The sequence below is a fragment of the Acidithiobacillus sp. genome, from assembly GCF_049965315.1.
Classification (GTDB): Bacteria; Pseudomonadota; Gammaproteobacteria; order Acidithiobacillales; family Acidithiobacillaceae; genus Acidithiobacillus_B.
This window is the reverse complement of the sequence record NZ_JBMFWL010000013.1, coordinates 1-47163: the sequence shown is the minus strand read 5'-3', so window position 1 is coordinate 47163 and position 47163 is coordinate 1. Positions and strand designations below refer to the sequence as shown.

At 64.6% G+C, this 47163-nt stretch carries 46 protein-coding genes and 1 tRNA gene; 36 read left to right on the top strand and 11 right to left on the bottom strand.

What is annotated here, in order from left to right:
* Positions 1–159: 159 nt before the first annotated feature.
* Positions 160–1200, bottom strand: a complete 1041-nt coding sequence (locus tag ACP5MM_RS05195; RefSeq protein ID WP_427931219.1) for a cytochrome d ubiquinol oxidase subunit II — start codon at positions 1198–1200, stop codon at positions 160–162.
* Positions 1201–1272: 72 nt separating this feature from the next.
* Complete coding sequence (locus tag ACP5MM_RS05190; RefSeq protein ID WP_427934214.1) at positions 1273–2730, bottom strand: cytochrome ubiquinol oxidase subunit I; 1458 nt, start codon at positions 2728–2730, stop codon at positions 1273–1275.
* Between the two features lie 297 nt (positions 2731–3027).
* Between ACP5MM_RS05190 and ACP5MM_RS05185 the strand changes: the two genes are divergently transcribed.
* Positions 3028–4149, top strand: coding sequence for a 3-deoxy-7-phosphoheptulonate synthase (locus tag ACP5MM_RS05185; protein WP_427931223.1), 1122 nt, complete (start codon positions 3028–3030; stop codon positions 4147–4149).
* A 32-nt stretch (positions 4150–4181) separates the two neighbouring features.
* On the opposite strand, the gene metG is transcribed toward ACP5MM_RS05185, so the two are convergent.
* Positions 4182–6197, bottom strand: a complete 2016-nt coding sequence (gene metG / locus ACP5MM_RS05180; RefSeq protein WP_427931225.1) for a methionine--tRNA ligase — start codon at positions 6195–6197, stop codon at positions 4182–4184.
* 162 nt (positions 6198–6359) lie between these two features.
* Here metG and rpmB point away from each other — a divergent pair, with 162 nt between their 5' ends.
* From rpmB to dcd, 10 genes are all read left to right on the top strand, one after another.
* The gene (gene rpmB / locus ACP5MM_RS05175) at positions 6360–6596 is read left to right on the top strand and encodes a 50S ribosomal protein L28 (protein WP_123104309.1); all 237 of its coding nucleotides are present in this window, start codon (positions 6360–6362) and stop codon (positions 6594–6596) included.
* A 10-nt stretch (positions 6597–6606) separates the two neighbouring features.
* A complete protein-coding gene (rpmG, locus tag ACP5MM_RS05170; protein WP_123104307.1) occupies positions 6607–6762 on the top strand; it encodes a 50S ribosomal protein L33 in 156 nt (51 codons plus the stop codon).
* 204 nt (positions 6763–6966) lie between these two features.
* Complete coding sequence (gene hrcA / locus ACP5MM_RS05165; protein WP_427934215.1) at positions 6967–8001, top strand: heat-inducible transcriptional repressor HrcA; 1035 nt, start codon at positions 6967–6969, stop codon at positions 7999–8001.
* 70 nt (positions 8002–8071) lie between these two features.
* On the top strand, positions 8072–8584 hold the full coding sequence (gene grpE, locus ACP5MM_RS05160; protein WP_427931228.1) for a nucleotide exchange factor GrpE: 513 nt from the start codon (positions 8072–8074) through the stop codon (positions 8582–8584).
* Between the two features lie 71 nt (positions 8585–8655).
* On the top strand, positions 8656–10551 hold the full coding sequence (gene dnaK / locus ACP5MM_RS05155) for a molecular chaperone DnaK (RefSeq protein ID WP_427931230.1): 1896 nt from the start codon (positions 8656–8658) through the stop codon (positions 10549–10551).
* 182 nt (positions 10552–10733) lie between these two features.
* On the top strand, positions 10734–11858 hold the full coding sequence (gene dnaJ / locus ACP5MM_RS05150) for a molecular chaperone DnaJ (protein ID WP_427931232.1): 1125 nt from the start codon (positions 10734–10736) through the stop codon (positions 11856–11858).
* A 2-nt stretch (positions 11859–11860) separates the two neighbouring features.
* On the top strand, positions 11861–12697 hold the full coding sequence (dapB, locus tag ACP5MM_RS05145) for a 4-hydroxy-tetrahydrodipicolinate reductase (protein WP_427931234.1): 837 nt from the start codon (positions 11861–11863) through the stop codon (positions 12695–12697).
* A 20-nt stretch (positions 12698–12717) separates the two neighbouring features.
* Positions 12718–13032 (top strand): antibiotic biosynthesis monooxygenase family protein, encoded by a 315-nt coding sequence (locus ACP5MM_RS05140; protein WP_427931236.1) that lies wholly within the window; start codon positions 12718–12720, stop codon positions 13030–13032.
* A gap of 81 nt (positions 13033–13113) precedes the next feature.
* A complete protein-coding gene (gene apbC, locus ACP5MM_RS05135) occupies positions 13114–14202 on the top strand; it encodes an iron-sulfur cluster carrier protein ApbC (protein WP_427931238.1) in 1089 nt (362 codons plus the stop codon).
* A gap of 27 nt (positions 14203–14229) precedes the next feature.
* Positions 14230–14796, top strand: a complete 567-nt coding sequence (gene dcd / locus ACP5MM_RS05130; protein WP_427931240.1) for a dCTP deaminase — start codon at positions 14230–14232, stop codon at positions 14794–14796.
* A 6-nt stretch (positions 14797–14802) separates the two neighbouring features.
* On the opposite strand, the gene dut is transcribed toward dcd, so the two are convergent.
* Positions 14803–15255: a dUTP diphosphatase gene (gene dut, locus ACP5MM_RS05125; RefSeq protein ID WP_427931242.1), complete on the bottom strand. Its 453-nt coding sequence runs from the start codon at positions 15253–15255 to the stop codon at positions 14803–14805.
* Positions 15252–16517: a bifunctional phosphopantothenoylcysteine decarboxylase/phosphopantothenate--cysteine ligase CoaBC gene (gene coaBC / locus ACP5MM_RS05120; RefSeq protein ID WP_427934213.1), complete on the bottom strand. Its 1266-nt coding sequence runs from the start codon at positions 16515–16517 to the stop codon at positions 15252–15254. The genes dut and coaBC overlap by 4 nt, the downstream gene beginning before the upstream one ends.
* 30 nt (positions 16518–16547) lie before the next feature.
* Here coaBC and radC point away from each other — a divergent pair, with 30 nt between their 5' ends.
* The 10 genes from radC to ACP5MM_RS05070 all read left to right on the top strand — a co-directional run bounded on the left by radC (position 16548) and on the right by ACP5MM_RS05070 (position 22824).
* On the top strand, positions 16548–17225 hold the full coding sequence (gene radC, locus ACP5MM_RS05115; protein WP_427934212.1) for a RadC family protein: 678 nt from the start codon (positions 16548–16550) through the stop codon (positions 17223–17225).
* Positions 17222–17584 carry a diacylglycerol kinase gene (locus ACP5MM_RS05110; protein WP_427931247.1) on the top strand — a complete coding sequence of 121 codons (363 nt, stop codon included), beginning with the start codon at positions 17222–17224 and terminating at the stop codon, positions 17582–17584. The genes radC and ACP5MM_RS05110 overlap by 4 nt, the downstream gene beginning before the upstream one ends.
* A 4-nt stretch (positions 17585–17588) precedes the next feature.
* Positions 17589–18332, top strand: a complete 744-nt coding sequence (locus tag ACP5MM_RS05105) for a phosphatase PAP2 family protein (protein ID WP_427931249.1) — start codon at positions 17589–17591, stop codon at positions 18330–18332.
* Positions 18333–18398: 66 nt separating this feature from the next.
* Complete coding sequence (locus ACP5MM_RS05100; protein ID WP_427934211.1) at positions 18399–18755, top strand: hypothetical protein; 357 nt, start codon at positions 18399–18401, stop codon at positions 18753–18755.
* 33 nt (positions 18756–18788) lie between these two features.
* Complete coding sequence (locus tag ACP5MM_RS05095) at positions 18789–19148, top strand: YtxH domain-containing protein (protein ID WP_427931253.1); 360 nt, start codon at positions 18789–18791, stop codon at positions 19146–19148.
* 111 nt (positions 19149–19259) lie between these two features.
* On the top strand, positions 19260–19637 hold the full coding sequence (locus tag ACP5MM_RS05090) for a DsrE/DsrF/DrsH-like family protein (protein WP_123104279.1): 378 nt from the start codon (positions 19260–19262) through the stop codon (positions 19635–19637).
* A 3-nt stretch (positions 19638–19640) separates the two neighbouring features.
* Entirely contained in the window at positions 19641–20189 is a 549-nt protein-coding gene (locus ACP5MM_RS05085) for a hypoxanthine-guanine phosphoribosyltransferase (RefSeq protein ID WP_427931254.1), read from the top strand.
* Positions 20189–21007 carry an S-methyl-5'-thioinosine phosphorylase gene (locus ACP5MM_RS05080; protein WP_427931256.1) on the top strand — a complete coding sequence of 273 codons (819 nt, stop codon included), beginning with the start codon at positions 20189–20191 and terminating at the stop codon, positions 21005–21007. Before ACP5MM_RS05085 ends, ACP5MM_RS05080 begins: the two co-directional genes overlap by 1 nt.
* Before the next feature lie 61 nt (positions 21008–21068).
* Positions 21069–22067, top strand: coding sequence for a phosphotransferase (locus ACP5MM_RS05075; protein WP_427934210.1), 999 nt, complete (start codon positions 21069–21071; stop codon positions 22065–22067).
* Positions 22068–22071: 4 nt separating this feature from the next.
* Positions 22072–22824, top strand: a complete 753-nt coding sequence (locus tag ACP5MM_RS05070) for an HAD family hydrolase (RefSeq protein WP_427934209.1) — start codon at positions 22072–22074, stop codon at positions 22822–22824.
* Between the two features lie 104 nt (positions 22825–22928).
* On the opposite strand, the gene gorA is transcribed toward ACP5MM_RS05070, so the two are convergent.
* The 4 genes from gorA to mfd all read right to left on the bottom strand — a co-directional run bounded on the left by gorA (position 22929) and on the right by mfd (position 29847).
* A complete protein-coding gene (gorA, locus tag ACP5MM_RS05065; protein WP_427931262.1) occupies positions 22929–24278 on the bottom strand; it encodes a glutathione-disulfide reductase in 1350 nt (449 codons plus the stop codon).
* 79 nt (positions 24279–24357) lie between these two features.
* A complete protein-coding gene (locus ACP5MM_RS05060) occupies positions 24358–25101 on the bottom strand; it encodes a glutathione peroxidase (RefSeq protein ID WP_427931264.1) in 744 nt (247 codons plus the stop codon).
* A gap of 181 nt (positions 25102–25282) precedes the next feature.
* Positions 25283–26398: a phosphoserine phosphatase SerB gene (serB, locus tag ACP5MM_RS05055; protein WP_427934208.1), complete on the bottom strand. Its 1116-nt coding sequence runs from the start codon at positions 26396–26398 to the stop codon at positions 25283–25285.
* On the bottom strand, positions 26395–29847 hold the full coding sequence (gene mfd, locus ACP5MM_RS05050) for a transcription-repair coupling factor (RefSeq protein WP_427931267.1): 3453 nt from the start codon (positions 29845–29847) through the stop codon (positions 26395–26397). The genes serB and mfd overlap by 4 nt, the downstream gene beginning before the upstream one ends.
* A gap of 123 nt (positions 29848–29970) precedes the next feature.
* On the opposite strand from mfd, the gene ispD reads away from it, so the two are divergent.
* The 7 genes from ispD (at position 29971) to ACP5MM_RS05015 (ending at position 36930) form a co-directional block, all read left to right on the top strand.
* The gene (ispD, locus tag ACP5MM_RS05045) at positions 29971–30690 is read left to right on the top strand and encodes a 2-C-methyl-D-erythritol 4-phosphate cytidylyltransferase (RefSeq protein WP_427934207.1); all 720 of its coding nucleotides are present in this window, start codon (positions 29971–29973) and stop codon (positions 30688–30690) included.
* Complete coding sequence (gene ispF, locus ACP5MM_RS05040) at positions 30687–31169, top strand: 2-C-methyl-D-erythritol 2,4-cyclodiphosphate synthase (RefSeq protein WP_427931270.1); 483 nt, start codon at positions 30687–30689, stop codon at positions 31167–31169. The genes ispD and ispF overlap by 4 nt, the downstream gene beginning before the upstream one ends.
* Positions 31162–32211 carry a tRNA pseudouridine(13) synthase TruD gene (gene truD / locus ACP5MM_RS05035; protein WP_427931272.1) on the top strand — a complete coding sequence of 350 codons (1050 nt, stop codon included), beginning with the start codon at positions 31162–31164 and terminating at the stop codon, positions 32209–32211. Before ispF ends, truD begins: the two co-directional genes overlap by 8 nt.
* 93 nt (positions 32212–32304) lie before the next feature.
* Positions 32305–32733 (top strand): heavy metal-responsive transcriptional regulator, encoded by a 429-nt coding sequence (locus ACP5MM_RS05030; RefSeq protein WP_427931273.1) that lies wholly within the window; start codon positions 32305–32307, stop codon positions 32731–32733.
* A 101-nt stretch (positions 32734–32834) separates the two neighbouring features.
* Entirely contained in the window at positions 32835–33041 is a 207-nt protein-coding gene (locus tag ACP5MM_RS05025) for a CopZ family metallochaperone (protein ID WP_427931274.1), read from the top strand.
* A gap of 80 nt (positions 33042–33121) precedes the next feature.
* Positions 33122–35551, top strand: coding sequence for a plasma-membrane proton-efflux P-type ATPase (locus ACP5MM_RS05020; RefSeq protein WP_427934206.1), 2430 nt, complete (start codon positions 33122–33124; stop codon positions 35549–35551).
* A complete protein-coding gene (locus tag ACP5MM_RS05015) occupies positions 35548–36930 on the top strand; it encodes a chloride channel protein (RefSeq protein ID WP_427931278.1) in 1383 nt (460 codons plus the stop codon). Before ACP5MM_RS05020 ends, ACP5MM_RS05015 begins: the two co-directional genes overlap by 4 nt.
* Before the next feature lie 18 nt (positions 36931–36948).
* Here the strand turns inward: ACP5MM_RS05015 and ACP5MM_RS05010 are convergent, their stop codons facing one another.
* Together ACP5MM_RS05010 and trxB are read right to left on the bottom strand one after the other, a co-directional pair.
* Positions 36949–37554 carry a Smr/MutS family protein gene (locus tag ACP5MM_RS05010; protein ID WP_427931280.1) on the bottom strand — a complete coding sequence of 202 codons (606 nt, stop codon included), beginning with the start codon at positions 37552–37554 and terminating at the stop codon, positions 36949–36951.
* A gap of 30 nt (positions 37555–37584) precedes the next feature.
* The gene (gene trxB, locus ACP5MM_RS05005) at positions 37585–38556 is read right to left on the bottom strand and encodes a thioredoxin-disulfide reductase (protein WP_427931282.1); all 972 of its coding nucleotides are present in this window, start codon (positions 38554–38556) and stop codon (positions 37585–37587) included.
* 163 nt (positions 38557–38719) lie between these two features.
* Between trxB and ACP5MM_RS05000 the strand changes: the two genes are divergently transcribed.
* The 8 genes from ACP5MM_RS05000 to ACP5MM_RS04965 all read left to right on the top strand — a co-directional run bounded on the left by ACP5MM_RS05000 (position 38720) and on the right by ACP5MM_RS04965 (position 46971).
* Complete coding sequence (locus tag ACP5MM_RS05000; protein ID WP_427934205.1) at positions 38720–41005, top strand: DNA translocase FtsK; 2286 nt, start codon at positions 38720–38722, stop codon at positions 41003–41005.
* 19 nt (positions 41006–41024) lie between these two features.
* Complete coding sequence (gene lolA / locus ACP5MM_RS04995) at positions 41025–41657, top strand: outer membrane lipoprotein chaperone LolA (RefSeq protein WP_427934204.1); 633 nt, start codon at positions 41025–41027, stop codon at positions 41655–41657.
* A 15-nt stretch (positions 41658–41672) separates the two neighbouring features.
* Entirely contained in the window at positions 41673–42779 is a 1107-nt protein-coding gene (locus tag ACP5MM_RS04990) for an OmpP1/FadL family transporter (protein WP_427934203.1), read from the top strand.
* A 33-nt stretch (positions 42780–42812) separates the two neighbouring features.
* Entirely contained in the window at positions 42813–44150 is a 1338-nt protein-coding gene (locus tag ACP5MM_RS04985) for a replication-associated recombination protein A (protein ID WP_427934202.1), read from the top strand.
* Positions 44143–45408 (top strand): serine--tRNA ligase, encoded by a 1266-nt coding sequence (gene serS / locus ACP5MM_RS04980; RefSeq protein ID WP_427931290.1) that lies wholly within the window; start codon positions 44143–44145, stop codon positions 45406–45408. Before ACP5MM_RS04985 ends, serS begins: the two co-directional genes overlap by 8 nt.
* Positions 45398–45625: a Rho-binding antiterminator gene (locus ACP5MM_RS04975; RefSeq protein ID WP_427931291.1), complete on the top strand. Its 228-nt coding sequence runs from the start codon at positions 45398–45400 to the stop codon at positions 45623–45625. The genes serS and ACP5MM_RS04975 overlap by 11 nt, the downstream gene beginning before the upstream one ends.
* Before the next feature lie 3 nt (positions 45626–45628).
* Positions 45629–46681 (top strand): L,D-transpeptidase family protein, encoded by a 1053-nt coding sequence (locus ACP5MM_RS04970; protein ID WP_427931293.1) that lies wholly within the window; start codon positions 45629–45631, stop codon positions 46679–46681.
* A gap of 213 nt (positions 46682–46894) precedes the next feature.
* Positions 46895–46971: transfer RNA gene (locus tag ACP5MM_RS04965), tRNA-Met, on the top strand.
* Positions 46972–47163 lie beyond the last annotated feature (192 nt).

The window sequence follows — 47163 nt, the reverse complement described above, 5'->3', positions numbered from 1 at the left end:
CTGAGCCCGCAGGGCGAGTTTTCGCCTGCCAGCGGGATGAGCCGTAGAACAACAGGCAAGGACCGCCGGAGCAAAAATCCCCGCCGCCGGCGGGCGGAGGCGCTATGAATAAAAAGAGGGCGCTTGCGCGCCCTCCCCATCCGCAGCGCCAACCGGCCCTCAATGGGCGCCGTAGGCCGCCTTTTTGCTGAGCCGGCCACGGAATACCCAGATCTGGTACCAGTTGTACATGATCATCACCGGGACGAAACCGGTCATGAAGAGGGTGAAGACCGCCAGGGAATTGGCCGGGTTGCCGGCGGCTTCGATGGTCCAGGTGCCGGGCACGATATAGGGGTACATGGTGGCCAGCATGGCCACCCAGCCCAGCACGACGATGCCCTCACCCCAGAGCAGGGCGGCAAAATCGCGGCGCAGGGAGTGATTGCTCATGGCCTTGAAGGCAAAGAAGAGCACCACCACCAGCCACCCCGCCCAGATCCACCAATGCGGTCCGGTCCACTTGGCGCTCGCCCAGGGGAAGATGGCATAGGACCATACCAAGGTAACGACAATGGCCGCCAGGGCCAGGTAGGAAAAGACCGTGGTCCAGCCGCGGGCGCGCTCATGGATGGGGTCACCATGCTCGAAGCGGGCGCAGAGGTAGAGGCCGCCGGCGAGGCTGGCGGCAATGGCGGCGGCGATGCCCACCCAGACCGTGAAGGGGGTGAGGAAGGTGAGGGCATTTCCGTCATAATGGGGGACGGGGCTGCCGCTCATGGGAAAGCCCTGCAGCGTGGCGCCCAGGGCCATGCCCGCAAAGAGGGGCGCGCCCAGGCTGCCCCAGGCAAAGGTCCGGCCCCAGAAGCGCTTGCTGCCCATGGCATGGACATGAAACTCGAAAGCCACGGCGCGGGCGATGATGGACCAGAGCGCCAGCATGAGGGGGAAAAGCAGGTAGTTGAAGGCCGAGCCATAGACCAGCGGGAAGGCGCCAAAGAGCACGCCGCCGGCCACCACGAGCCAGGTTTCATTGCCGTCCCAGAAGCCCGCCATGGATGCCATGACCGCGCCGCGCTCTTCCTCATCCCGGGAGAAGAGGGCAAAGATGCCGGCGCCGAGGTCGGCGCCATCGAGGGCGATGTAGAGCAGAAAAAAGAGGCCCAGCAGCAAGAACCACCAGGTGGAGAGTGTCGAGCCGATGCGAATGATGTTGTCCATAATGATTTCTCCGATGGGTAAGCGGCCGGGGGGCCATCCGCGGATGGACCTCCGGCACGCCGGGGGCGCTGCTTAACGCCCTTCTTTCAGCAAGGGTTTGGCGAAGGCCGGTTTGGCCATGCCGCCACCGGCGCGATCGCCGTGTTCGCCGTGTTCGCCGTGGAGCTCGGCCGAACTGGGGATGTCGTCCACGCCCTTGGCAATGACGCGGCTGAAGAAGTACCAGGCGCCGGCCCAAACCGCCAATTCAAAGACGATGTAGCCGGCAAACCAGATGATCTCCTGAGCCATGGACATCTTGCTCACGCCTTCGTAGGTACGCATCAGGCCATAGACCACCCAGGGCTGACGGCCCACTTCCCGGGTCCACCAGCCCGTCCAGATGGCCAGGTAGGGCAGAAAAGCGCTAAACACCAGCGCCTTGAGGAAGATGGGGCGCCTTTGCAGATCGCGGGCGGAGAACTTTCCCTGCAGCCGCAGCACCAGCGCCCACAGCGCCACCAGGAAGAGAAAGCTGCCAATGGCCACCATGACCCGGAAGCTGTAGAAGGGGATGAGGACGGGCGGACGGTCGTTCATGGGGAACTGGTCCATGCCCGTGACCACGCCGTTCCAGGTGTGGGTTTCCAGCAGGCTGAGCACATGGGGGATCTGAATGGAGAAGAGGTTTTCGCCCTTGGCGTCATCGGGGATAGCGATGAGGTTCCAGGCCGTGTTGGGCTGGCCGTTGGGCAGGTAGGTATGGAAATGCCCCTCCATCGCCGCCAGGGAGGTGGGTTGGGTCTCGGCCACGGAACGGCCGAGCCCGTCACCGAGATAGATCTGCAGCGGCGTAATGACGAGCAGGGCCAGCATGGTCGGTTTCAGGACCTTGGTGAAGAGTTCCGCGTTGCGGTTCTTGAGGATGAACCAGGCGCTCACGCCGGCGAAGATGAAGAGTGAGAGTTCAAAGGTGGCTACCCACATGTGCGGGAATCCCCACAGGGAGTTGTCGTTGAAAATGGCATTCCACCAGTTGGTGACTTGGAAGAGGCCGTCCTTGTATTCCACGCCGTTGGGGCTCTGCATCCAGGAGTTGGCCACCAGGATCCAGTAGGCCGAGAGGCTGGAGGCGACGGCGACGTTGAAGGTGGCAAAAAGATGCATGCCCTTGCTGATCTTGCCCCAGCCAAAGACCATGAGGCCAATGAAGCCCGCTTCATACATGAAGGCGGTGATGGTCTCGAAGCCGAGGATGTTGCCGAAAAAAGGGCCGACGGCCTGGGAGAATGGACCATAGAGGATGCCGAAGGCCATTTCCATGGTGACGCCGGTGGCGACGCCGGCACCGAAGTTGATGATGAAGATCTTCTCGAAGAAGCGGTTGAGCTTGTACCAGCGCTCATCCTTGCTGCGCAGCCAGGCGACTTCCAGGAAGAAGAGCAAAAAGGACATGCCGATGGTCATCGGCGTCCAGATGATATGCATCGTCGTGATCCAGGCGAAGTCGAGGCGACTCAGCAGGACGGGTAATGCATTTTCCATGATCATGATGGTGACTCCCCTGTTGAACTGCCCTTGAGGACTATTATTCCTGCACCAGCATGAGCAATCTTTGTGCCGTTCCGGCGGTGCCGGCCGCATTCATAAGAAACAGCAGCTTGGACGCAATAAATATATCGACATCCGCTTATATTGGGTGTATTCAACATTGTGAGCGGTTGATATGAACCGTAATGGTTGTTCTCAACCATCGCGGTGGGATGGAGGCCTTCGGCCCTGCCATTATCGGTACCCGCCAGCCGGTGCTACACTGGCAGAACGTCCGGATGGGATGGGGAACGATCAATGATATTGATTCTTGAGGCAGATCTTGGCGAGGAAGATCCGCGCTTCCGGCAGCTCATGGCCCGCTTGCAAGGCTTGCCGGGCATCCTCTCGCGGGTGCACCGGGAGCAGGGAAGCCGGCAGGTGCTCACGGAGGTCTATCTGGTGGGAGATACCCAGCGCTTGCTGGAGGCCGAGATGCAGACCTTGCCGGGGGTGGAGCGGGTGGTCCGGATTTCCCGCGAATACCGCATGCTCGGCCGCCACCAGAACGACCAGCGCGCGACGGGCTTCGACTACAACGGGGTGCGTTTCGGCCAGGACAGCCTGCAGGTCTTTGCCGGGCTCTGCGCCGTGGACACGCCGGAGCATGTGGAGCAGATGCTGCGCGCCCTGCACGACAACGGGCAGATCTGTACGCGCATGGGCGCCTACAAGCCGCGCACCAGTCCCTACGCCTTCCAAGGCCACGGCAAGGCCTGCCTGCCCTGGGTCTTCGATCTGGCGGGCCGCTACGGGATCCGCGTGGTCGCCATGGAGATCCTCCACGAATCCCATGTGGACGAGATCCGCGAGGCCCTCCACGCCACCGGCCATCCCACCGGGGTCATGCTGCAGATCGGCACCCGCAACACGCAAAACTTCGAGCTCCTGAAAGCCGTGGGCCGGCAGCAGGAGTTCCCGGTGCTCCTCAAGCGCGGCTTCGGCATCACCCTGGAAGAGTCCCTGAACGCCGCGGAGTATCTGGCCTCCGAGGGGAATACCCGGGTCATCTTCGGCTTGCGCGGCATGAAGAGCAACCTGGGTGATCCCCATCGCAACTTTGTCGACTTTGCCCAGGTGCCGGTGGTCAAGCGGCTCACGCGCATGCCCGTCTGCATCGATCCTTCCCACTCGGTGGGCTCTCGCGACGCCACGCCCGACGGCATCATGGACATTTTCCATGTGACCGCCCAGGGCGTGGTGGCGGGTGCCAACATGATCCTGGCGGATTTCCACCCCGATCCGGCCACGGCCCTGGTGGACGGACCCCAGGCCCTGCGCCTTCCTGAATTGCCCTGGTTTCTGGAGGACATCCGCCTGGCCCGGGAGACCTATGAACGCCGCCGGCAACTGGCCGCCGAACAGATCGGCCAGCCCTGAAGCCCGGCAGGGGATGGGCCGCTGCGCCCGTCCTACTTGACGCGCATGCCGGGCTGGGCGCCGGAGTCGGGCGCGAGGAGAAAGGGTCCTCCGGCGGGACCGCTGGCGGCCAGCACCATGCCTTCGGAAAGGCCGAAACGCATCTTGCGCGGGGCGAGATTGGCCACCATCACCGTCAGCCTGCCCACCAGGGATTCCGGTGGGTAGGCGCCCTTGATCCCGGCAAAGACGGTACGGGTCTCGTCGCCCAGATCGAGGGTGAGTTTGAGCAATTTGTCGGCGCCTGCCACTGCCTCGGCGGCGGCAATGCGCGCAATGCGCAGGTCCACCTTGGCGAAGTCCTCCATGGAGAGGGTGGGGGATGCCTCGCCGGGGGAGGCTGGAGCCGGCGTGGGGGGGGTCTGGGGGCTTTCTGTCGGGGTCTGGATCAAGGCGTCCACCTGGGTCTTTTCCATGCGCTGCAGGAGATGCTGATAGGGTTGAATGGGGTGATTCAGGAGCGGCTGATCCAGCCCCTCCCAATCATTCCGGGTTTGGAGAAAGGCCATGGCGTCGGCCGTCAGGCGCGGCAGGACCGGGCTGAGGAGGGTGACCAGCAGGCGAAAGCCGTTGAGTATGACCGTGCTGACACGGTGCAGGTCGGCATGGCGATGGGGCTCCTTGGCCAGCAGCCAGGGGGCGTTGCGATCCACGTAGGCGTTGATCTCGTCGGCCAGGGCCATGATCTCGCGCATGGCCCTGCCGTACTCGCGTTCGGCATAGGCCTGCCCGATCTCCCCCCGGCGCTGGCAGAGCCCTGCGTAGAAGTCCGCATCGCTCCCCAGGCCATCGGCCAAACGCCCGCCAAAATAGCGCTGGATGAAGCCTGCCGCCCGCGCGGCGAGGTTGACCACCTTGCCCACCAGATCGCTGTTGACCCGCTGCTGGAAGTCCTCCAGGTTGAGGTCGATGTCTTCCACATGGCTGTTGAGCTTGGCGGCGATGTAGTAGCGCAGGTATTCGGGGTTGAGGTGGGCCAGATACTGGCCGGCAGTGATGGAGGTCCCCCGGGACTTGCTCATCTTGGCGCCGTTGACGGTGAGGTGGCCGTGGGCAAAGACCCCGGTGGGCAGCCGGTAGCCTGCGCCCTTGAGCATGGCCGGCCAGAACAAGCCGTGGAAGTAGATGATGTCCTTGCCGATGAAGTGATAGACCTCGGTGCCCTGGGCGGCGGCACCCCAATAATCGGCAAAATCCCGCCCGTGAGCGGCGCACCATTTGCGGGTGGCCGCCATGTAGCCAGGCAGGGCGTCGAGCCAGACGTAGAAGAATTTGCCGGGTGCATCGGGGATCTCGATGCCGAAGTACGGCGCATCGCGGCTGATATCCCAGTCGCTCAATCCGGCGCCGAACCACTCGTCGAGCTTTTTGGCCACTTCTTCCTGGAGGACGCCGCTATGGATCCAGGACTGCAGGAAGGCCGTGAAGTCCGCCAGACGGAAGAAGTAGTGCTCGGAGTGGCGCCGTTCCGGCACCGCACCGGAAACGGCGGAAACGGGATTGATGAGATCCGTAGGGCTGTAGGTGGCGCCGCAGGCTTCGCAACTGTCGCCGTATTGATCCGCCGCGCCGCAGCGCGGGCAGGTGCCGCGGATGAAGCGATCGGGCAGGAAGATCCCGGCCACGGCGTCGTAGGCCTGTTCGATCTCCCGCACCCGGATGTGTCCGGCGGCCCGGAGCTTGCGGTAGATCTCCTGGGAGATCTCGACATTTTCCGGCGAATGGGTGCTGTAGTAGAGGTCGAAGCCGATCCCGAAACCCGTGAAGTCGCGCAGATGCTCGGCATGCATGCGGCCGATGAGGGCCTCGGGGGCGATGCCCTCGCTCTGGGCGCGGAGCATGATGGGCGTGCCATGGGCGTCGTCGGCGCAGACATACACGCAGTCATGGCCGCGCAGGCGATGATAGCGTACCCAGATGTCGGTCTGGACGTATTCGACCAGATGACCGAGGTGAATGGGCCCGTTGGCATAGGGCAGGGCGCTGGTTACCAGTAGGCGTCTTTTCATGGGAGGATAAAGTAACAGCAGGGCCAGGGGTCAGGCAATGCGGAGGAAGCCATGACCGGAGGATGACGCTGGCCCGGCCCGCGCCAAGGGGATAAAAACCGCGCTTGGCGAAAGCCCCCTGGCTGTGGTATAAAGTGCCCCTTTTTCAGGGGGGATCATCCCATGTCCAGAGTATGTTGCGTAACGGGCAAGAAGCCCATGGCCGGGAACAATGTCTCCCATGCCAACAACAAGACGCGCCGCCGTTTCCTGCCCAACCTGCAGTACCACCGCTTCTGGGTGGAAAGCGAAAACCGCTGGGTGCGTTTGCGGGTGAGCACCAAGGCGATTCGCACCATTGACAAGAAAGGCATCGACGTGGTCCTCGCGGATCTGCGTGCCGCCGGCGAGAAGGTCTGAGGAGACTGCCATGCGTGACAAGATCAAGCTCGTGTCGACGGCCGGCACCGGTCACTTCTACACGACCACCAAAAACAAGAAGACCAAGCCCGAAAAGCTGGAAATGAAAAAATTCGACCCCAAGGTGCGCAAGCATGTGATGTATCGGGAAGACAAAATCAAGTAAGGCTTCCCGGGCTTGCAGGGTCGGGCCGATCCTGCCTGACCTCTGACGGTTCGCCTGTCCGCGGGCGCCACGCCCCTGGCTTTTTCTCCCCGTCCTGTCATCAGCCGCTTTGCGTGCCGCGCGTTTTTTGCTAAATTACTAGCACTCTCCATTAAGGAGTGCTAGAGGCAGGCGGGCAAAGCCAATGCGGGAGATCTTTTGAAAATGTCCACAGCCATGGACGCACGCGCGCGTCACCTACTGAAGGCCTTGGTGGAAAGCTATATCGCCGACGGCCAGCCGGTAGGGAGCCGCCAGTTGGCGCGCGATGCCGGCCTGAACGTGAGTGCCGCGACGGTGCGCAACGTGATGGCGGATCTGGAAGACGAGGGCTATCTCTGCGCCCCGCACACCTCGGCCGGACGGGTTCCCACTGACCTGGGATATCGTTTTTTCATTGATGCCCTGCTCCATCTGGTGCCGCTTTCCCCTGCATCCAGCCAACTCCTCCTGCGCCGCATCGGCGCCCACGCGCCGGATGCGGATCAGGTGCTCCACGCGGCTACCGTCGTGCTTTCCGAGCTGACCCACATGGCCGGCTTTGTCCGCGTCCCCCGGCGGGCCATGCGGATCCTGCGCCATGTCGATTTCATCGCCGTGCGCGAACGCCAGATCCTCGCCATTCTCGTCACCGACAAGGGCGAGGTGGAGAACCGTCTGATCCACACCGATCGCCCCATGGGTGCCGGAGAACTGGTGCAGGCCGCGAATTTTTTCAATGCCACCTTCACGGGCAAACCCCTCCACGAAGTCACCCAGAGCCTGCACCGGGAATTGCGCCAGTCGCGCCACGAAATGGACCTCATTTTGCGCAGTGCCATGGAACTGGGGGAGGACATGCTGGAGATGGATCAGCAACGCATGCTCATCGAGGGGGAGTTCCAGCTTCTGGATCTGCCCGATCTGGCGGGGGGCGAGCGCCTGCGCGAGCTGCTGGAGGCCGTGCATCGCAAACGCGACCTGGTGAATCTGCTCGATGCCAGCATGCTTGGCAGCGGCGTGCGTATCTTTGTGGGGAACGAATCGGGCTTTGCGCCGTTGGCCGGCTGCAGCCTGGTGACGGCGCCCTACGTCCTGGATGGCGAGGTGGCCGGCGTCCTCGGGGTGATCGGCCCCATGCGCATGCCCTATCAGGATATCATCCCGCTGGTGGACAACACCGCCCGGCTGCTCGGCCACGCCCTGTCGCTGCCTTCCTGAGCAGCTTGAAAAGCGCGATGGGCTTCCCCATATCTGCAAAGACTTGAAACGGCGAGGTGGATGAAATCTTATGAACGAAGAAGAGAAACCAGGCGCAGAGAGTTCCGAACCCGTCCCGGAGGCGGTGGTATCCTGGGAAGAGAAGGCCCAGCAGAACTGGGAGGCCTATTTGCGGGCCGTGGCGGATGCGGACAATCAACGCAAGCGCTATGAAAAGCAGATTGAAGACGCCCACAAATATGCCGTGGATCGTTTTGCCCGCGAGCTTCTCCCCGTCGTCGATAGCCTGGAAATGGCCCTGGAAAGTCCCGTCGAAGGGATGGACGCGGTAGCGCAATTGCGGCAGGGCGTGGAAAACACGCTGAAACTCCTGCTGCAGGCCTTGGCAAAGGCCGGCATCGCCCCCATTGAAGTGGGCGAGGGACGTTTCGACCCGCACCTGCATCAGGCCATCGCCATGGTGGAGGGGCAGGGCGAGGCCAATCGGATATTGGCGGTGCATCAAAAGGGCTATTTGATGAATGATCGCCTGCTGCGACCGTCCATGGTGTCGGTCTCCAAGGCGGCCAAATCCCCCGAATGAAGGCTGCCGAAGGCATGGCCGGCGATTGAATACAGGCATCGACTCTTTAGGATACGCATAGGAGCAATGATATGGGCAAGGTAATCGGTATCGATTTGGGCACCACGAATTCCTGCGTTGCGGTAATGGAAGGCGACAAGGTCAAGGTGGTGGAGAATAGCGAAGGCAAGCGCACGACGCCGTCCATCGTCGCCTTTACCGAAGAGGGCGAAGTGCTGGTGGGCGAGGCGGCCAAGCGCCAGGCGGTGACCAATCCGGAAAACACGGTTTATGAGGTCAAGCGCCTGATCGGCCGTAAATATGACGACGCCGAAGTGCAAAAGGATCTCAAGCACGTGCCTTATTCCATCGTCAAGGCCGACAACGGCGATGCCTGGGTGGAGGTGCGCGGCAAGCGCTACTCTCCGCAGCAGATCTCTGCGTACATCCTGCAGAAAATGAAGAAGACCGCCGAGGACTATCTGGGCGAGACCGTGACGGAAGCGGTCATTACCGTGCCGGCCTATTTCAACGACGCCCAGCGTCAGGCCACCAAGGATGCCGGACGCATCGCGGGCCTGGATGTGAAGCGCATCATCAACGAGCCCACGGCCGCCGCCCTGGCCTTTGGCGAAGACAAAAAGCCCGGCGACAGCAAGATCTCCGTCTATGACCTGGGGGGCGGCACCTTCGACATCTCCATCATCGAAATCGCCGAAATGGAGGGGGAGCACCAGTTCGAGGTGCTGTCCACCAACGGTGACACCTTCCTGGGTGGTGGCGACTTCGACAGCCGGGTCATCAACTATTTGGCCGATGAATTCAAGAAAGACGCCGGCATCGACCTGCGTTCCGACCGACTGGCCATGCAGCGCCTCAAGGAAGCCGCGGAAAAGGCCAAGATCGAGCTGTCCTCCGCGCAGCAGACCGATGTCAACCTGCCCTTCATCACCGCCGACCAGTCGGGGCCCAAGCACCTCAACATGAAGCTGACCCGGGCCAAGCTGGAGTCCCTGGTGGAGGACCTGATCGATCGCAGCATGGCGCCCTGCCGGGTGGCCATCAAGGACGCCAATCTCTCCACCAGTCAGATCACCGATGTGATCCTGGTGGGCGGCCAGACCCGCATGCCCAAGGTGCAGGAACGGGTCAAGGATTTCTTCGGCCAGGAGCCGCGTAAGGACGTGAATCCCGACGAGGCCGTGGCCATCGGCGCGGCCATTCAGGGGGCGGTGCTCTCGGGAGTGAAGAAGGACGTATTGCTCATGGACGTTACGCCCCTGTCTCTGGGCATCGAGACCCTGGGCGGCGTGATGACCAAGCTCATCGAGAAGAACACCACCATTCCCACCCGCAAGTCGCAGATCTTCTCCACGGCGGAGGACAATCAGTCGGCGGTGACGGTCCACGTGCTCCAGGGGGAGCGCGAATTGGCCCGGGACAACAAGTCCCTGGCCCGCTTCGATCTGGCGGATATCCCTCCCGCTCCCCGCGGCATGCCGCAGATCGAGGTGACCTTCGACATTGACGCCAACGGCATCCTGCATGTCTCGGCGAAGGACAACCAGACCGGCAAGGAGCAGTCCATCAAGATCACCGCCAGTTCCGGCCTCTCGGAAGCGGAGATCCAGCGCATGATTCAGGAGGCCGAGGCCCACGCCGCCGATGACAAAAAGGCCCGTGAGCTCATCGAGGCGCGCAACGAGGCCGACGCCAGCGTCCATGGCGCGCGCAAGGCCCTGGAGGAGCACGGCAGCGCCGCCGAGGCCGACAAGGCCAAGGTCAGCGAGGCCATGGCCGGGGTGGAGGAGGCCGCCAAGGGCGAGGATGTCGCCGCCATCAAGGGTGCCGTGGCGGCGCTCATGGCGGCCATGCAGGGTTTCCTGGAACATGCCGCCAGCCAGGCCCAGACGGAGCCCTCCGGGGGGCAGCAAGGCAAGGCGGACGATGTCGTCGAAGCGGAGTTCGAGGAAGTCGACAAGAAGTAATTTTCCGGGTCGATGCCAGGGGGCAGGATCGCGAATCCCGCCCCCTCGCTTGTTTGGTCCTAACGATAGTTGGCAGAGCTGTTTTGCGGCGACCTCGGCCTGAGCCGTAGCACCACGGACGAGGGCCGGCGGAGCAAAAAATAGCTCTGCCAACTGCCGAATCAAGGGTATATGGAATAACGATGGCGAAAAGGGATTATTACGAAATTCTGGAAATCACCCGCACGGCCGGCGATGAGGAGATCAAAAAATCCTACCGGCGCCTGGCCATGCGTTACCATCCCGATCGCAATAACGGGGATGCCGAGGCGGAGGAGCGGTTCAAGGAGATCAGCGAGGCCTACGAAGTGCTGTCCGATGCGGAAAAGCGTCAGGCCTATGATCAGTTTGGTCATGCGGGCGTAGGGGCGGGCGGTGGCGGGGGTGGTGCCGGATTTTCCGGCTTTGGCGGCTTTGGCGATGTCTTTGGCGATCTTTTCGAGCAGGCCTTTGGCCGGGGTTTTGGCGGCCAGCAAGCGGCTCGCGGCACGGACCTGCGCTATGATCTGGACCTGACCCTGGAAGAGGCCGCCGTGGGCAAGGAGGTCACCATCCAGATTCCCGGTTCCGCGCTCTGTGAGGTCTGCCATGGCAGCGGCGCTGCGCCGGGGAGCAGTTCGGAGACCTGCGCGACCTGCGGCGGCCGGGGCCAGGTGCGGATGATGCAGGGCTTTTTTTCGGTGACGCGGACCTGTCCCACCTGTGGTGGCAGCGGCAAGGTCGTGACCAATCCCTGCTCGGCCTGTCAGGGGCATGGGCGGGTGCGCAAGATGCGCGAGTTGGTGGTGAAGGTCCCCGCCGGCGTGGACACCGGCGATCGGATCCGCCTCAGCGGCGAAGGCGATGCGGGTGAACGGGGCGCGCCGGCCGGAGATCTCTACATTCAAATACGGGTCAAGCCCCACCCCCTCTTCGAGCGCGAAGGGGATGACCTGCACTGCGAAGTGCCGGTGAGCTTTGCCAAGGTGGCCCTGGGAGGGGAGATGGAGGTGCCCACCCTGACGGGACGGGCGAAGGTGCAGATCGCGCCAGGCACCCAGTCCGGCAACGTCTTCCGCCTCCGCGGCAAGGGCATCAAGGGGGTGCGCAGCAAGGTGGCCGGCGACCTGTACTGCCGGATTGCCGTCGAGGTGCCGGTAAAGCTTTCGGCGCGGCAGAAGGAGCTCCTGGAGGAGTTTGAGCAGGACGCCGGCAATGCCGAGCAGCATCCCCAGCAGCATCGCTGGTGGGACAAGGTCAAGGACTTCGTCGAGCGGATGGGTTTCTAGCCATGGGACAACTGCGCGTCGGCGTAACGGCGGTGGCCGGAAGGATGGGGCGCAGCCTGGTACAGGCCATTGCCGCCAGCGCGGACTTGACCCTGGCAGCGGCCATCGGCCGCCCCGGCGCCCCTTATCTGGGCCAGGATGCGGGGCAGTGGGCGGGTGCCGGTGCCCTGGGAGTGGCCATGAGCGAGGATCTGGCAGGGGCGTTGCCGAACCTGGATGTGCTCATCGAGTTTGGTCCCGTGGCTGCGGCCCTGGATCATGGCGCGGCCTGCGCCCGCCAGGGAATCCCCTTGGTCCTTGGCAGCACCGGCTTTACCGCCGCGGAGATGGCGACGGTGCAGGGCTGGGCGCAGCGGATACCGGTGGTGGCGGCGCCCAACATGAGTGTGGGGGTGAATGTGCTCCTGGCCTTCCTGCCGCAGATCGCGGCGGCCCTGGGGCCGGACTATGACGTCGAGATCGTCGAGGCCCATCATCGCCACAAGCTGGACGCCCCTTCGGGAACGGCGCTGGCCTTGGGCAAGGCGGTGGCGGCAGGGCGCGGAGTGGATTTGAGTGATGTGGCCTGCCTGGACCGCAACGGCGTGCCGGGACCGCGGGTGGCGGGCAGCATCGGTTTCGCCACGCTGCGCGCCGCCGATGTGGTGGGTGAACATACGGTCTGGCTCGCCGGAGCCGGCGAACGGCTGGAACTGACCCACCGTGCCGCCAGCCGCCTCAATTTCGCTGCCGGCGCCCTGCGTGCCGCCCGCTGGCTCCATGGCCGGCCGGCGGGTTTTTATGACATGCAGGACGTTCTTGGATTAAAAGCCTTTGCTGAAATACAATCACCCCGATGACCTCGGATCAGGAGAAATCCATGCACTATGTCGTTGCCAATCGTGTACCCGTGCTTCCCGCGTTTCGTGAACAGTTCGAGGAGCGCTTCCGCAATCGCGTCGGCCAGGCGGAGAAACAACCGGGTTTTGTGCGCATGGAGATCCTGCGCCCGGAGGATCCCGAGGGTTATTATGTCGTCCTGACCCACTGGGAGAGCAAGGATGCCTTCAACCAATGGGTGGGGAGTGACGATTTCAAGGCCGCCCACCGCAACCCCATGCCCGCGGAGGCCTTCCGGGGTCCTGGTGCCCTGGAGCGCCATGAAGTGATCATCAGCGCGGAAGCAGCGCAGTAATTGGATGGAGTGGGCGGCCATGGCCGCCATCACCAGTCGTTTGAAGCGGCCGCCGCCGGCGGCGAGGATGCAGAAAAGACCATGACGGACATCACGCAGGAGCAGGTAGAGACCTCGCTGCGCTCCATTCAGGACCCGTATCTGGGCAAGGACCTGGTGAGCGCTGGGGTGGTGAAGGGCATCAGCATGACCGGTGCCGGGACGAGTGTGGCCCTGGAACTGCCCTATCCTTCTCTGGGCGTGGCACCCGGTTTGGCTGCGGCGGTGGCCGCCCATCTCCAGGCGGATCTGCATCTCCATGCCGAGGTGAAGGTGAGCCACCGCATCCGCGCCCATCAGGTGCAACGCGGCGTCAAGCTCATGGAAGGCATCAAGAATGTCATTGCCGTGGCCTCCGGCAAGGGCGGCGTCGGCAAGTCCACCACCGCGGTGAATCTGGCCCTGGCGCTGGCCCGGGAAGGGGCGGCGGTGGGCATGCTGGATGCCGACATTTATGGGCCGAGCCAGCCGCGCATGCTCGGCCTTGCGGGCAAGCCCACCAGCAAGGACGGCAAGAAGATGGAGCCCTTGGAGGGCCATGGCATCAAGGCCATGTCCATCGGCTTTCTCATTGATGAGGAAACCCCCATGGTCTGGCGCGGCCCCATGGTGATGCAGGCCCTGGAGCAGTTGCTGGGGGACACTCGCTGGGGCGAACTGGATTATCTGGTGGTGGACCTGCCCCCGGGCACCGGCGACACCCAGTTGACCCTGGCGCAGAAGGTGCCGGTCTCCGGCGCGGTCATTGTCACCACGCCCCAGGACATCGCCCTGCTGGACGCCCGCAAGGGTCTCAAGATGTTCGAAAAGGTGGGCGTTCCCATCCTCGGCATCATCGAAAACATGAGTTTTTACATCTGCCCCAAATGTGGCAACGAGGACGACATCTTCGGCCATGGGGGCGGTGCGGCCATGGCCGAGCAGTATGGGGTGGATTTCCTCGGGGCGGTGCCCCTGGATCGCCACATCCGCGACGAAGCCGACAACGGCGCGCCGACGGTGGTGGCCCAGCCCGATTCCAAGCTGGCCAAGATCTATCTGGAGCTGGCCCGGCATACTGCCGCCCGGGTGGCCCTCCAGGCCGTGGACCACAGCCACAAGTTCCCTAACATCGTCGTCCAGAACCGCTAGGTCGCCAGCGTCAGAGGTTCCTCCGCTATGAGCATCAAATCCGATCACTGGATCCGCCGCATGGCGGAGGAGCATGGCATGATCGAGCCCTTCTCCCCCCATCAGATCCGTACCGTGGAGGGGCACCCGGTCATTTCCTACGGACTCTCGTCCTATGGTTACGACATCCGCTGCGCCGGCGAATTCAAGGTCTTCACCAACGTTCGCAGCGCCATCGTGGACCCCAAGAACTTCAGCGAAGATTCCTTTGTGGATTTTACCGGCGACACCTGCATCATCCCCCCCAACTCCTTCGCCCTGGCGCGCACGGTGGAATACTTCCGCATTCCCCGCAATGTCCTCACCATCTGCCTGGGCAAATCCACCTATGCCCGCTGCGGCATCATCGTCAACGTGACGCCCTTCGAGCCCGAGTGGGAGGGCTATGTCACCCTGGAGTTTTCCAACACCACCACGCTGCCCGCCAAGATCTACGCCAATGAAGGCGTGGCCCAGGTCATCTTCCTGGAGTCCGACGAACCCTGTGCCGTCTCCTACGCCGATCGTGGCGGGAAATATCAGGGGCAGAGCGGAGTGACCCTGCCCAAGGCCTGAGGGTCGTTACCGGCTGCCCGTGCTGCCAAAGCCGCCGTCACCGCGGGCCGTCGGCGTGAAGTCCGCCACGATCTCCAGGTGGGGACGCAATACCGGCACCAGAATGAGCTGGGCGATGCGCTCGCCTGGTTCGATATGCAGCTTCTCGCCGCTGCGGTTCCATAGGGAGACCTTGAGGGGGCCTTGGTAATCGGAGTCGATCAAGCCCACGAGGTTGCCCAGCACCAGACCGCGATGGCCCAGTCCCGAGCGCGGCAGGAGCAGCGCGGTGACGCCGCTGTCGCCGATGTGCATGGCAAACCCCGCCGATACCAGCTCCGCCTGCCCCGGCATGAGCGGGAGGGGCGCATCGAGGCAGGCGCGCAGGTCCATGCCGGCGGCCCCTGCGGAGGCGTAATGGGGGAGGGGCCATTCCCGGCCGAGGCGGGGGTCGAGGATGCGGATGGCAAGGCTTTTCATGGGCTTTCGCTGGTCTCGCTGAAGGAAGGGGGGCTATGCCGCAGCAACGGGGTGAGGGCACGGACCAGACGGCGGGCGAGGGTGAGTTTGTCGCCGCTGCCCAGATCCGTCATCTGCCCGCCGTAGAGCAGGTGCAGATGATTGGCCGCGGCGCCCATGCCCATCCTGCCGTCGCCGATGTCGTTGACGATGATCATATCCACCCCCTTGGCCCGGGCCTTGGCCGCGGCTTGGGCCAGATGGTCATGGGTTTGGGCGGCGAAGCCGATGACCCAGCGGGGGCGGCGCGGGTGCCGGGCCATGGCGGCGACGATATCGGGGTTTTCCGTCAGGGGGAGGGGGTTGGGCAAGCTGCCTTTGTCCATTTTCTGCGGGCTGCGCTGCGCCGGGCGGTGATCGGCCACGGCGGCGTTGGCGATCAGGACCTCCACGCCGTTCTTCATCACTTGCAGGCAGGCGGCCTGCATCTCCTCTGCGGAAACGACGTCCTGGCGGATTACGCCCGCTGGCGTGGCCTCGTGGCTGGGCCCGGCCACCAGCGTCACCAGGGCCCCCGCTTCGGCCAAGGCCTGGGCAATGGCGAAACCCTGCTTGCCGCTGGCGCGGTTGCTGATGCCCCGGGCCGGGTCCAAGGCCTCCCAGGTGGGGCCGGCGGTAATGAGGACGGGCAGGCCCGGCAGGGTTTTTTCCGCCAGGGCCAGGCGCAGCTCGGCGACGATGCGCGCGGGGTCCAGCATGCGCCCCTCCCCCTCTTCGCCGCAGGCCAGGCTGCCCGACTCGGGCCCGAAAAATTGCGCCCCGTCGCTGCGCAGCGTGGCACAGTTGCGCCGGGTGGCGGGGTGCTCCCACATCTGCACGTTCATGGCCGGGGCCAGGAAAAGCGGAGCACGGCTGGCGAGGACGAGGGTGCCGAGGAGGTCGTCGGCCAGGCCCTGGGCCAGGCGGGCCAGGCCGTGGGCGGTGATGGGCGCCAGCAGGCAGGCATCGGCCCAGCGCGCCAGGCGGATGTGATCCATGGCCGCCTCTTCCGCGGCGGCAAAGAGTGCCGTGCGTACCGGCTGGCCGCTGACGGCCTGGAGAGTGAGGGGGGTGACGAATGCCGCGGCGGCCGCGCTCAGCACCACCCGCACCTCGGCGCCCGCAGCGCGCAGGGCGCGCACGAGTTCGGGGCTCTTGTAGGCAGCGACGCTCCCGCTCACGCCAAGCAGAATCCGTTTGCCAGCGAGGGGGTCCGTCGTGTTGAATACGCCATTATCCATCATAATCCTTAGTGTAAGGGAAGGGGGGAGCGTATGGCTATTACGGATTGGCCGCGGGACGAACGGCCACGGGAGAGGCTTCTGCAGTCCGGTGCGGCCAGCCTCTCCGATGCGGAGCTGCTGGCGATTTTTTTGCGTGTCGGCCTGCCCGGCAAAAGCGCGGTTGATCTGGCGCGGGAACTCCTGCAAGCCTTTGGCGGCGTGCGCGGCCTGCTGACCACGGCACACAAAAATTTTTGCGCCCATAAGGGCCTGGGCGACGCCAAATATGCCCAGTTGCAGGCAGTCCTGGAGTTGGGGCGGCGGCATCTGGCCGAGGACTGGAAGCGTGGGGAGCCGCTGGATTCGCCGACGGTGGTGCGGCGCTACCTGGCGGCGGCCTTGCGCGACCAGCGCCGCGAGGTCTTTGCCGTGATTTTCCTCGACAACCGCCATCGTGTGTTGCGTTTCGAGGAGATGTTCTGGGGCACCATCGACAGCGCCGCCGTGCATCCGCGCGAAGTGGTCCGCCGCGCCCTGGAGATCAATGCGGCGGCGCTGATCCTGGCCCATAACCATCCCTCCGGCATCGCCGAGCCCAGTGCCGCGGATCTCGCCCTGACCAGGCGCATCGAGGCCGCCCTGGGTCTTTTGGATCTGCGCTTGCTGGATCACTTCATTGTCGGCGATGGGGACCCCGTTTCCCTCAAGGAACAGGGCGGCTGGTCATGAAAAACGCCCCCCTGTGGCGGCGCGCCCTCTATGCCTCCCGCGGCCTGCGCAGCGCATTGCGGAATGAGGCGAGTTTTCGCACGGAGATCATGGCCGTCCTGCTCGGACTGTTGTTCCTGGCCTGGTTGCAGCCACCCTTGATCTGGTGGGCGCTGGTCCTGGTCCTGATGGCCCTCATCCTCGCGGTAGAGCTGCTCAATAGCGCCGTAGAGGCCTTGGCCGATCTGCTGGAGCCCGATTTCCATCCCCTCATCGCCCGCGCCAAGGATAGCGGCGCGGCGGCCGTTCTGGTGCTCAGCCTGACTGCCGTCGCCATAGCGCTTATGCTCTTGTGGCGCCATTTCCAGGGAGCCGGCTAGGGTCATGAAGGGGCCGCAGCGACTGGAATTCCTGGCCTTGCTGGCCTTGGGTCTGGGCCTGGGAGGACTGCTCTGGCTCTGGCTGGGGCGGATCATTGCCATGGATCTGGCCTCCCTGGGGACGCTGGATGTCCGCCTGGAGCAGTCCTTGCGCGGTCAATGGAGCCCTGCCGCCTGGCTGCTTTGGCAAAACCTTTCCCGCTTCGGCGGGGTGACGATCCTGCCCTGGGTGGTGGCCCTGGTGAGCGCGGGATTTTTTGCCGGACGGCGCTTTTTCGAGGGGCTGCTGTTGAGCCTCGGAGCGGCGACCCTCGCCCTTCTGGTCGAAGTGATGAAAATCGCGGTGGACCGGCCCCGTCCGCCCCTCGGCCTGGCCCTGGGCACGCCGGCCTTTCCCAGCGGCCACAGCAGCCTTGCCCTGCTGGTATATGGCTTGATCGCCCTTCTCCTGCAGCGGCAGCTAGCCAGCCGCTGGCTGCGCAGCGCTGTCTTCCTGTGCCTGGGAGCGCTGATTCTGGGCATTTCCTGGAGCCGCCTCGGCCTGGGCGTCCACTGGTTGAGCGATGTGCTGGGGGGCTGGGTGCTGGCCGCGCTGTGGCTGTTCCTGCTGTGGCTCGCCTGGCGCGCGTACCGCCGGCGCTACCCGCCGCCCGTGCTGACGCCCCGGCAGCGTTTGTGGGCTAATGGCGCCGTTCTCCTACTGACGGGCCTGTGGCTGGCCATCCTCCTGCAGGCCTTCGGGTCATGAGCCGATGGCCGATTTTACGTAGTCCATAGACTGTGCCTATACTTACGCAAGCAGTCCTGGAGATGGATGATGAGTGTGACGGCGGCCTTGACCATCATTGCGATCGTAATGATCCTTTTGTTGCTTATCGTGGCGGTAACTGCCGCGGTGCTGGTGCGCACCTCCCTGCGGCTGGAGCGGCTCCTGGCGCGGGCCGAGCAGGACGTGGGGCCGCTGATTTTCGATATCAAGGTGGCCCTGGCGGACATTAGGCGCATGACCCAAAGCGGCCGGGTACAGATGCAGCGAGTGGATTATACCCTCAAATACCTGAGCGATGCCGTGCTGGACGCCTCCGATGCCGTGCTCAGGCCCGTGCAGGAACTGCGCACCTGGTATCGCGCCATCGGCACGGGGCTTCGTTATTTTTTGCGCCGCCGTTAGGCGTTCCTATCGGTATACAGTCAGGAGAAATCAATGAAAAGCGCGGAAGGTTTTCTCGTTGGGGTGTTGGTGGGCGCGGTAGGGGCCCTTTTGCTGGCGCCCGCCAGCGGCGCGGAAACGCGGCAGGAGTTGCGCCGCGCCATGGACAAGGGGCGCGACCGGCTCAAGGATCTGGAAATGGCGGCGGAGGAGCGCATGGGGGTGCTGCTGGATGAAATCCAGGAAAAAACCGCGCGCCTGATGGACGCCGGCGGCGAGTTGATGGAATCCAAGCGCGACGACCTCCTGGAGGCCATCCAGGTGGCCAAGCGCGCCCTCGCCGAGGAGCGCGAGATCTTCCTGCGGGCGACCCGGGCCCGGCGCGCGGCCGAGATCGCCGAAGAGGATCTCTGACTCTGTGATGCTTTTTATGGATCAATCAATCATTTCATGGTGCGGGCGGGACGAGAGCCCACTATGATGACAGCCCCGAACTGGTAAGACCGAATTTTCAAGGAGAATGGTATGGCGGATAAATTGTTGATGGTCATGGTGAACACGGATCCCTCCAACCCCCAGGAACTGGGTGCACCGTTTTTCCAGGCCACCGTGGCGGCTGCCATGGATTTCGAGGTGGAGGTCGTGCTGACGGCCCGTGCCGGCGAGCTGGCCAAGAAGGGTGTGGCCGAGAAGATGTTCGTGATGCCCGGCAGTCCCAAGAGCGTCTATGACTTCATCAAGGACGCCCACGAGGCCGGAGTGAAGTTCTTTGTGTGTACCCCGACCCTGGAGTTGTGGAATTGCACCAAGGAAGACCTCATTCCCGAGATCGAAGACGTGGTCGGCGGCGCTTATGTCATCGAGCAGGCCATGGACGACGACGTGGTCACCTTTACCTACTAAGTCATGACTCCCACCCATCTGGGGCCCGCTGAGCGGTTGTTTGGCGTGGAGGAAGTGGAGGCGGCCATCCAGGGGATGGCCGTTGCCATAAACAGGGATCTGGAACCCCTGACTCCCCATCGTCCGGTACTGGTCCTGTCCGTGCTCAATGGGGCGATGGTGGTGACGGGGCAGATTTTGCCGCACCTGCATTTCCCCCTCCTGCTGGACTCGGTGCAGGTCAGCCGCTACGGCGCGGAGATCGCCGGAGGGGCGCTGCAATGGCGCCTGCATCCCCGGGAGAACATGCAGGGGGCGGTGGTGCTTTTGCTGGATGACATCCTCGATGAAGGGGTGACCCTCAAGGCCCTGCAGGAATATTGCCGGCACGAGGGCGCGGCGGCGGTGCATACCGCGGTCATGGTGCGCAAGCAGCGGCCACGCAGTGTCGATGTGCAGGTGGATTATGTGGCCCTGGATGTGCCGGATCGTTTCGTTTTCGGCTACGGCCTGGATGCCCGTGGCCTGGGCCGTAACGCCCCGGGGATATTTGCGCTGCCGGAGGACGTCTGATGGGTAGTGTCGGCATTATCGGCGGTAGCGGCCTGACCCGGCTGAAAAATCTGCAGGTGCTGGACCGGCGCGTGGTGCGGACGCCCTTTGGCGAAGCGTCCGGGCCCCTGACTTTCGGGCGGATGGGGGGGCAGGACGTGGTTTTTATCGCCCGCCATGGGTACGGCCATACCATCCCCCCCCACCGGGTCAATTATCGGGCCAATATCTGGGCGCTGCACCATGTGGGGGTAACCCATGTGATCGCCGTGGCGGCGGTGGGGGGGATTACTCCGCGGATGGCGACGGGGGCCCTGTGCATTCCCGACCAACTCATCGATTACACCCATGGCCGTCCCGGCACCTATTTCGAGGGCGGCGAAAGCATGGTGGTCCATATCGACTTTTCCGAACCCTACTGCGCCCATCTCCGCGGCCGTCTTCTGGCGGGGGTGGCGGCGGCGGGTGAGCTGGCCGTGGATGGCGGCACCTATGCCGCTACCCAGGGGCCGCGCCTGGAGACCGCCGCGGAGATCCGCCGCATCGAGGGCGACGGGGGAGACATCGTGGGGATGACCGGCGCCCCCGAGGCGGTGCTGGCGCGGGAAATCGGCTTGTGCTACGCCCCCCTGGCCCTGGTGGTGAATCCCGCCGCGGGCAAGTCGGCGGCGCCCATCACCCTGGAGGCCATCGAGGCGGTCATGCATGACGGCATGGGGCGGGTGCGCCATGTGCTGGAGGCCACGGTGCCCCTGGTGGCCGATTGCCCCGTCTGCAACTGCGCCACCTCCGTGGGACCGGAGGCCATCAAGGCCTTCCACGGCCGGCACCAATCCTGACGGCGCGGCGGTCTCCGTCCACCGTCCCTGATCCCCATGCGCTTGATGGGCGGTCCGGGTGATGAGGTACCTGGGACGGCTCAGCACCAGTGATCCCTTGCATGCCTACCTGCAGGGCTCCATTTTTCCGCAAATCACCCATATCCATGGCCATGCCGAATTTCGCGTATTCCAGTTCCCCGCCTCCAACGAGGTCTATCTCTATGAGGAGGCGAAAACGCATCAGCGGGTGATTGGCAAATTTTACAGCCAACAGGGGAAGGATCCGGCGCTATTGTGGCCGCGTGCCGAAAACGAGTTTCATCATCTCGAATATATCCGGTCCATCGGTTTTACCGGCAGCCCTCATGCGGTACCCAGGGCATTGGGCTGCAATCAGGGCATCAACAATATCCTGGTGGAGACTTTTTCTCCGGGCCGCTCCCTTTCCGCGGTGATCGAACAGAGCATCCGTGACCATCAGCCGGACATGCTCTTCGCCAAGCTCACGGCGCTGGCCTATTTTTTGGCGAAAATGCACAATTTGACGGCGCGGCGGGAACGGGTGAACTTTGCCGGGCATGAGGCTTATTTTGCCAAGATCATCGCCCGCTTGCTGCGTCGCAGCCGCATCAGCGCGGCGCAGGCCCGGACCTTTCATCATGATTATGAGGGCTGGCGGCAGGAGGGGGCGATGTGGTCCGACTGTGCAGTGATGGTGCATGGCGATGCCACGCCGTCGAATTTCCTGTTCGGCGCCGGGCTGGCGGTCACCGCCATCGACCTGGAGCGCATGCATCCTGCCGATCGGGCTTATGATCTGGGCATGGTCGCCGGAGAATTGCAGCATTTTTTTCTGCGGCACACCCACCGGAAGGATCTGGCGGAGCCCTTTATCGGTCATTTTCTCTGGGAATACGCCTGTCATTTCCCGGATCGTCACGCGGCCTTTGCCGCCATCACTCAGCGCATCCCTTTTTATATGGGGTTGACCCTGCTCCGGATTGCGCGCAATTCCTGGCTGGATTGGCACTATAGCCAGGCGCTGGTGCATGAGGCCCATAAAACCCTGCGGAGGTAGCATCATGGCTATAGAAGCAGTCTATTTCGATCTCTATGGTACGCTGATCAATATCGAAACCAATGAGGATATGGAGGAGATCTATCGCGCCATTGCCCATTACCTGACCTTTCATGGCGTTACGCTGAATCGTGGCGAACTGCGTGATCGCTATTATGCGATCATGAAGGAGATGAAACGAGATTCACCGGAGAAATATCCGGAGATAGATGTGGCCGCGATCTGGGCGGTGCTGCTGGCGCAGGAAAACAGCAAGCCGGCCAAGCACCGGGCCGAGCTGGCGCAGGCCCTTGCGCAACTGTACCGCGCCATTTCCCGTACCAGATTGCAGCGTTATGACGGGGTAAAAAGGACCCTCAGGGAATTGCAGCAAACCTACCGCTTGGGGATCATTTCCGATGCGCAGCCCTGTTTCGCGTTGCCCGAAATGAAGACCATGAAAATCAAAAAGTATTTTTCCGTGCGGGTGATTTCCGGGGACTATGGTTTTCGTAAACCCGATCCCCGGCTCTTCGAATGGGCACTGGAGAAGCTGGACGTCCGGCCCCATGAGGCCATTTATGTGGGCAATGACATGTATCGGGATATTTACGGCGCGCAGCGGGCCGGCATGAAGACCATTTTTGTGGATTCCAACCAGGGGGCGAAGAGCTACAACGATACCGCCCCGGACTACTATGCGCGCGACCTTTTCCAGGTGCTGGAGGGCGTGGCCTTTCTGGCCGAGCAGGGACGGGCGGCCGCAGATCAGGGGTAGGGGGTTGCCAACGGCCGTGTCAACGTAAAACAACGATCCCGCTGTCTACGCCCAAAATAGGAGGAGCGGCCCATGGCCGCTCCGGGTTGCTTGCGGCGCCGCCCTCAGCGCATGGTCACCAGTTCTTCGGCGCTGGTGGGGTGGATGGCGATGGTGTCGTCGAAGTCCTGCTTGGTGGCCCCCATGCGCAGGGCGACGGCGAAGCCCTGGAGCATTTCGTCGGCGCCCTCGCCAATGACGTGCAGTCCGACAATTTTTTCCTCCCGCCCCACGGTGACCAGTTTCATGGCGGTTTTTCCCGGGTCGGCGGAAAAGGCGTGGAGCATGGGCGTGAACTGGGTGCGGTAGATCTTGACGCCATCGTCACCATGGCGCTCCCGGGCCTGGTCCTCGGTCAGACCGATGGTGCCGATGGGGGGGTGGCTGAATACCACGGTGGGGATCAGGCCATAGTCGAGGTGGCGGTCGTTCATCCCGCCGAAGAGGCGGTCGGCCAGGCGGCGGCCGGCGGCGATGGCAACAGGGGTGAGGGCCGGCCGCGGGGTGACGTCGCCGATGGCATAGATACCCGGGACATTGGTGTTCTGGTAAGCGTCGGTGGGGATGTATGCGGCGCCATCCGTAAGCACGCCCGCTTTGGCCAAATCCAGCCCGCCGCTGTTGGGTTCGCGGCCGATGGCCCAGATGATGCTGTCCAGGCCGCTGAGGGCCTCGCCGTCGCTAAAGACCAGGGTCAGGCCCTGGGCATCTTTCCGGGCTGCGGTGACCTGGCGGCGGGTGAGCATGTTGACGCCCGAGCGGAGCATGGCGTCCATGAGCGCTTCGCGGAGCATGGGGTCGAAGCTGTCGAGAAAATGGCTGCGGCGCATGAGCAGGGAGACTTCGCTGCCCAGGCCTTTGAGCACCCCGGCGAGTTCCACGGCAATATAGCCGGCTCCCACTACGGCTACGCATTTCGGTTGCTGCTCCAAGGCAAAAAATCCGTCGGAGGTGATGCCCAATTCCGCACCGGGAACGGCGGGCACGATGGGGCGGCTGCCGGTGGCGATGACGATATGATCGGCGCTGTAGGTCTCGCCATGGACGGTGATGTGCCGGGCGTCGACAAATTGTCCGTGACCGTGGAGGAGTTCGACTCCGTTATCCATGAGCCCTATGCCGTAGCGCTCGTTGAGACGCTGGATATAGGCGTCGCGGACGGCTTTCAGCGCTGGCCACTGGAATGCGCCATGGAGGGGGCTGAAGCCGTATTCCGGGGCCATTTCCCCGCTGTGCTGAATGGCGGCGGCGTTCCAGAAGATCTTTTTGGGTACGCAACCGACATTGACGCAGGTGCCGCCCAGGGGGCCCGCCTCGATGACGGCGCACTTGGCCCCGTAACGGGCAGCCCGGTTGGCAGTGGCGATGCCGCCGCTGCCGCCGCCGATGGCGATGAGGTCGTAATGTCTGGACATGCTTTTCTCCTCGGAAAAGGCCACCGGACCCCCGGTTTTCCGGGGATTCGGTGAGCGCTGCTAGGCGGATGCCGGGGCCTTAGGCCAAGCCGAAATAACGGGCGAGATCGTCCGCCCCACCGATGTGCTTGCCGCCGATGAACACCTGCGGCACCGTGGAGCGCCCGGTGGTGGCGCGCAGGGTGCGGGAGGAAACCCCCGTCCCCTGGCCCGTCTTGATCTCCTCGAAGGCGATGCCCCGCTCCTTGAGCATGGCCTTGGCGCGGATGCAGTGGGGGCAGCCCTCGCGGGTGAAGATGGTGACGAACTCGGGCTCCTTCGCCTGGGGATTGATATAGTGGAGCATGGTGTCGGCGTCGGAGACCTCGAAGGGGTCGCCGGGCTTGTCGGGCTCGATGAACATCTTTTCGATGACGCCGTCCTTCACCAGCATGGAGTAGCGCCAGGAGCGCTTGCCGAAGCCGATGTCGGACTTGTCCACGAGCATCCCCATGCCGGCGGCGAAATCGCCGTTGCCGTCGGAAATGAAGCGCACATTCTCGGCATTTTGATCCTTGGCCCAAGCGTCCATGACGAAGGCATCGTTGACGGAAATGCAGAGGACCTGATCTACGCCATTGGCCTGGAACACCGGCCCCAGCTCATTGTACCGAGGGACGTGGCTGGAGGAACAGGTGGGGGTATAGGCGCCGGGGAGGGCAAAGACGACTACCGTCTTGCCTTGGAAAAGGTCGTCGGTACTGACATCCTTCCATTGGCTGCCTTCCCGGGTTTTGAAGGTGACTTGGGGAACGCGTTGGCCTTCCCGATTGCTGTGTTCCATAAAGACTCCTTGCGCAGTAGTGACGGATTGAGCTGCGACTGCTTGCCAGTCCCGGGCTCGGGCCCGGCCGACGGTTTGATGGATATCCCGACGGGCTGAAGAGGATATTAGACCAACTAAAAATATAAATCAAGTCTAAATATCTGCTCACGGGATCCGTCCGTCCGGCGACTGCTACCTCTCAGGCCGGTGTCAGGCTGAGGATGGCCAGAACGGCATCCAGGCCGCCATGGCGGATCTGGAAGTCCGCCTGGGAACGGACCACCGGCTTGGCGTGGTAGGCGATGCCGGCGCCGGCGAGATGGATCATGGCAAGGTCGTTGGCGCCGTCGCCCATGGCGATGCAGTGGCTGGGATCGGTGTCGAGGCCTTGGGCCAGGGCTTGCAGGATCTGCGCCTTGGCGGGCGCGTCGATGATTTCTCCCAGGACATTGCCGGTAAGCTGGCCGCCGCTGATCTCCAAGGTGTTGCCGAAGGCGTAGTCCAGGCCCAGAAGGTCCTGGAGATGGCGGGTAAAATGGGTGAATCCGCCCGATACCACCCCCACTTCAATCCCGTGGTGATGAAGGCCCTGCACCAACTCGCGAGCGCCGGGGTTGAGTTGCAGGCGGTGGGCGATGACGTCGTCCAGGGCGCTGACGGGGGTGCCGGCCAGCAGGCGCACCCGTTCCTGCAGGGAAGTCCGGAAATCCAGCTCGCCTTCCATGGAGCGCTCGGTGATGGCGGCCACCTGGCGCTTGAGGCCGAGATGGTCGGCCAGTTCGTCAATGCATTCGATGGCGATGAGGGTGGAGTCCATGTCCGCGAGGAGGAGGCGAAAATGCCCCGCAGGCCAGATCGGAGTGAGGGCGGCGTCCACGGCCAGACCCTCCAGGGCCTCCTGAAGTTGATGATTGTGCAAGGAGAGGCGGTTTTCGGGGCCGTGCAGGGTCAGGATGAGCAACGCGCCCTGCGCCGCCTCCACCCGTCCGGGCATCAGGCCCTGCAGGTGGAGGGCGGCCAAGGCCCGGCGCAGGGCTTCGGGGGCGTTTTGCCCCTGCAGGACCAGGCGCCGGGCCACGGGCTGGGCGCTGCTGGCCCAGGTGACCTGGCGGTTTTGGGTGGCGGCCTGACGGGAAAGCTCCTGGAGAAAGGGCATGATCTCGCCCTCGGGCAAGGGAAGCGCCCAGGTTTGCAGCCACCACCCCCAGATGGCCTGGTGGGACTCCAATTGCGTGACCAGTTGGCCGGCGCTTGCCGGCAAGGGCATGGGCCCCTGCTCCGTAGGACTGAGGATGGCGATGCGGGTGGTGGTCATGACGGTACTCCCAGTTCGTCCAAGAGGTGAATGAGGGTTTGGCAGCGGGCCTCGCCATCGGGCAGGTCGCGGCGCAGGCGCAGGCGCGATTCGCCTTCGAGCCGGTATTCCTGGCTGCGTTGCTGGATCAGGGTGATGATCTTTTCCGGAGAGACGCGCGTTTGGGCACCGAACTGCAAGCGCGCACCAGCGGGGCCGGCGTCGATCTTTTCCACCCCCAGATGCTGGGCGGCCAGGCGGAGGCGGGACTGGCAGAGCAGGGTGCGCGCTGCCGCCGGCAAGGGACCGAAGCGATCCACCATTTCGACCATGATCTCGCTGATGGCGTCATCGCTGGCGGTGTCGGAGATCCGCTTGTAAAACTGCAGGCGCAGATGGATGTCGGGGAGGTAATCGGCGGGTATGAGGGTCGGGGTGTTGAGGTGGATCTCCGGGCCGATGGCGCGCCTTTCACTGAGGCTGTGCGGGTCGCGCCCGGCACGGATGGCCGCCACGGCATCGTTCAGCAGCTCCATGTAGAGTGTGAAACCCACTTCGTCAATATGGCCGCTTTGCTGGTCTCCCAGCAGTTCGCCCGCACCGCGGATCTCCAGGTCGTGGCTGGCCAGGGCAAAGCCGACCCCCAGGTCTTCCAGCGACTGGATGGCCTCCAGGCGGCGCTGCGCATCGCTGGTCATGGCGCGTGGTTCAGGGGTGAAGAGGTAGGCGTAGGCGCGCTGGTGCGAACGGCCCACCCGGCCGCGCAACTGGTGGAGTTGGGCGAGGCCGAACTTGTCGGCGCGGTCGATGAGGATGGTGTTGGCGTGGGGATTGTCGATGCCCGATTCGATGATGGTGGTGCAGAGCAGGATGTCAAAGCGCTGGTGATAAAAATCCAGCATCACCGCTTCCAGCTCGCTTCCGGGCATTTGTCCATGGGCGACGCGCAGACGGGCTTCGGGCAGGAGCCGGCGCAGGGTGGCGGCGAGGCGCTCGATGCTCTGTACCTCGTTGTGAAGAAAGTAGACCTGACCTCCCCGGAGCAGTTCGCGCTGACAGGCCTCCACCACGACTGCGTCGTCCCAGGTCTGGACAAAGGTGCGGACGGGCTGGCGGCGCTGGGGCGGGGTGCTGATGATGGACATATCCCGCAGGCCGGCCATGGAGAGGTTCAGGGTGCGGGGAATGGGCGTGGCGGTGAGGGTGAGGATGTCCACCTCGGCCCGCAGGGCCTTGATCTGTTCCTTCTGGCGAACGCCGAAGCGATGCTCTTCATCCAGGATCAGCAGGCCCAGATCGTGGAAGCGGACATCCTTCTGCAGGATGCGGTGAGTACCAATGAGGATATGCACGGCCCCGCTCGCCGCGGCGGCGAGGATGGCCTTTTGCTCACGGCCGTTCTGGAAGCGCGACAGGACCTCGATGCGCAGGGGCAATCCGGCGAAGCGATCCAGGAAGGTCTCGTAATGCTGCTGGGCGAGGAGCGTGGTGGGCACCAGCAAGGCGACCTGGGCGCCGCCATGGACAGCGATGAAGGCCGCGCGCAGGGCCACTTCGGTCTTGCCGAAACCCACATCCCCGCAGACCAGCCGGTCCATGGGATGGGGGGAGGTCATGTCGGCGATGACGGCGTCGATGGCGGCCTGCTGGTCGAGGGTTTCCTCGAAGGGGAAACGGGAGACGAAGTCCCAGTAGGCATCGTCGGGAGGAGGGAAGCGGCGCCCCTGACGGGCGGCGCGACGGGCGTAGATGTCCAGCAGTTCCGCAGCGGCGTCAACGGCCTTTTGCCGGGCCTTGGCCTTGGCCTTGTCCCATTGGTGGCTGCCGAGTTTGGAAAGGGCCGGGTCGCTGGCGCCGTTGCCCACATAGCGGCCGATGCGGTCGAGATGGTCGGCGGGAACATAGACGAGATCGCCGCCGGCGTATTCCAGCACCACGTATTCGTTGACATCCCCCTGGCCGGCGAAGGGGGTGGCCATGCCCTGAAAGCGGCCGATGCCATATTCTTCGTGGGTGACGTAATCGCCGGCATGGAGATCGCCCAGGTCGCGCACCAGGGATTCGATGCTGCGGTGCCGCGTCGTCTCGCTGCGCCGTTGCTGAAAGACCCGGTCGCCGAAGATCTGGGCCTCGGAAATCAGGGCCAGACTGACGTTGCTCCCCTCCTTGAGCAGCAGCCCCCGTTCCAGCGGGGCGACGGTGATGGCGAGCCGTTGCTCGCCCTGGAGGAAGCTTTGCCAGGAGTCCACCCGCTCCGGCAGCAAGCCCCCATGGCCCAGCCGCTCGGCCAGGGCCTCCTGGCGGCCGGGTGATTCCGCTGCCAGCAGGGCTCGTGCCTGGGCAGGCAAATGGCGCAGGAAGGTATCCAGGGACGCCAGGGGTTCTTCCCGCCCGGCGCGCAAGTCCGGCGGCGCGGCGGCAGGCAGGTCACGGCCGGAGCCGTTGCTATGGAGATGCACCAGGGCAAAGCTGGCCAGGGCGTCTTCCCACTCCTGAGGACTCAGGAGCAGTTCATCCGGGCGCAGGATGGGATGCGCCAGATCGTAGGCGCGTTCCTCGTGGCGTTCTTCCCAGTCCTGGCGCAGGGCCTGGGCCGCGGCCGTCAAGCCGTGGGGCAGAAGGAGGATGGTATCGGGAGGGAGGTGGTCGAGAAGGGTGCTGGTCTCGGCGAAGAACAGCGGCAGATAATTTTCGGCCCCGGCGGGGACTTGTCCGCGACTCGCGGCGCGATAGATTTCCGCCCGTTGCGGGTCGCCGGCAAAGCGCGCCCGAAAGCGGCCACGGAAATCCTGGATGGCGGCGGCGTCGACGGGGACCTCCCGGGCCGGCAGGAGGGCGACGCGTTCCACCCGCTGCAGGGTGAGCTGGGTTTCCGGGTCGAACTGGCGGATGGTTTCCACGGCGGCGTCGAAGAGTTCGATCCGATAGGGGAGGGGACTGCCGGTGGGGAACAGGTCGATGATCCCCCCCCGCCAGGCCAGTTCACCGGGCTCGGAGACCTCACTGACGGTGTGGTAACCCGCATCCACGAGGCGCTGCCGGAAGGATTCCGGCTCCAGGATATCGCCGGTGGCCAGGACAAAGGCATGGCGGTCCAGGAAGGCCCGCGGGGGCAGGCGCTGAAGGGCCGCCGCCAGGGGGGCAATGCATACCCCCTGGCCCAGTTGGGGCAGGGCGGCAAGGGTGGCCAGTCTTTGCGCGGTGGCGTCGGCAGGCGGCGCCAGACGATCATAGGGCAGGATCTCCCGGTCGGGGAAGACCAGCGGCGCCGGACGGCCCGGGGCAAAAAAGTGCCACTCGCGCCGCCATTCATCCAACTCACGGGCGCTGGGCGTGAGGATCAGGAGGGGGCGTCGCCAGGCCTGCGCCAACTCGGCGGCCAGCCAGCCCTCGGCGGCGGCAAAGACCCGGTTAAAGGATAGGGGAGCTCCGGGCTGTGGCGCGGGCCCTGGGGAAAACGCAGGCTTCAAGGAATCCGGTTCGCTGAACGAAAGAATGGCACAGTTTACCGGCCGGAGCCGTTTTTGACTACGCCTGTGGGCGACGGCAAAATGGCGCCGGGTTCGCGGCGTCGGCATGGCGGGAGAAGGGATATGGGACGCATCTGGGCGGTGGTGCCGGCGGGGGGCAGTGGCAGGCGCTTTGGCGGCGTGCTGGCGAAACAATATCTTCTGCTCCACGGCCGGCCGGTCCTGGCCCATGCCCTGGGGTGCTTTCTCGGGCATCCGCGCATCGCTGGCGTCCAGCTCGTCCTGCCCAGCGCCGATCTGGCGGGCGATTGCTGGCGGGAAGGTCTCGGCGATCAGGCCGCCAGGCTGTTACCGCCCGTGGCGGGGGGGCGGGAACGGGCGGATTCCGTGGGACTTGGCCTGCAGGCGCTGCGGCAGCAGGGCGCAGCGGCCACGGACTGGGTCCTGGTCCATGACGCGGCGCGCCCCTGTCTGCGCCGCGCCGACCTGGACCTCTTGCTGGACAGCCTGGCGGATGCCCCCCAGGGGGCGCTGCTTGCCTTGCCGGTGGCCGACACCCTGAAAAGGGAGGATCATGGCCGGGTGCTGGAGACGGTGGAACGCAGTGCCCTCTGGCGGGCCTTCACGCCCCAGGCCTTCCCCTTGGGGGCATTGGCCGCGGCCCTGGCCGACGCCGCGCGGCAGGGATGGACGATGACCGATGAGGCCTCGGCCATGGAGCGGCAGGGCTGGCGGCCGTTGCTGGTGCGTGGGCATGGGGACAACATCAAGGTGACCCTTCCGGAAGACCTGCCCCTGGCGGCGGCCATTCTGGAGGCGCAATGGAGGGAACAGGCAAAATGAGGGATTTTCGCGTGGGCCATGGTTTTGACGTGCATGGGCTGGTGCCTGACCGGCCCCTGATCCTGGGGGGCGTGCAGGTGCCCTATGCCCTTGGCCTGGCCGGCCACTCCGATGCGGATGTCCTGCTCCACGCCATCTGCGATGCCCTCCTCGGTGCGGCAGCCCTGGGGGACATCGGCCGTCATTTTCCCGATAGCGACGAGCGCTTTCGCGGGGCCGATTCGCGGGTGCTCCTGCGCCACTGTCGCGATCTGGTGCAGGCGCGGGGTTTTGCGCCGGGTAATGTGGATGCCACCATCGTCTGCCAGCGGCCCAAACTCGCTCCCCATATTCCCCGCATGCAGCAGCATCTGGCCGAGGATCTGGGCCTGGCCCTGGATGCCGTCAACATCAAGGCCACCACCACCGAGGGCCTGGGTTATGCCGGCCGCGGTGAAGGGATCAGCGCCCACGCCGTCGTCCTGCTCCACCGTGGCTGAGGTCGAGCCGCGCCTTTTCCCCTGGCCCGATGCGGGGCTGCGCGCCCGTCTGCGGGCGGAGCTGGCGGATTTTCAGGTGCGCGAGGAACTGCCTTTCCTGCCTTCGGGCAGCGGCTCCCATTGCTGGCTGGAGATCGAAAAGCGCGGCCTCAACACCGAACAGGTGGCCCAGCGCCTGGCGCGTCTGGCGGAGGTGGCGGTGCGCGATGTGGGTTTTGCCGGCCTCAAGGACCGCTGGGCGGTGACGCGCCAGGTCTTCACCGTACCCCTGGGCGCCCATAAGACCTGCCCCTGGGCCAGCCTGAACGATGACAATCTGCGGATCCTGAGTGAGCAGCGCCATGATAAAAAGCTGCGGCGGGGGGTTTTGCGGGGCAACCACTTCCATCTGGTCTTGCGGGAGGTCGCCGGTGATCGGGGGCTTTGGGAGGAAAGACTGGCGACCGTGGCCCAGGAGGGCTTTCCCAATTATTTCGGTGAGCAGCGCTTTGGCCACGGCAACATCGACAAGGCCGGGCGGCTCCTCGCCGGTGCGCCCCGCGGCATGGGTCGCCATGAGCGCGGCCTGCTCTGGTCGGCCGCCCGCTCCATCCTCTTCAACGCGGTCCTGGCCGAGCGGGTGCGGCAGGACGCTTGGTCGCGGCTCCTGTCCGGGGAAGTGGTGCAGCTCGACGGTAGCCACAGCCATTTCCGTGCGGAAGACGAAGAGTTGCCGGCCCTGGTGGAACGGGCGGCGGCCTGGGACCTCCACCCCACCGGTCCCTTGCCCGGGCGCGCCGGCATCCATCCTGGCGGTGCGGCGCTGCAGGTGGAAGATGGGGCGCTGGCCGCATGGCGGGGAGGCGCCGCCTTGCCCGAGTCGGGCCTGCATTGGGCGCAATGTCTGGCCGCCCAGGGCCTGGATGCGGCGCGGCGCCCTTTGCGTGTGCGCCCGCAGAGGCTGGCGTGGACCTGGCCCGATGCGGCTACCCTGGAACTGGATTTCTTCCTGCCGGCTGGCAGCTTCGCCACGGTCCTGGTGGAGACACTGCTGGGCCAGTGACCGCAGGCCATGGATTCATCCCCCGCAAGCCCTTGACATTAAGGTAGACTACAAGTTGTAGGATGGCAATCCACCATAACAGGAGGAGACAGCATGGTTGCCATCACCATCGGTCGCTTGGCGCGGGAGTCAGGACTGGCCCCCGAGACCTTGCGTTATTACGAGCGCCTTGGCCTGATTCAGCCCACGCAGCGCAGTCGCGCCAACTATCGCCTTTACGGGACGGATGCCGAAGGGCGGCTGCGCTTCATTCGCCGCGCCCAAGCGCTGGGGTTTTCCTTGGCGGAGATTCGCGAACTGCTCGGCCTGCACGCCGCCGCCAACGAAGACATGTCCCGGGTCAAGGCCCTGGCGCAGATCAAGATTGCCGAGATCGATGCGAAAATCAGCGACTTGCAACGGATGCGGACGGGCCTCGCGGCCCTCAACGAGCTCTGCCCGGGCCATGGCCCCACCGCTGCCTGTCCCATCCTGGCCGCGCTGCTGGGCGATGACATGACGGCAGGGCATGAATGCGGGTGACCACCCTGCGGCAGGCCCATGGTGGCCTGCCCAACGGCAAGGGGCCCGCGGCACCGTCCTTGCCTTGCTTTCCCTTTTTCTCACCGAACAGGAGTGTTGCCATGAATGAAGTGATTCTCAAGATTCAAGGCATGAGCTGCGGGCATTGTGTGATGGCCGTCAACAAGGCGCTGGAAAAGGTACCCGGCGTGACCCATGTCGCCGTGGATCTCTCTGCAGGAAAGGCCGTGGTGCAGGGCGGCGCCAGTACCGAGGCGTTGCTCAAGGCCGTGACCCAAGCCGGTTACCAGGCCGAAGTGCAGGGCTAGGTAGCACGGTAGCGCCGCGGCCCGCGCGTCTTGCCGGCCGCCTCTTGCTTGCCCGGGCAAGAGTTGAAAAGATGTGTCCCATGGAAAAGCACCCAAGCTCGGCAAGCGCCTCCGGCATTCCGGACGTGCTCCGGCAATTGCAGAGCGATCCCCGGCGCGGCTTGTCGTCGGCGGAGGCCGCCCGCCGCCTGGCCCAGTATGGGGCGAACGCTATCCCCGAAAAACACCTCAGCCCGATCCGGCAGTTTCTGGGCTATTTCTGGGGCCCCATTCCCTGGATGATCGAAATCGCCGCGGTGCTTTCCGCCGCGGTGGCGCATTGGGCGGACTTCGCCATCATCATGACCCTCCTGCTGGTAAACGCCAGCGTGGGCTTTTGGCAGGAACACAAGGCCGGCAATGCCATCGCCATGCTCAAGCGCAAACTGGCGCTGCGGGCGCGCGTCCTGCGCGACGGCCTGTGGCAGGAGATCGCCGCCCAGGATCTGGTGCCCGGCGACATCATCCTGCTGAAGCTGGGAAACATCATTCCCGCCGATGTGCTGCTGCTGGGCGGCGAGTACCTCAGCGTCGACCAGTCGGTCCTGACGGGGGAATCCCTGCCGGTGGACAAGGGCCGGGGGGATAGCGCTTATTCCGGTTCCATCGTGGGCAAGGGCGAGATGCAGGGCGTGGTGACGGCGACGGGCCTGCAGACCTTTTTCGGCAAGACCGCGCAACTGGTGGAGCGGGCGGAGAGCATCTCCCACTTCCGCAAGGCCGTGCTCGCCATCGGCAATTTCCTGATCGTTTCGGCGCTGGTCCTCATCGCGGTGATCCTCGTCGTGGCCCTGGCGATCCGCCAGGAGCCCGTGATCCGGACGATCCTCTTTGCCCTGATCCTGACCGTGGCCGCCATCCCCGTCGCCCTGCCCGCCGTATTGTCGGTGACCATGGCCGTCGGGGCGGAGCGGCTGGCGCGGCTGAAGGCCATCGTCTCGCGTCTGGTGGCCATCGAGGAGATGGCCGGCATGGACGTGCTCTGCGCCGACAAGACCGGCACCCTCACCCAGAACCGCCTCACCCTGGGCGAGCCCGTGCTGGCCGGCGCCCGTGATGCGGAGGAACTGATCCTCGCCGCCGCCCTGGCCTCGGAGCGGGATACGGGCGATCCCATCGACACCGCCGTGCTGGGCGGTTTGCGGGCGTCCGACGAGTTGCATCGCTATTCCGTCCTGAAGTACCAGCCCTTTGACCCCGTGAGCAAGCGCAGCGAGGCGGAAGTGGCGGCAGGCACCGAGCGTTTCCGCATCAGCAAGGGCGCCCCGCAGGTCATCCTGGACCTGGCCCAACCCGATGCCGGCACCAGGCAGGCGGTCACCCGCCAGATCGATGCCTTGGCGGAAAAAGGCTACCGCACCCTGGGGGTGGCACGGACGGAAGCGGACGGCGCTTGGCGCTTTCTCGGCCTCTTGCCGTTGTTCGACCCGCCGCGGGAGGATTCGGCGCAAACCATCGCGGCCGGCCAGCGGATGGGGATCGACATCAAGATGGTCACCGGCGATCATCTGGCCATCGCCAGGCAGGTCTCCACGCTGCTGCATCTGGGGCAAAACATCGTTCCCGCCGAAGCCCTCTCCACCGATGTCCAGGCCGCGCAGACCCAGGCCGAAGAGGCCGACGGTTTCGCCCAGGTCTTTCCGGAGCATAAGTTCACCATCGTCAAGGCGCTGCAGGCCAGGGACCATATCGTCGGCATGACCGGCGACGGCGTCAACGACGCCCCTGCGTTGAAGCAGGCCGATGTCGGCATCGCCGTCAGCGGCGCCACCGACGCCGCCCGCGCCGCGGCCGATCTGGTGCTCACCGCCCCCGGCCTGACGGTCATCGTCGGGGCCGTCGAGGAAGCGCGCCGGATCTTCGCGCGCATGAACAGCTACGCCATCTATCGGATCGCCGAGACGATCCGGGTCCTGCTCTTCATGACCCTGTCGATCCTGGTATTCAACTTCTACCCGGTCACGGCGGTGATGATCGTCATGATCGCCCTGCTCAACGACTTCCCCATCATGATGATCGCCTACGACAACGCCCCCACGGCGCCACGGCCGGTGCGCTGGGACATGACGCGGGTGCTGACCATCTCCATCCTTCTCGGCGTGCTTGGCGTCGTCTCCTCCTTCTCCCTGTTCTGGATTGCCGAAACCTACCTGCATTTGCCGGCGGACGTCATCCGCACCCTGATCTTCCTGAAGCTGCTCGTGGCCGGCCACCTGACCATCTTCCTGACCCGCAACACCGGCGCCATCTGGCAGCGGCCCTGGCCGAGCTGGAGCTTTTTCAATGTCACCATCGCCACCAAGATCATCGGCACCTTCGCCGCCGTCTACGGCTGGCTCATTCCCCCCATCGGCTGGGGTTATGCCTTGCTGGTATGGGCCTACGCCCTGGTATGGTTCTTTCTCAACAGCGGCGCCAAGATCATCGCCTATCGGGCGCTGGAGGCCTATCGCGGGCTGCCGCGCCAATGAAAACAAAACCACCGACCATCCTGCGTTTTTATCTCATGGCCATCCTCACCGGCATGGCGGCGGGTGCGGGTGCGGCCTTGTTCAATGCGTTCATCGCCCTTTTCCATAACCTTTTTTTCCTGGGGTCATGGAGCTTCCACTATGATTGGCTGCGGCCTACGCCGCCATCGTTCTGGGGGGTAGGGGTGATAGGGGTCCCGGTAGCCGGTGGACTTTTGGTGACCTGGATCATTCGGCGCCTGGCACCGGAGGCCCAAGGTGCCGGGGTGCAGGAAATCCTGCGGAACTTGTTTCTTGATCATGCCGCCTTGCGCCCATCCCTTTCCGCCTGGCGCCCGGTAGCCACCAGCATCAGCATCGGTTCCGGTGCTTCCGTCGGCCACGAAGGGCCGATCATGCAGTTGGGCGCCGTTTATGGGGATCTCCTCGCCACCCTTGCCCGTCTCGCAGGCTGGCAGCGCGACACCTTGCTGGCCTGCGGTGCCGCCGCCGGTACCGCAGCGCTGTTTCACGCGCCTTGGGGTGGCCTTGTTTTCGCCTTGGAGATTCTCAGCCCTGCCGGGGAATGGCGACGGGTAGCGCCGGTGTTTCTGGCCAGTTTCGCGGGAAGCTGGATGATCAGCGCCCTGGGTAAAGGTTTCCCGGGCTTTGCCCTCGCCATTCCTGCCTTGGGGTCCTGGTGGGTCTATATGGGGCTGAGCCTGGGCTGCGGAGCCGGTGCAGCCTTGTTTCTTGCCGCGCTGAGTGCCCTGGGGGGTGCTTTTCGCGCCTTCCCGGACAACCCTTACTGGCGTCATGGCGTGGCCATGGCCATCCTGGGCATCCTGATCTATCTGGTCCTTGTGCAAACGGGCCAATATCATGTGGAAGGGGTGGGCTTCGCCACCATTGCGGAAGTCCTTGCGGGGGGCTTGCGCCATCCCTGGCTCCTGTTCAGCCTGTTCCTCCTCAAGCTGCTGGTCACTGCGCTCACCCTGGGTTCCGGCGGGTCGGGCGGCACCTTCAGCCCCGCGCTCTTTCTGGGAGCAACCTTTGGCGCCGGCACGGCCATTTTGGCCCAGGCAGTCTTCCCCGGTCTGGATCTGAACCCCATCCTGGGCGCCGTCGTGGGCATGGCGTCCTTTTCCGCCGCAGCCACCGGCGCGGTCCTGGGTTCGGCGCTGATCGCCGCCGAAATGGTGGGCGGCATGGGAGTTCTTCCCCTTCTGGCGCCTGCCTGCATCCTGGCCTGGACCGTTCGCCGCCTTGTCCTCAAGCGCAGCACCTATACCCTGGAGCTATCCTGGCAAGGCCGCCCTTTGGCAGAAAACCTGTACCTTCGGATCAGGGATGCCTATCTGACCGGCCGCCAGGAAAAGGGACCCGGGAATGGCGGGTAGCTCCCGTCCCCCGCCGCGTTAGGGACAATGCCGCCGCGGCCATTGCAGGAGGACGATCACCGCCCCGCCTCCACCTTCCTGGGGGCGGGCCTGGGCAAAGGCCAGCACTTCCTTGCGGCGGATCAGCCATTGTCCCACCATGCGTTTGAGAACGGGCACCCGGCCCGGTGAACCCAGACCCTTGCCGTGAATGATGCGGACACAGCGCCAACGCCATAGCCGGGCCTCCAGCAGAAATTCACCGATGGCCTGGCGTGCCTCATCGACGGTGCAGCCATGGAGATCGAGGTTTTCCTGGACGCGGAAACGGCCGCGGCGCAGGTCGCGCAGCAGGGCGCGAGGCAGCCCGTCCTGCAAATAGATCCACTCCTCTCCGCTCTCCAGCAGCAGATCATCACCCAGGGGATGCATCAGCTCATCCAGCACCGCCGCGTCATCCTGCTGGCTTTGCACCGGTATGGGCGGTGGCGGGGCCGGGCGGGGCGGCGGGGTGGCGGCGGGCAATGGCCTGACATCGGCAACGGCACGCAGAAACGCATCCTTGCCGGTGCTGTCGTCCGCCGCCGCTGAACTGGCGGGTGCCCCATCGGCATGGCGCTTGCGCTCCATGTCCGGAGGCCGCACCCTCCCTCCCCGCCGCTGCGCCATTGCGGCTTACCTGGCCTGCTGTTCCAGCCAGCGCTCGGCGTCGAGGGCCGCCATGCAGCCGCTGCCGGCGCTGGTCACCGCCTGCCGATAGATATAGTCCTGCACATCGCCTGCCGCAAAGACGCCGGGGATGCTGGTGGCGGTGGCCATGCCGTCGCGACCGCCACGGGTAATGAGGTAACCGCCGGCATCCATGTCCAGTTGGCCCTTGAAGATGTCCGTATTGGGCCGATGGCCAATGGCTACGAAAACGCCCGTTACCGCCAGATCCTGGATTTTGTCATCGGGCAAATGCTTGACACGCAGGCCCGTGACCCCCGAGGCGTCGCCCAGCACCTCTTCAACGCCATGGTTCCACAGGACGGTGATGTTTTCCTTGCCGAGCAACTTGTCCTGGAGGATCTTTTCCGCACGCAGCCGGTCGCGGCGATGGACCAGGGTCACATGGCTGACGATATTGCTGAGATAAAGGGCTTCTTCGACGGCCGTGTTGCCGCCGCCGATGACGGCCACGGACTGACCGCGATAGAAAAAACCGTCGCAGGTGGCACAGGCGGAAACGCCCTTGCCGCGAAATTTCTCCTCGCTGGGCAAACCCAGATATTTGGCCGAGGCCCCGGTGGCGATGATCAGGGCATCGCAGGTATAACAATGTTGATCGCCGCTCAGGCGAAAGGGGCGTTGACCGAGTTCGGCCTGATGAATATGGTCGAAAAGGATCTCGGTGTCGAATCGCCGCGCCTGCTTTTCCAGTTGTTCCATCAGTTCGGGGCCCATGATGCCATCGGCCGCGCCGGGCCAGTTGTCCACGTCCGTAGTGGTCATCAACTGCCCTCCGGGTTCCATGCCCTGCACCAGCACCGGGCGCAGATTCGCCCGCGCGGCATAGATGGCCGCCGTATAGCCCCCCGGACCCGATCCGAGAATGAGCAGCCGGCTATGTTTGCTGTCAATCAGCTTCCCTTCTTCTGCATTCATGGTCACCTCGCAAGTGGAATTGGTATATGATTAATACAATTATTGTATGGCTCCCGTTCTCAGCAAAGTCTAACACTGATCGGGGCTTTTGGCTTTTTCCGGCGCCATCAGTCTGCCCCATGCATTCTTGACACTCAACATTGCCTCGTTTAGCGTGCCGAACATGAGCCATGTCGCGCGCAACGCTCCGCGAAGCCCGAAAAACGCCGCCCCCCGATCCCGGAGGGGTCAGACCCCGTCGGTTACCTGGCGCCGGGAAGGATGGCTATTCATCCTCGCGGCCCTCGCCGTCTATCTGCTGATCGCCCTGGTCAGTTTTAGTTCCCAAGATCCCAGTTGGTTCAGCAGTGGCCAAGGCGGCCCCATCCACAATTGGGGCGGCCTTGTGGGTGCCTATCTGTCCGATTTCCTGGTGCAGTCTTTCGGCATGGTGGCCTGGTTGCTGCCCTTGGGGGCGGCGGCGCTGGCCTGGCAACTCTGGCGGCACTGGTTTCGCGCCCTGCCCTTGGGCCCTGGCCGCTATGTTGGGGCCTCGCTCCTGGCCTTCGGGACCATGGGCATCATGGGCATGCTTACCCCCGCGCCATGGTGGTCCATCCCCGGCCGGGGACCGGGAGGCATCATCGGCATGGGGGAGGCACGCCTGGTGCTGGGCCTGATCGGCGAGGGCGGCGGCCTCCTGTTTTTCCTTGCCGCTTTGCTGCTGGGCGCTTTCCTCTTGACCGGCCTGGGCCCGGGGGCATTTTATCGGCGCTGCCGCAGTGCCTGGCAGGGATTGCCCGGCCTTCCCCGTTTGCCCTTGCGCCGGACGCCCGCATCAACGCCGGTTCAGGAGGCTCCGCAGCCAGCGGCGTGTGCCGCGACACTGGCCCCCGCCGGTCCGGCCCCGCTCCCCGTGCGCCGCAAGGCGCGTGCGGACCTTGTTCAGCAACTGCCGCTGGCCGACGCCCAGGGCCACCCCCTGGCCGACGGCTTGCCGCCGCTGGCCCTGCTCGACGCCCCCGATGCGGATGATCCCCGCACCCAGCCGCAACCGGAGGAGCTTGAACGGCGCTCCCGCCTGCTGGAGGAAAAGCTGGCCGATTTCGGTGTCAGCGCCCGGGTGGTCGGCGCCTATCCGGGCCCCGTCATCACCCGTTTCGAGATCGAGCCCGCCGCCGGCGTCAAGGTCAGCCAGATAGCCGGGCTGGCCAAGGACCTGGCCCGCACCCTGTCGGCGACCCGGGTGCGGGTGGTGGAGACCATTCCCGGCAAGCCCACCATGGGGATCGAAATCCCCAATAACCAACGGCGCATGGTGCGCCTCTCCGAAGTCCTCTCCAGCGCGGGGTTCAGCAGGAGCCACAGCCTCCTGACCCTGGCCTTGGGCAAGGACATCGGCGGCCAGCCGGTTTCGGCCGACCTCGCCAAGATGCCCCACCTGCTGGTGGCGGGGACGACGGGGGCCGGCAAGTCCGTCGGGGTCAACGCCATGATCCTGAGCATCCTCTTCAAGGCGACCCCAGCCGAGGTGCGCCTGATCATGGTCGATCCCAAGATGCTGGAACTCTCCATCTATGAGGGCATTCCCCATCTGCTGGCGCCCGTGGTCACGGACATGAAGGAGGCCGCCAACGCCCTGCGCTGGTGCGTGGCCGAGATGGAGCGGCGCTACCAGCTCATGGCGCGGGCCGGAGTGCGCAATCTGGCGGGATTCAACCAGAAAATTGCCGAAGCGACTGCGCGTGGGGAGCCCTTGATGGGCCAGGAGACGGGCTTTGATGGTCAACCCCGTCCCCTGGAGCCCATGCCCTCCATCGTCGTGGTCATCGACGAGTTTGCCGATCTCATGATGGTCGTGGGCAAACAGGTGGAAAGCCTCATCACCCGTCTGGCGCAAAAGGCGCGGGCGGCGGGGCTCCATCTCATCATGGCCACCCAGCGACCCTCCGTCGATGTGATTACCGGCCTGATCAAGGCCAACATCCCCACCCGCATCGCCTTCCAGGTCTCCTCCCGCATCGACTCCCGCACCATCCTCGATCAGGCCGGAGCCGAAACCCTGCTGGGCCAGGGAGACATGCTCTACCTGCCTCCCGGCACCGGTTACCCGGTACGCGTCCATGGCGCCTTTGTCGGCGATGACGAGGTGCACCGGGTGGTGGCCTACCTGCGTCAGCATGGGGCACCGCAATATGACGAGAGCATCCTGCAGGGGGCCGACGCCGGCGGCGGCGAAGGCGGCGGGGAGGGCGGCGGCAGCGCGGCCGATCCCCTCTACGACCAGGCCGTGGCCATCGTCACCGGCAGTCGCAAGGCCAGCATCTCCTACGTGCAGCGCCAGCTCAAGGTGGGGTATAATCGCGCCGCCCGCATGATCGAAGAGATGGAACGGGTGGGGATCGTGGGTCCATTGCAGAGCAACGGGAGCAGAGAAGTCTATGCAGCAGCGCCGCCGGCCAATGATTGAGCGTTTCCGGGCACGTTCCATGGGCGCCTGGGGATGGCTGCTCTTCGCCCTGCTCCTGGCCGGTACCGGCTGGGCGCAGGCTGCCTCTGCGCCGGGAAGCCAGGTCCTCCAGCATTTTTTCCACCAGGTGCAGACCGTGCAGGCGCAATTCACCCAGGTGGTCGCCGACCGCAATGGGCAGATCATCAAGCGCGCGGCCGGTACGGTATGGATCCAGCGACCGGGCAAATTCCGCTGGGTCTATGCCGGCAACAACGGCCAGACCATCGTTTCCAACGGCACTCAGGTCTGGCTCTACGACCCCGCCCTGCAACAGGTCACGATCCAGCCTCTGGGCAAGACCCTCGGCTCCACCCCCGCAGCCCTCATCGCCGGCAAGGATATCCTGGCCAGCCGCTTTGTGATCCGCGATCTGGGCAGCAAGGACGGGATACGCTGGGTGGAGTTGCAGCCCAAGGGCGGGCAGGATCAGGGCTTCACCACGGTGCGCCTCGGTTTTGATGCCCGGGGCGCCTTGCAGGAAATGCGCATGGAAGACGCCTTCCAGCAGGAAACGGTGTTGACCTTCCATGACATCCGCCTGAATCAGCCCATTGCCGCCCGGGAATTCCAATTTACTCCACCCGCCGGGGTGGATGTCCTCAAACCCTGACGTCTGGAGAATCTCATGTTGGATTGGAAATCGCGCATCGCCCTTGCAGCCCTCGGCTTGGGCCTTGTCGCCCAGGCGCAGGCCGCGGACTTCTCCGTGCCCATCTCGGTGGTGGGCCTCTCCGAAGCCGGCGCCACCGTGGCCGACGGCGGCCCGGTGAGCAGCTTTGGGGACAATCCCGCCGATATGGTCTTTTTCCCCGGCACCCGCATGGGCCTCGACATCATCGCCAGCAAGCCCAGCTACACCTTCAACGGCGCCGGCGGCGCCAGCGCCAGTCCCTCCAGCAAGCTCAACATCCTGCCCAACCTCTTCGTCACCCACCGCTTCGACAGCCTGCCGCTGGCGGTGGGGCTGGGGATCACGGAGCCTTATCGCATCAATACCACCTGGCCCACCGGCAGCTTCCCCGGCACCGCCAATGCCCCCGTCAATGCCCCCGTCAAGACCGACCTGCAGCTCATCGACGTCAACCCCGGCGTGGCCTACCTCCTGCTGCCCGACCTCAGCATCGGGGTGGGCGTGGATTACTATCAGTCCATCAGCGCCACCTTCGATAGCACCCTGAGCCCTGCCAGCGGCACGGGCGGTGGGGTCGGCGGCAATATCGGCCTCTTCTACACCACCGAAACGTGGAATGCCGGTCTTTCCTACCGTTCCCAAGCCAATATCTCCGCCGCCGGCGGGACCATCACCCTGCCCGGCCGCGCCCAGGCCGGCGTGCGCTACCGCTTTACCCCGGCCCTGGCCACGGAGCTGGATGTGGACTGGACCGACTGGAGCAGCGCCAAGCTGCCCAACACCCCCAGTCTCGGCTGGAAATCCGCCCTGGCCTATCGCCTGGGACTGAGCTATCACCTCAACCAGGACCTCGAACTGCGCGGGGGCCTGGCCCATGAAAGCAATCCCGCCACGTCCAGCAGCTACGAGGCCAGCGTCCCCGCCGCGGCGAGCAATCTCCTCGCCCTCGGCGCTGGTGTGCAATTGGGCGACTGGCACTGGGACTTGGGCGCCTCCTATGCCCTGTCGGGGTCGACGACGGTGAATAATGGCAACGGCTTCGATGGTACCTACAAGGCCAGCGCCTTCAGCTTTGGCGCCGCCCTGTCGCGGCATTTTTGAGGATGCCGTTTTCCTGACCAGGACCCCTCCGGCATGAAGACCGCAAAGACCGCAGCCGCCGATCCCCGGCCCCTGGCCGCCCGCATGCGCCCCCGCAATCTGACCGAGTTTGTCGGCCAGGGCCAGCTCCTGGATCCCGGCGGGCCCATCGCCGCCATGCTGCGCTCGGGCAAACTCCACTCCATGCTGTTCTGGGGCCCGCCGGGGAGCGGCAAGACCACCCTGGCCCGGCTCCTCGCCGAGGCCACCCATAGCGTCCTGCAGCCCCTGTCGGCGGTCAACAGCGGCGTCCGGGAGATCCGCGCCGCCGTCGCGGAGGCGGAAGCGGCGCGGGCCCAAGGACATGCCACGGTGCTTTTCATCGACGAAATCCACCGCTTCAACAAGACCCAGCAGGATGCCCTGCTTCCCCATGTGGAAGAGGGCACCTTCACCCTCATCGGCGCGACCACCGAAAACCCCAGTTTCGCCTTGGTCAACGCCCTGCTGTCCCGCGCCCGGGTCTACGTCCTCAAGCCCCTGGAGGAGCCGCAACTGGCGGAACTGCTCCGCCGCACGCTCCAGGACGCGGAGCGCGGCCTCGGCCACTTGCAGGTGGAGATGGCCCCGGAGCTGCAGCGCACCCTCCTGCTCAGCGCCGACGGCGATGCCCGCCGCCTCCTCAACCTCCTGGATCTGGTCGTGCAGTTGGCCACTCCCGAGGCGGGCGTCGTGCGCATCGCGGCAGGCACCCTGGCGGCGGCCATCGGCCAATCCTGGCGTCGTTTCGACAAGGGCGGGGAGGCCTTTTACGACGAGATCTCGGCGCTCCACAAGTCCCTGCGCGGCTCTGACCCCGATGCCGCCCTCTACTGGCTGGCGCGCATGCTCGACGGCGGCGCCGACCCGCTCTATATCGCCCGGCGCCTGGTGCGCATGGCCATGGAGGACATCGGCCTGGCCGATCCCCGCGCCCTGGATGTCGCCCTGGCGGCCAAGGACGCCTACACCTTCCTCGGCTCTCCCGAAGGGGATCTGGCCTTGGCCGAAGCCGTCGTTTACCTGGCCAGCAGCCCCAAAAGCAATGCGGTCTATGTCGCCTGGAAAAAGGTCCGGGACGCGGTCAAGGCCGGCGGCAGCGTCGAGGTCCCCATGCACCTGCGCAATGCCCCCACCCAGCTTATGCGTGGTTTGGGTTATGGTCAGGATTATCGCTACGACCACGACTACCCCGATGCCATCGCGCCCGGGCAGCCCTACCTGCCCCAGCCCTTGCGCGGGCAGGATTTCTACCAGCCCAGCGAGCGCGGCCTGGAAGCGCGCATTCGTGAACGCCTGCTCTGGATCAGGGCCCACCGCCAATCCCCCAGCGAGTCCAAAACCCATGCTTGATCCCACCTTGTTACGCAATGCCCCAGAGCAAGTGGCCGCCGCCCTGGCCCGCCGCGGCGTGATCCTGGACACCAGCGCCCTCCGCGCCCTCGATGCCCGGCGCAAAACGCTCCAAAGCGAGCTGGAAGCCGCCCGCAACGCCCGTAACGAGGCCTCCCGGGAGATCGGGATGGCGCGCAAGGGCGGCGCCGACACCGGCGATCTCCAGGCGGCCGCGAGCGCGCTCGGCGACCGCATCAAGGAGATGGAAGCCGCCCTGGCCGCCGTCCTCGAAGAATGGGAAGGATGGACCGCCGCGTTGCCCAATATGCCCCTGGAGTCCGTCCCCGACGGCAGCAGCGAGGTGGACAATGTCGTCCTGCGCCACTGGGGAACGCCACCCCGTTTCGCCTTCCCGGCGCGCGATCATGTGGATATCGGTGAAGCCCTCGGCATTCTCGACTTTGCCGCCGGCGCCCGCCTCGCCGGCGCGCGATTTGTCGTCCTGCGCGGCATGGGTGCCCGCCTCGAACGGGCGCTGATCCAGTTCATGCTCGATCTGCATACCGGCGAGCACGGCTACAGCGAAATCTCTCCCCCTTTCCTGGCCAACCGTCAATCCCTCTTCGGCACCGGCCAGTTGCCCAAGTTCGAGGAGGATCTCTTCGCCCTGAGGGATGACCCCTATTACCTGATCCCCACCGCCGAAGTGCCCCTGACCAATCTGTTGCGCGGTGAAATCATCGACACCCAGCCCCAGCGTTTTTGCGCCTACACCCCCTGCTTCCGGCGCGAAGCCGGGGCCTATGGACGCGATACCCGCGGCATGATCCGCCAGCACCAGTTCGACAAGGTCGAGCTGGTGCAGATCGTCGCCCCCGAAGACTCCGCCGCCGCCCTGGAAACCCTCACCGGTCATGCCGAAGAGGTTCTGCAGCGTCTGGATCTGCCTTATCGGGTCGTGGCCCTCTGCGCCGGCGACCTCGGTTTCAGCGCCGCCAAAACCTATGATCTCGAAGTCTGGCTTCCCGGCCAGAACCAGTATCGGGAAATCAGCTCCTGCAGCAACTTCGGCAGCTTCCAGGCCCGGCGCCTGCAACTGCGCTACCGCAACAGCGAAGGCAAGCCGCAACTCGCCCATACCCTCAACGGCTCGGCCCTCGCCGTCGGCCGCACCCTGGTGGCCCTGCTGGAAAACCACCAGCAGGAGGACGGCCGCGTCGCCATTCCCGCCGCCCTGCGCCCCTATCTCGGCGGAGCAGACGTCCTTGGCGGATGAAGGCTATCAGCCCATCAGTTGCGCCTTGCACAGCGAACTGGAACTGGCGGCCATGCACCGCAAAGCGGTAAAATTGCGGCTGCGCGACGGCACGGTGCGTGAAGGGATTATCGAAGACCTCTGGACCGCCCACGGGCGGGAGTGGTTGCGCCTGCGTTCAAAAGACGGCAGTTGCGATCTGGACCTTGGCCGACTGGCCCATTTGGATGACCGGTAACTTATGAAAAAACTGATTCTTTCCGCGGCCATCGCCGCCTTGTCCTGCGCCGCCGGCGTGCCCGGCCAGGCTGCCGAATTTCCCCTGCCGCCCAAGGGCAGCAACATGGTGGGCGGCCTGCAGGTGGTCATCGCCCGCCACCAGGACACCCTCCTCGACATCGCCCGTCACTACGACGTCGGCTACAACGAGATCCGCGCCGCCAATCCCGGCGTGGACCCCTGGCTCCCCGGCGCGGGCACTCGCGTTGTCGTCCCCACCCAATACATCCTGCCGCCCCAGCCCTGGAACGGCATCATCATCAACATCCCGGAGCGCCGCCTTTTCTATTTTCCCAAAGGACAGAACGTCGTCTATACCTACCCGGTGGGTATCTTCATGCCCAAATGGCCGGACCCTTTGGGCAGCACCCGCATCATCGCCAAGGTCAAAAACCCCACCTGGACCGTGCCCAAAAATATCCAGGAAGAGCACGCCAAGGACGGCGATCCCATCCCTGCCTTTTTCCCCGCCGGGCCGGACAACCCCATGGGAGAACTGGCCCTGGAGACCGGCTGGTCGCAGATCTTCATCCATGGCACCAACAAACCCTGGGGTGTGGGGATGCGGGTCAGCCATGGCTGTTTTCACGTTTATCCCGAAAATGAGGTGCAACTCTTCAGGATGATCTCCGTCGGCACCCCCGTCACCACCATCGACCAACCCTTCCTGGTGGGAACGGACGGCCAGGGCGGCCTCTACATGCAATCCTTCAAGCCCGTCGGGGCCTACACCAAGGGCGGCAATCCGCAGCAGCGCGCCGTCAATGCCATCAGCGGATTTGAAGAGACCGCGGGCCATAACTGGCAGGTGAACTGGCAGCAGGTCATCAATCTGGTAAACGCCCCCAATACCATGCCGACCCCCATCACCAACACCGGACCCAGTCTTCAGGAGCGGATTGCCGCCATAACGGCAAAACCTTATGACTACGCCCCCTACGGGGATGACGCCAATCAGGCATCGCCGCCCCCGGCCCCGGCCCCGGTGGAATCCGCCAGCAGGGCCAATCCCTAGGCGGCCCCCTGCCCAGGCACCCGGCGCGGATGGCAACCAATTGCTTTTCAACGATTAATTGAAGATGAAAAAAGAATGCTAAAAACCGCTTGCAGCATCCCGACCGTGTCTGTATAGTTCGGTCTCTCGCCGGGGCAAGCCTCGAACGAGAAGAAACAAAGAAGGCAGGTGTTGACAGCGGATCGCCTCACTTGCTATAGTTCAAAACCCTGTTGCGGGGTGGAGCAGCCAGGCAGCTCGTCGGGCTCATAACCCGAAGGTCGTAGGTTCAAATCCTACCCCCGCTACCAGTTTCGCGGTACGCAGTAATTGTTCTTTCCCAGCCGAGTGGAGTGTGTGGGGTTTAGGCCCCGGTGGAATTTAGTGGGTTGAGGAAGTATTCCGCGAGGGGTATGGGAGATCTGCTGGAGGACACGAAAAGTTTTGATGGATTGAACGAGAGAGTTTGATCCTGGCTCAGATTGAACGCTGGCGGCATGCCT

Coding starts and splice junctions, on each gene's coding strand:
- rpmG (WP_123104307.1), top strand. CDS start 6,607: ATGCGTGACAAGATCAAGCTCGTGTCGACGGCCGGCACCGGTCACTTC.
- dapB (WP_427931234.1), top strand. CDS start 11,861: ATGGGACAACTGCGCGTCGGCGTAACGGCGGTGGCCGGAAGGATGGGG.
- ACP5MM_RS05025 (WP_427931274.1), top strand. CDS start 32,835: ATGAATGAAGTGATTCTCAAGATTCAAGGCATGAGCTGCGGGCATTGT.
- ACP5MM_RS05140 (WP_427931236.1), top strand. CDS start 12,718: ATGCACTATGTCGTTGCCAATCGTGTACCCGTGCTTCCCGCGTTTCGT.
- ACP5MM_RS05030 (WP_427931273.1), top strand. CDS start 32,305: ATGGTTGCCATCACCATCGGTCGCTTGGCGCGGGAGTCAGGACTGGCC.
- serB (WP_427934208.1), bottom strand. CDS start 26,398: ATGACCACCACCCGCATCGCCATCCTCAGTCCTACGGAGCAGGGGCCC.
- ACP5MM_RS05095 (WP_427931253.1), top strand. CDS start 18,789: ATGAAAAGCGCGGAAGGTTTTCTCGTTGGGGTGTTGGTGGGCGCGGTA.
- lolA (WP_427934204.1), top strand. CDS start 41,025: ATGGGCGCCTGGGGATGGCTGCTCTTCGCCCTGCTCCTGGCCGGTACC.
- ACP5MM_RS05020 (WP_427934206.1), top strand. CDS start 33,122: ATGGAAAAGCACCCAAGCTCGGCAAGCGCCTCCGGCATTCCGGACGTG.
- ACP5MM_RS05085 (WP_427931254.1), top strand. CDS start 19,641: ATGACTCCCACCCATCTGGGGCCCGCTGAGCGGTTGTTTGGCGTGGAG.
- hrcA (WP_427934215.1), top strand. CDS start 6,967: ATGTCCACAGCCATGGACGCACGCGCGCGTCACCTACTGAAGGCCTTG.
- ACP5MM_RS04990 (WP_427934203.1), top strand. CDS start 41,673: ATGTTGGATTGGAAATCGCGCATCGCCCTTGCAGCCCTCGGCTTGGGC.
- metG (WP_427931225.1), bottom strand. CDS start 6,197: ATGAAAAGACGCCTACTGGTAACCAGCGCCCTGCCCTATGCCAACGGG.
- ACP5MM_RS04985 (WP_427934202.1), top strand. CDS start 42,813: ATGAAGACCGCAAAGACCGCAGCCGCCGATCCCCGGCCCCTGGCCGCC.
- trxB (WP_427931282.1), bottom strand. CDS start 38,556: ATGAATGCAGAAGAAGGGAAGCTGATTGACAGCAAACATAGCCGGCTG.
- ACP5MM_RS05080 (WP_427931256.1), top strand. CDS start 20,189: ATGGGTAGTGTCGGCATTATCGGCGGTAGCGGCCTGACCCGGCTGAAA.
- dut (WP_427931242.1), bottom strand. CDS start 15,255: ATGAAAAGCCTTGCCATCCGCATCCTCGACCCCCGCCTCGGCCGGGAA.
- ACP5MM_RS05105 (WP_427931249.1), top strand. CDS start 17,589: ATGAAGGGGCCGCAGCGACTGGAATTCCTGGCCTTGCTGGCCTTGGGT.
- rpmB (WP_123104309.1), top strand. CDS start 6,360: ATGTCCAGAGTATGTTGCGTAACGGGCAAGAAGCCCATGGCCGGGAAC.
- ACP5MM_RS05110 (WP_427931247.1), top strand. CDS start 17,222: ATGAAAAACGCCCCCCTGTGGCGGCGCGCCCTCTATGCCTCCCGCGGC.
- radC (WP_427934212.1), top strand. CDS start 16,548: ATGGCTATTACGGATTGGCCGCGGGACGAACGGCCACGGGAGAGGCTT.
- ACP5MM_RS05070 (WP_427934209.1), top strand. CDS start 22,072: ATGGCTATAGAAGCAGTCTATTTCGATCTCTATGGTACGCTGATCAAT.
- ACP5MM_RS05190 (WP_427934214.1), bottom strand. CDS start 2,730: ATGATCATGGAAAATGCATTACCCGTCCTGCTGAGTCGCCTCGACTTC.
- gorA (WP_427931262.1), bottom strand. CDS start 24,278: ATGTCCAGACATTACGACCTCATCGCCATCGGCGGCGGCAGCGGCGGC.
- dnaJ (WP_427931232.1), top strand. CDS start 10,734: ATGGCGAAAAGGGATTATTACGAAATTCTGGAAATCACCCGCACGGCC.
- ACP5MM_RS04970 (WP_427931293.1), top strand. CDS start 45,629: ATGAAAAAACTGATTCTTTCCGCGGCCATCGCCGCCTTGTCCTGCGCC.
- serS (WP_427931290.1), top strand. CDS start 44,143: ATGCTTGATCCCACCTTGTTACGCAATGCCCCAGAGCAAGTGGCCGCC.
- ACP5MM_RS05015 (WP_427931278.1), top strand. CDS start 35,548: ATGAAAACAAAACCACCGACCATCCTGCGTTTTTATCTCATGGCCATC.
- ACP5MM_RS05000 (WP_427934205.1), top strand. CDS start 38,720: ATGAGCCATGTCGCGCGCAACGCTCCGCGAAGCCCGAAAAACGCCGCC.
- dnaK (WP_427931230.1), top strand. CDS start 8,656: ATGGGCAAGGTAATCGGTATCGATTTGGGCACCACGAATTCCTGCGTT.
- ACP5MM_RS05195 (WP_427931219.1), bottom strand. CDS start 1,200: ATGGACAACATCATTCGCATCGGCTCGACACTCTCCACCTGGTGGTTC.
- apbC (WP_427931238.1), top strand. CDS start 13,114: ATGACGGACATCACGCAGGAGCAGGTAGAGACCTCGCTGCGCTCCATT.
- ACP5MM_RS05090 (WP_123104279.1), top strand. CDS start 19,260: ATGGCGGATAAATTGTTGATGGTCATGGTGAACACGGATCCCTCCAAC.
- ispD (WP_427934207.1), top strand. CDS start 29,971: ATGGGACGCATCTGGGCGGTGGTGCCGGCGGGGGGCAGTGGCAGGCGC.
- ACP5MM_RS05060 (WP_427931264.1), bottom strand. CDS start 25,101: ATGGAACACAGCAATCGGGAAGGCCAACGCGTTCCCCAAGTCACCTTC.
- ACP5MM_RS05100 (WP_427934211.1), top strand. CDS start 18,399: ATGATGAGTGTGACGGCGGCCTTGACCATCATTGCGATCGTAATGATC.
- ACP5MM_RS05185 (WP_427931223.1), top strand. CDS start 3,028: ATGATATTGATTCTTGAGGCAGATCTTGGCGAGGAAGATCCGCGCTTC.
- grpE (WP_427931228.1), top strand. CDS start 8,072: ATGAACGAAGAAGAGAAACCAGGCGCAGAGAGTTCCGAACCCGTCCCG.
- ACP5MM_RS05075 (WP_427934210.1), top strand. CDS start 21,069: ATGAGGTACCTGGGACGGCTCAGCACCAGTGATCCCTTGCATGCCTAC.
- coaBC (WP_427934213.1), bottom strand. CDS start 16,517: ATGATGGATAATGGCGTATTCAACACGACGGACCCCCTCGCTGGCAAA.
- ispF (WP_427931270.1), top strand. CDS start 30,687: ATGAGGGATTTTCGCGTGGGCCATGGTTTTGACGTGCATGGGCTGGTG.
- dcd (WP_427931240.1), top strand. CDS start 14,230: ATGAGCATCAAATCCGATCACTGGATCCGCCGCATGGCGGAGGAGCAT.